The sequence below is a fragment of the Burkholderia sp. 9779_493 genome, from assembly GCF_015712215.1.
GTDB lineage: Bacteria > Pseudomonadota > Gammaproteobacteria > Burkholderiales > Burkholderiaceae > Burkholderia > Burkholderia cenocepacia.
Map to the genome: position 1 here is coordinate 57,672 of NZ_JACCQA010000010.1, position 57,671 is coordinate 115,342.

Below are 57,671 nucleotides of genomic sequence, written 5' to 3' on the forward strand. Positions count from 1 at the left end.
CGCGCAGCGGCGTGTCCTGGTCGAGATGGCGCTCGAACTGCGCGAGGTGCGCGACCAGATGCTGCAGCTTGCCGAAACTCTCCGATGGCGTGAGCAGGAACAGGATCGTGTACAGGTCGGCCTTCTCGGGCACGACGCCGTGCTCGCGCAGGTAGCGCGCGAGAATCGGCGCCGGCGCGCCGAACGCCGCGTATTCGTGCGTGTCGCGATCGATGCCGGGCGTCGTCAGCAGCAGCTTGCACGGATCGACGAAATACTGGTCGTCCGCATAGCCATCGAAGCCGTGCCACGTGTCGGCCGGATGGAAGCGGAAGAAGCGCAGGTCGTCGACGATCTGCTCGGTCGGATGGTCGGCCCACGGGCGGCCGTCGACCTGCTGCGGGACGAACGGGCGGATCTGGCGGCAGGTTTTCAGCAGCAGCTTGCGCGCGTCGACGCCGTGCGCGACGCAGTCGCGCCACAGGCGCTTGCCGGCCGGGCCCGCGTGCATCTGCGCGTTGACGTCGAGCGCCGCGAACATCGGGTAGAACGGGCTCGTCGACGCGTGGATCATGTACGCGTTGTTGAAGCGCCGGTGATCGCAGAAGCGCTTCTGGCCCTCGATGTGGCTGTCCTTCTTGTGGATCTGCGACGTCTGCGAGAAGCCGGCCTGCTGCTTGTGCACCGATTGCGTGACGAAGATGCCGGGATCGTCGGGGCCGAGCGTCAGCATCAGCGGCGAGCAGTCCTGCATCATCGGGATGAACTGTTCGTAGCCGACCCACGCCGAATCGAACAGGATGTAGTCGCACAGATGGCCGATCCGGTCGACGATTTCGCGCGCGTTGTAGATCGTGCCGTCGTAGGTGCCCAGCTGGATCACCGCGAGCCGGAACGGGCGCGGCAGGTCGGCGCGCTCGGGCGCGACGTCGCGGATCGCGTCGCGAATGCGCGCCTCGCCGAGCGCCGCGCTGTCGACGCCGCCGATGAGGCCCCACGCGTTGCGCGCGGTCTCGAGGTAGACCGGCCGCGCGCCGGACAGCACGAGCGCGCCGAGGTGCACCGACTTGTGGTTGTTGCGATCGAACAGCACGAGATCGTCGGGCGCGAGCAGCGCGCTCGTGACGACCTTGTTCGACGTCGACGTGCCGTTCAGCACGAAGTATGTCTTGTCCGCGTTGTAGATGCGCGCGGCGTTGCGCTGCGCTTCCAGCGCGGGCCCTTCGTGGATCAGCAGGTCGCCGAGCCGCACGTCCGCGTTGCAGAGGTCCGCGCGAAACAGCGTTTCGCCGAAGAAATCGAAGAACATCCGGCCGAGCGGATGATTCGAGAAGAACTGGCCGCCCTGGTGACCCGGGCAGTCGAATTCGACGTAGCCGCGCTGCACGTATTCGCGCATGACCTTGAAGAACGGCGGCAGCAGGTTCTCGCTGTAGATGTCGGCGGCGGCGGAAATCTGCCGGCCGTAGTAATGGCGGCCGCCGTGCCGAAGCTGGATCACGCCGCTCGCGCTCGGCAGGACCGACGGCGGCACTTCCTGGTCGGGCTCGACCGCGACGAAGAACGGAATCGCGAAACCGGTTCTTTCGACGGTTTTCAGTACCTTTTCCGCGGAATCGATTCCGACGACGATTGCCGCGATATTCGTGAAATCGGTCTGGAATACGTCGACCTGTTCGTGCGTGGTGAGGAAGGCGCCGATCAGCGCCGGCTCGACTGCGATTTTCAACAGGCTCACGCGAACTCTCCGGTAAATGACCTGAAACGGGAGCCGTATTCGCGCCAGGACGCAATCGCGAACCGATACGCGCTACAGCCGATTGAAAACGGTCCCGCGAATGCCGAATGCCGATTGCGCACTGCATCAGGGCCCTTGTGCGGCGCGGCACAGCCGCGATCGGGCGGTGCCCGGCGCAGCCGATCGTAGCAACAAAAACATACGAACTCAATCGGACCGGATCGAAATGCCATTGCGGCATGAGCATGATCAAATAATCGGAAATTGGCGTGCTGCGGCGCACATAAAAATGATCCAATGATGAAATCCGATTTGAAACGCGTCGATGGCTTCACCGAATCGTCAGCTTTTCATCGAAAGGCATCCATGGCATAGTCGGCTCCGAATTGGACGGCGAATCAAGCCGGAATGGCGAGCGTCTCATGCCGCTGCCCGTGGCCTGCTGTCCGCGTGCTCGTGAGACGAACAATACCAATCGAAGCAACGCAACAGCGAGGGCAACATCATGAATACTTCTGTCGGCGGCATCCGCCGTCTCGGCATGCGTGCGCTACTGGTCGACGACGAGATCGCGCAGGAAACCGCGACCGGGCGTGCGGTCCGCACGCTGAGCGCGGAGCTCGCGCAACGCGGTATCGACGTGCTGACGGCGACGTCCGCCGACGATGCCATCGTGCTGCTCCGCTCCGATCCGTCGATCCAGTGCGTGCTGCTCGACTGGGATCTCGGCGTGGACGGCCACGGGCCGTCCGAGGCCGTGGTCGACGCGATCCGGCATCGCAACGGCAGCGTGCCGATCTTCCTGCTGGCCGACCGCAGCGTCGCGTCGTCGGTACCGGCCGCGGTGATGGGCAAGGTCGACGATTTCGTGTGGCTGCTCGAGGATACGGCCGACTTCATCGGCGGGCGCATTCACGCGGCGATCGAACGCTATCGCTCGACCGTCCTGCCGCCGATGTTCGGCGCGCTCGCGAAGTTCTCGCGCGTGTACGAATACTCGTGGCATACGCCCGGCCACACGGGCGGCACCGGCTTCCTGAAATCGCCGGTCGGCCGCGCGTTCTTCGAATATTTCGGCGAATCGCTGTTCCGCTCGGACCTGTCGATCTCGGTGGGCGAGCTCGGCTCGCTGCTCGACCACTCGGGCCCGATCGGCGAAAGCGAACGCTACGCGGCGCGCGTGTTCGGCGCGCATCGCACGTATCACGTGACGAACGGCTCGTCGACGTCGAACCGCATCATCCTGATGGCGAGCGTGAGCCGCGACCAGATCGCGCTGTGCGACCGCAATTGCCACAAGTCGGCCGAACACGCGATGACGATGTCGGGCGCGATCCCGACGTACCTCGTGCCGACGCGCAACCGCTACGGGATCATCGGACCGATCGCCTCGGAGCGCCTCACGCAGACGGCGATCCGCGAGGCGATCGCATCGAACCCGCTCGCGGCCGGGCTGGCCGATCGCCAGCCGAAGCACGCGATCGTCACGAACTCGACGTACGACGGCCTCTGCTACAACGTGACGCGCGTCGAGGAGCTGCTCGGCGCGAGCGTCGACCGGCTGCACTTCGACGAGGCGTGGTACGGCTACGCGCGTTTCAACCCGATCTATCGCGACCGCCATGCGATGCACGGCGACCCGCGCGACCATCATGCGGACCGGCCCACGGTGTTCGCGACGCAGTCGACGCACAAGCTGCTGACCGCGCTGTCGCAGGCGTCCTACATCCACGTGCGCGACGGCCGCAGCCCGATTCCGCATGGCCAGTTCAACGAAACGTTCATGATGCATGCGTCGACGTCGCCGAACTACGCGATCATCGCGTCGAACGACGTCGCGGCCGCGATGATGGACGGCCCCGGCGGCGCCGCGCTGACGCGCGAGTCGATCGAAGAGGCCGTCGCGTTCCGGCAGATGATCGCGCGGATGAACGGCGAATTCGGCGCGAAGGGCGACTGGTTCTTCGAATGCTGGCAGCCCGACACCGTGCTCGAGGCGCGCACGGGCCGCACGCTGCCGTTCCACGATGCGCCGCCCGAACTGCTCGCGAGCGACCCGGCGTGCTGGGTGCTGCGCCCGGGCGCGCAATGGCATGGCTTCGGCAACATCGAGGACGGCTATTGCATGCTCGACCCGATCAAGGTGTCGATCGTCACGCCGGGCGTCGCGCCGGCCGGCGGCCTGATGCCGGTCGGCATCCCGGCGAGCGTCGTCACCGCGTATCTCGATGCGCGCGGCATCGTGGTCGAGAAGACGACCGATTTCACGATCCTGTTCCTGTTCTCGATCGGCATCACGAAGGGCAAGTGGGGTTCGCTCGTCAGCGCGCTGTGCGATTTCAAGCGCGACTACGACGCGAACCTGCCGCTCGACCTGGCGATTCCGTCGCTCGCGAAGGAGCATGGCTCGCGCTATGCGGGCATGGGGCTGAAGGACCTGGCCGACACGATGTTCGCGGCGATGGAGCAGCTCGGCACGACGCGACTGATGTCGGAGGCGTTCTCGATCCTGCCGAAGCCGGAGATGAGCCCGGTGCGCGCGTACGAGCATCTCGTGCAGGGTCGCATCGAGCAGGTGACGCTCGACGAGCTGGCCGGGCGTACCGTGGCCACCGGCGTCGTGCCGTATCCGCCGGGCATTCCGCTCCTGATGCCGGGCGAGAACGCGGGGCCGGCTGGCGGCCCGGTGCTCGGCTACCTGAAGGCGCTCGAAGCGTACGACCGGCGGTTCCCGGGATTCGCGCACGACACGCATGGCGTGGAGGTCGAGGACGGTACGTACCGCGTGTACTGCCTGACGGCCTGACGCCCGACCGGGCGAACGAGCCACCGGCCGCGCGGCGGCCTCACATCGAAGGATCGACACCATGGAAAATGCAGCACGCGTGTCCGGCGCGGCCCCGGCGGCCGCGCAGAAACACCGGATGAACGTCTGGCAGCTCACCATTCTCACGGCGGTCAACATGATGGGCTCCGGCATCATCCTGCTGCCGTCGAAGCTCGCGCAGGTCGGCACGATCTCGCTGCTGTCGTGGATCGTCACGGCCGGCGGTTCGCTCGCGCTGGCCTATGCGTTCGCGCGCTGCGGGATGCTGAGCCGCAAGCCGGGCGGGATGGGCGGCTACGCGGAGTACGCGTTCGGCAAGGCCGGCAACTACATGGCGAACTATACGTACGGGCTGTCGCTCGTGATCGCCAACGTCGCGATCGGCGTCACGGCGGTCGGCTACGGCACCGTGCTGTTCGACGCGACGCTGTCTCCGCTGCAGACGGGCCTGTGGACGATCTTCCTGCTCGTGCTGACGACGGTCGCGAATTTCGGCGGCTCGCGCATCACCGGCCGGATCGGCGCGGTGACGGTGTGGGGCGTGATCATTCCGGTGGTCGTCGTGTCGCTGATCGGCTGGTTCTGGTTCAGCGGGGCGACCTGGGGCGCCGCGTGGAATCCGCACGACATGCCGTTCGGGGCGGCCGTCGGCAGCTCGATCGCGGTGACGCTGTGGGCGTTCCTCGGGCTCGAATCGGCGTGCGCGAACTCGGACGCCGTGGAGAATCCGGAGCGCAACGTGCCGATCGCCGTGCTCGGCGGCACGATCGCGTCGGCGATCTTCTACATCGTGTCGACCAACGTGATCGCGGGGATCGTGCCCAACGCGATCCTCGCGAAGTCGAACGCGCCGTTCGGCATCGCATTCGCGACGATGTTCACGCCGACCGTCGGCACGATCGTCACCGCGCTGATGGTGATCGCGTGCATCGGCTCGCTGCTCGGCTGGCAGTTTACGGTCGCGCAGGTGTTCAAGAGCTCGGCGGACGTCGGCTACTTCCTGCCGGTGTTCGCACGTGCCACGCGCACGGGCACGCCGATCGTCGGCATGGTGATCCTGCTGGTCGCACAGGTCGCGCTCGCGCTGATGACGATCAGCCCGGAGCTGAGCAGCCAGTTCCAGAAGATCGTCGATCTCGCGGTCGTCACGAACCTCGTACCTTACGTGATGTCGATGGCCGCGCTGATCACGATCCAGAAGGTCGCGAAGGTACCGCCGGGCAAGGCGCTCGTGACGAACGTGGTCGCGATGGTCGCGACCGCGTACAGCTTCTATGCGCTGTTCAGTTCGGGCGAGCAGGCGCTGATGCTCGGCGGCCTGTGCGTGTTCCTCGGCTGGACGCTGTTCGGCTTCGTCAGCGCGCGCTTCTACCAGATGGAAGTCGATGCGCACGTGAAGGAGCCGGGGAAGTCGCTGCAGGCGTGATGGTGGCGCAGGGCGGCGACTACCGGCGATGCTTCGTCAGCAGCAGCGGAACTTCCTTCTTCAGCAGGTCGACGACGGCGCGCACGCGTGGCGGCAGCGGGCGCTGCGCGTGCACCAGCACATTGACCGCGAAGTCGGGAACGTCGTAATACGGCAGGAGGCGGACGAGTCGGCCATGCGCGAGCGCATCGGTGCAAGCCGGGTGCTGGACCACGCCGATGCCGCCGCCCGCCGCGATCGTATCGAACATCGGGCGCCAGTGGCTGGCGGTCATGACGGTGCGGATGCGCGCGTATTCGACTGCGCCGCCGTCGCGCTGCAGCGGTACCTGTTCGTTCGCGAACACGCCTTTCACGCGGATGAACGGATGGTTCGCGAGATCGGCCTTCGTGTCGATCGGGCCGTGCTGGCGGAGATACGACGGCGCGGCGACGAGCACGCGGCCCACCGCGCCGAGCGCGTACGCGACGAACCCGCCGTCGCCGAGCTGGCCGACCCGGATCGAAATGTCGACGCCCTCGGTGACCGGATCGACGATATCGTCGTTCAGCACGAGGTCGATGTGCAGCTTCGGGTACGCGGTGCGGATCTGCATCAGCACGCCCGGCAGCACGACCTCGCCGAAACATTGCGGCGCCGCGAGCCGGATCGTGCCGTCGAGCGCATGCTCCGTCTTCGATACCGACGCAACGGCCAGTTCGGCCGCTTCGAGCAGCGCCTTGCTGCGTTCGTAGAAAATTCGGCCTTCCTCCGTGCACGCGAGGGTGCGGGCACTGCGCATCAGCAGTCGCGTGCCGAGGTGCTTTTCGAGCTTCTCGATGCGCTCGCTGACGGCCGGTTGGCCCATGTCGAGATCCCGCGCCGCGCCGGACATCGTGCCGCGCTCCACGACCCTCACGTAGATGCGCATCGTCGCCAACAAATCCATGAAGTCGCGCCTCGTGTCTTCCGGTTCGATTTTTACCGATCGACGGATGGTACCAAAGCGGCGAAGGGGCGACGGAGTGTGTCGGGCCGATACTGACTATCGGCCGGTGCGCCCGTGGCACCGCCGAAGCCGCGTGCGTTCATCCGCACGGTGAGCGAAAATCGGCGTTCTTCCGCGCGACACGACAGGAGGCCCGACATGACGCAACGGAATGACGCCCGACGCACGCACTGCGTCGCATGGCAGATCGTGCAGACGTGGCAGGCGGCCGAATGGTGCCGGCTCGACGAGTCGCAAACGGACATCGCGCTGTCGGGGGCGGTGACGGGCGCGCTCGACGGCACGCCGTTCCGGATCGACTACGCGATCGCATGCGGTGCCGACTGGCTCACCCGTTCGGCGCGCGTGACGCGGTGGACCGGCACGGCGCCGCCACGGCAATGGGACATCGCTTGCGATGCCGGGCGGTGGACGATCGACGGCGTCGAGGCGCCGATGCTTGCGGGCGCAACCGACATCCATCTCGGCTTCAGCCCGTCGACCAATACGCTGCCGATCCGGCGGCTGGCGCTCGCCGTCGGCGAGTCGGCCGAGATTCGCACCGCGTGGCTGCGTTTCCCCGGTTTCGACATCGTACGCGGCGAGCAGCGCTATGCGCGCACGGCGCCGCACGTGTATCGCTACGAGAGCGGCACGTATGCGGCCGATATCGGAACCGACGACGCGGGCCTCGTCACCGACTACGACGAATGGCGGCGCATCGGCGCGACGCCTGCATCGTGACGCGTCAGCGTGCGCTTGCCACCGATAGCTTGCCCGGGATCAGCTTCAGCGTGCTGAACGCGTCGGCGATGTTCTGCTGGTACGCGACCGTCGCGTCCGTGATCGGCTGCACGCCGTAGCCGGCGCGCTTGAGCGCGACTTCGAGCGTCGGTGCGTCGAGGCCGACGAGCGGCGACAGTTGCGCGGCCACCTCGGGCACGTGATCGCGCGCCCAGCGATCGACCGCGTCGACTTCGTCGAGCAGCGCGCGCAGCACCTGCGGATGCGCGGCCGCGTACTTGCGCGCCGCGAGGTAGTACTGCGTGTTGCGCACGAGAGCGTCGCCGTTCGCGACCACGCGCGCGCCGAGCTGCCGTTCGGCGGCGGCCAGATACGGATCCCAGATCACCCACGCATCGACGCTGCGCTGCACGAACGCGGCGCGCGCGTCGGCCGGCGTCAGGTAGATCGGCTGGATGTCGGCGTACGCGAGGCCCGCATGCTCGAGCGCCTTCACCAGCAGGTAGTGGACGTTCGAGCCCTTGTTGAACGCGACCTTCTTGCCGCGCAGTTGCGCGACGGTGCGGATCGGCGAATCTGGCAGCACGACGATCGCCTCGCCCTGCGGCGCGGGCGGCTCGTTGCCGATGTAGACGAAATCGACGCCGGCGGCCTGCGCGAAGATCGGCGGGGTTTCGCCGACCGTGCCGACGTCGATCGCGCCGGCGTTCAGTCCTTCGAGCAGTTGCGGGCCGGCCGGGAATTCGAGCCATTGCACGGTGATGCCCTGGTTCGCGAGACGCTTCTCGAGCGTGCCGCGTGCCTTGAGCACGACGAAGTTGCCGTATTTCTGGAAGCCGATGCGCAGCCGCGTGCCGCTGGCCTCGGCCCGCGCGGGCACGGCCGCGAGCGGGCCGAGCGCGAGCCCGGCCAGCCCGGCGGCCGCGCCGTGCAGCCACTGGCGGCGGCGCGGGTTCGCCGGATTCGTTTCAAGGTCTGCGTGCGGGGTGTCGTTCATCGGAATGTCCTGCGTGCGGGTTCACGGACCGCGCGCGGGGGCGGCGCGGCCGGCGCAGGACCGGGCCGGATGCGGGCGACGCACGCAACGGGCCGGCCCGCGCCGGATTCAGGACGATACGGCCGCGCGGGCCCGCGGCCAACCAACGAATGCTGATATGCAAATCAGCGGGCGCACGATACCGGCCCGCAGTGGAGCCGGGCGCGACCGTCTTCACTCGCTGACGAGCAGGCGTTCCTCGATCGAATCGACGCGATCCGGGTAGAACGCGAGGTGCCCGCGAATCGATTCGACGGCCGGATTCGGATGCTCGTACGTCCACACGGCATTGATCGAGCGTTCGCCGCCGGCGGGGATCGAGTAGTACGCGCAATCGCCCTTGTACGGGCAGTACGTCGCGTGGTCGGTACGTTGCAGCAGCGACATGTCGGCATCCTCGCGCGGAATGTACAGCACCGCCGGATAGCTGGCCTCGCGCAGCACCAGCGCGTGGCGCGTATCGGCGACGACCTTGTCGGCCACCTTCACGATCACGCGGGACGAGTGCGGTTCGATCAGGATCGGATGATCGGGGCCCGGCGATTTCACCGGACGAGAGGGCGTATCGGGGCTGAGCGGCATCGTGGTTCCTCCAGAAAGGGCGGCGCGCACGGACGCGCCGTGCCGGCACGTGCGCGCGGGGCGGATTCCCGCGCGCGGGTGTCGGCGTCGGCCAACCGATACGATGCACCCATTCCGGAGAACCTGCAGGGGGCCGGAAGGCCATGCGGTGGCGCGCGAACGGTCGCGACGGTTTCGACGGTTTCGTCGCGCGTGCCCGGGCGGCCCGCGGTGTTCGGCATGGATGCGCCGCTCGCATGGACTTTTCGATGCAGCGGCAGCGGGATGCATCGGCGACGATAAGCAACGCGGAATTAATTGGTAAGCGATCGGCGGGAGGCGCGCGAAGATCGGCGGTCGTCATTCGCATGACAGCCCTTGCTTCCATCCGCCACCATGAAGAATCCTTTCGTTTCGTCAGCCGCGCGCCGTACGCGCGGCGTACCGCATGCCCGCGCCGTGCTTCGCGGCGTCGCCGCGTCGTTGCTGCTGGCCGGCGCCGCGACGCACGCGCTCGCCGCACCCGCCGGCAAGACGCTCGTGTACTGCTCCGAAGGCAGCCCGGCCGGCTTCGATCCCGGCCAGCACACGACGAGCACCGATTTCGATGCGAGCACGTACACGATCTACAACGGGCTCGTGCAGTTCAAGCGCGGCACGCTCGATCTCGTGCCGTCGCTGGCGACGAGCTGGGACGTGTCGCCCGACCAGCGCACGATCACGTTTCATTTGCGGCGCGGCGTGAAGTTCCAGACCACCGCGTGGTTCACGCCGACGCGACCGTTCCAGGCCGACGACGTCGTGTTCACGTTCCGCCGGATGCTCGACCCGGACGATCCGTTCCGCAAGGCCTATCCGGTCAGCTTCCCGTATTTCAGCGATCTCGGCTTCGACCGCAACATCGAGCGCATCGAGAAGGTCGACGACTATACGGTGCGCTTCGTGCTGAAGTCGCCCGACGTCGTGTTCGTGCGCAATCTCGCGATGGCGTTCGCGTCGGTGCTGTCGGCCGAATATGCGGGGCAGCTCGCCGCGCGCCATCGCGAGTCCGACATCAACCAGTTCCCGGTCGGCACGGGGCCGTTCCTGCTGCGCACGTACCAGAAGGATGCGCTGATCCGCTACGACGCGAATCCCGACTACTGGAAACCGGACGACGTGAAGCTCGCGCGCCTCGTGTTCGCGATCACGCCCGATCCCGCCGCGCGCTTGCAGAAGCTCGTGGCCGGCGAATGCCAGGTGTCGGTGTTTCCGCGGCCGGCCGATCTCGAGACGGTGCGGCGCGACCCGAGGCTGACGCTGTTTTCGGGGACGGGCTTCAACGTCGGGTTCGTCGCGTACAACACGCAGCATCCGCCGCTCGATCGCGTCGACGTGCGGCGCGCGCTCGACATCGCGATCGACAAGACGGCGATCATCAAGACCGTGTTCAACGGCGACGCGACGGTCGCGACGAACCCGATGCCGCCCGCGCAATGGTCGTACAACCCGCGCCTGAAGGACGCGCCGCGCGATCCGGCCGCCGCGAAGGCGCTGCTCGCGCAGGCCGGCTTTCCGAACGGCTTCGACCTGACGCTGTGGGCGATGCCCGTGCAGCGCCCGTACAACCCGAATGCGCAACTGATGGCGCAACTGATCCAGCAGGACTGGGCGAAGATCGGCGTGCGCGCGAAGATCGTCAGCTACGAATGGGGCGAGTACAACCGCCGCGCGAAGCACGACGGCCAGCACGACGCGATCCTGTACGGCTGGTCGGGCGACAACGGCGACCCCGACAACTGGCTCGGCACGCTGCTCGGCTGCGACGCGGTGCACGGCAGCAATCTCGCGAAGTGGTGCAACAAGGACTTCGAGCAGCTCGTGACGGCGGCGCGTTCGAACGCGGATGTCGCGAAACGCACGGCGCTGTACGAGCAGGCGCAAGTGGTGTTCAAGGACCAGGTGCCGTTCACGCCGATCGCGACGTCGATCGTGTCGCTGCCGATCTCCAAGCGCGTACACGGGCTGACGTTCTCGCCGCTCGGCGGGCACCGGTTCGACGGCGTGTGGCTCGATTGACGGAAGTGGGGGCCGGCGCGTTCGTGCGCGCCGGCGTTCGCCGCGTCAGTTGAGTGCGACGGCGGCCGCGGTTTCGACCGGCGTGCCTTCGAGCGCGACCGACGGCCGGCCGTCGGGGCCGACCGGCACGTCGCCGATGAGCGTCGTGCGATACAGCTGGCGGTCGAAGTCGAGATCGAAGATGTCGACGGGCGCGAGATGGGCGGTCGCACGGTTGTCCCAGAACGCGATGCTGCGCGGCTCCCATTTGAAGCGGATCGTGAATTCCGGCCGCGTTACGTGTTCCCACAGCAGTTCGAGCAGCGCCTGGCTCTCGCGCGGCGTCAGCCCGACGATCGATTTCAGGAAGCTCGGGCTCACGTACAGCGCGCGTTCGCCGGTTTCCGGATGCACGCGCACGAGCGGATGCTCGGTCACGAGCGGGCGGCGCTCGACGGCGTCGTCGAATGCGCCGGTCGCGCGCGCGCCGGGCGGCGGCGTGAAGCGATGGATGCCGCGCAGGGTATCGACGAAGCCGCGCAGCGGCGCGGACAGCGTTTCGTACGCGCGCACGAGGTTGGTCCAGTGCGTGTCGCCGCCGTACGGCGGGATCGTCACGCCGCGCAGGATCGACGCCCACGGCGGATTCACGGCGGCCGTCACGTCGGTGTGCCAGCCGGTCCAGGGCCGGCGCACCGGTTCGCCTTCGAAACGCGTCGCCTTGCGATGCTTCGCGATCGAATAGACGGCCGGATGGCCGTCGACGTGCCCGAACACCGGGTGGCCGACCGTCGGCTCGCCAAATTGCGCGGAGAACGCGACATGCTGCTCGTGCGTGAGGAATTGTTCGCGGAAGAAGATGACGCGCCACTTCAGCAGCGCGGCGCGGATCGCCGCGATCTGCGGCGTGGTCAACGGTTGCGTGAGGTCGACGCCGCGGATTTCCGCGCCGATATGGGCGGACAGCGGGATCACGTCGACCGGCTGGGCGGCGGGTTCGAGTAGGGCGCTCATGCGACGCTCCTGGCGGTTGTGAACGGGAGAGACGGACGACATCGTTGCGCGTGCAGGCGTCGGTCAGGTGGCGTGCGGTTCATCGCGGGTGTCCTCCAGGGAAATGGCGCGGCGGCGCGGGAAAGGGCGCCGCCGCGGGACGTGGACGTTATTGCAGCGTGGCGCCCGGCCCCTTCAGCAGGACGCTCCGGCGTCCGTCGATGCCGACCGGCACGTCGCCGTGAACGGTCGCGCGGCGCACGACGCGGCGCGCATCGCCGTAGTCGTTGATCGCGTAGTGCTGGGTCGCGCGGTTGTCCCAGATCGCGACGTCGCCTTCCCGCCAGTTCCAGCGCACGGTGTTTTCGAGGCGCGTCACGTGCTCGTGGAACACCTGCAGCAGATGCGCGGAATCCTGCGCCGACAGCCCCTTGAGCCGCTGCACGAAGTGGCCGAGCACGAGCGTGCGCTCGCCGGTTTCCGGATGCACGCGCACGACCGGGTGCTCGGTTTCGTAGACGGTCGACGTGAACACTTCGCGGTAGCGCTTCAGTTGCGCATCGTCGGCATGCACGTGCGTCGACGCATAGTCGTACGCGTTCGTATGCAGCGCCCACAGCGTGTCGGCGAGCGCACGCAGCGGGTCGGGCAGATGCGCGTACGCGGCGGCCGTGTTGGCCCAGACGGTATCGCCGCCGAATGGCGGAATCACGACCGCGCGCAGGATCGAGATCTTCGGGTACGCGTCGACGAAGGTCACGTCGGTGTGCCACGAATTGGCGCGTGCGCCGTGCGCGGAATCGAGTTCGAGCAGGGCCGCGCTGCCGTCGACGGACGGCACGGTCGGGTGCGCGACCGTGTCGCCGAAGCGGCGGGCGAATGCTTCCTGTGCGGTGTCGTCGAGATGGTGCTGGCCACGGAAGAACAGCACCTTGTGGCGCAGCAGCGCGGCCTGGATCGCGTCGAACGTCGCATCGTCGAGCGTGGCCGACAGCCGCACGTCGGCGATTTCGGCGCCGATCCGGCCGGCGACCTGGCGAAGCTGGAGCGGGACGGCGGCCGGGCGCGGTGCGGCATGCGAAGCGGGCGAAAACGACGGAGCGGCGTGCTGGACTTCGGACATCGGGAGTCTCCTGGAGTCGGGTCGGTCGAATCTCCATTCAAGCAGGGACCGCGCGGAACCGGAACCGATGAATCGTCACAACCTTAGCGTGCGCGCTGCGATGAACGATATGTGTCGTCCTGCTGAACAAGGCGCACGCGTCGCGTCGCTACCACGCGAGCCGCCATTCGCCGATCCGGTGCGGGCGCGCCGCATCGATGCGCGAGCCGCCCGACGCGTCGTCGCCCGGCGGCTCGCCGTCGTCGAAATCGGCGAGCACGGTGTCGCGCAAGCGCGCGAATTCCAATGAATCGCGCCGGCGCGGGCGCGGCAGCGCGACGTCGACGATGCGCGCGATGCGGCCCGGACGCGGCGCCATCGTGACGACGCGGTCGCCGAGATAGACCGCTTCGTCGACGTCGTGCGTGACCAGCATCATCGTGATGCGTTCCTGTTCCCAGATGCGCAGCAGTTCGTTCTGCATCTTCGCGCGCGTCTGCGCGTCGAGCGCGCCGAACGGCTCGTCGAGCAGCAGCACGCGCGGCCGGTTCACGAGGCCGCGCGCGATCGCGACGCGCTGCGCCATCCCGCCCGACAACTGGTTCGGAAACGCGTGCTCGAAGCCGTTCAGTCCGACGAGTGCGATGTGTTCCGCGACCGCGCGCCGTTTCGCGGCCGGGTCCAGCGGCGCGTTGCGCAGTGCGGCGCCGATGTTCTGTTCGACGGTCAGCCACGGGAACAGCCGGTGATCCTGGAACACGATGCCGCGCTGCAGCGACGTGTCGCGCACGCGTTCGTCGCCGGCACGGATTTCGCCCGTGTAATCGGTATCGAGTCCGGCGACGAGCCGCAGCAGCGTCGACTTGCCGCAGCCGCTGGCGCCGACGATCGTGACGAATTCGCCGGCACGCACGTGCAGCGACACGTCGTCGAGCACGGCGAGCGTCGTGCCGCGCTGCGTGTAGTGCTTGCTGACATGGAGGATGTCGAGCGAATCGGAGGCGAGGGTCGTCATGGCGGTCTGGGGAAGAGGGCGACAGGAAGAAAAAGGACGCTCAACGGGGCAGGTCGTCGCGCCGGGCCAGCACCTTGCGTTCGATTGCGCGGGCGGTCGCGTTCAGCGCCCAGCCGGTCACGCCGACGACGATGATCCCGAACAGCACGAGATCCATCCGGAACTGCTCGCTGCCGTCGATCAGCGTGTTGCCGATCCCGCTGCCGGCGACGAGCAGGTACTCGGCGCCGAGCGTCGCGAGCCACGAATAGATCAGGCCGAGATACAGGCCGGTGAAGATCGATGGCAGCGCGGCCGGCAGGATCACGTGGCGGATCAGCTGGAGCCGCGAGTAGCGCAGTGCGCGAGCGACATCGACATACGCGCGCGGCACTGCGTGAATGCCGTCGCAGGTATGGGCGGCGACGGGCAGCAGCGCGGCGAGCGACAGGAACACGACCTTCGCGACGTCGCCGAGCCCGAACCACACCGAAATCAGCGGAATCCACGCGAACAGCGAGATCTGCTTGAACGTGTCGAAGCTCGGGCCGACCATTCGCGCGGCGATGCGCGACAGCCCGAGCGCGGCGCCGAGCAACAGCCCGCCCGTCGCGCCGATCGCGAACCCGCACGCCTCGCGCGCGAGCGATGCCGACAATGCACGGCCGAGCGCGCCGCTCGCGGCCTGCGCCCACGCGGTGTGCAGCACGTCGGCGGGACCGACGAGCAGGCCGCTTTTCACGAGATGGGCGGAAGCGACGGCCCACCAGCACGCCAATGCGGCGAGCGGCAGGACGAAGCCGCGCCAGTCGGGTGCATGCAGGCGGCGGGCGGGCGGTGTCGTTGACGGCGTGGCGGCGTGGGGCACGGGCGACTCTCCTTCGATTGGTCGGGCGGACCGGTTCAACCGCGAAACGCGGACGGCACGCCGCGGCGCAGGCGCGCTTCGAGTGCGTCGAGCGCCCGGTTGATCAGCAGGCCGACCACGACCACGGCCGCCATCACGAGATCGAGCTGGAACAGTTGCCGCCCGTACACGATCAGGTAGCCGAGCCCTTCGGACGACGCGACGAGTTCGACCACGACGAGCGCGAGCCACGATTTCGTGAACGCGAGCCGCACGCCGGTCGCGAGCGTCGGAATCGCGGCCGGCAGCACGACGTGGAGGATGCGTTGCCGGCGCGTGTAGCCGAACCCGCGCGCGACTTCGTCGAGCGCGGGCGGCGTCTGGCGAAACCCCTGCAACGTGCTCAGCGTGACGGGGACGAGCGCCGCATGCGCGATCAGCAGGTATTTCAGCGGTTCGCCGACGCCGACGAGCAGCAGCAGGAACGGCAGCCAGCCGAGCACCGGAATCTGCACGAGCGCGTTGAAGCTCGGCAGCACGTAGGCTTCCAGCGTGCGCGACAGTCCGAGCGCGACGCCGATCGACACGCCGAGCAGCGTGCCGGCCGCGAAGCCGACGAGCACGCGCTGCAGGCTGATCAGCGTGTGGCGCACGAGATCGCCGCTCGATGCGAGGTCGGCCAGCGTGTCGACCACGCGTTCGGGCGGCGGCAGGATCTGCGGCGCGATCCAGCCGCGCGCGCTGCCGACGCTCCATAGCGCGAACAGCAGCGCGGGCAGCGCCCACGGTGCGAGCTGCCACGCGAGTCGTCGCAGCGCCGCCGCGCGGCGCGGCGGCACGGCGAGCGCGGGCGATTCGGACGACGGGACGGGAAACGCGGTGTCGCTCATCGGGGCGGTCCGGGTCAGGAGAGGGGCTTGCCGGCCGCGTCGTAACGTTGCCAGTAGTGTTCGAGCTTCAGCGTGCGCAAGGCATTGTCGAGATATTTCGGCTCGAACCAGCCGTCGACGTCGACCGGCTGGCGGATCAGCTTCAGGTTCAGCGCATCCTGCGCGACGGCCTTGTAGCGCGCGATGACGAACGGGTCGATCAGCGGGGACAGGCGGTCCTTCAGGCGCTGGTTCGCGTAGTCGTCCTGCCACGACGAATACGGCACGCCGCTTTTTGCCCACAGCTTGAACAGCGCATCGCGGTTCGCCTCGTCGGACGACCATTGCGCACCCTTCACGAACGCGGTGACGACGCGCTGCACGATGTCCGGATGCGCGCGGTCGAAATCGTCGAGCACGAGCAGGTGGGTCTGGCGCGTCAGCTGCGGGCCGTCGTTCTGCGATTCGTAGATGATCTTCGCGAGGCCCGCGTCGCGCAGCTTGTATAGCGCGTAGTCGCCCACCGACGCGTCGATGCCTTTCGACGCGAGCGCGGCGAGCGAACTGGCGGCGTCGAGGTTGATCACGCGCAGGTCACGTTCGCCGAGGCCGTTCTTCGCGAGCGCGTTGTCGGCGACGAGCTGCAGGTTGGTGCCGCGGAAGATCGACACGCGGCGGTCCTTCAGGTCCTTGATCGAGCGGATCGTCGAGTCGGGCGGCACCGCGATCTTGATGCCCGAGCGCACGCTCGCGGCGAGCAGCAGGCGCGTCTTGATCCCGTTCGAGCGCGCGAGCACGGCGGGCAGGTCGCCCTGGTACGCGAAGTCGAGCGCCTTGTTGGCGATCGCCTCGTTGACGGCCGGGCCCGCGCCCTTGAAGAACAGCCATTGCACCTTGATGCCGTCGGCGGCGAATTCCTTCTCGACGAGCTGTTGCAACTGCACGGTGGCGGCGCTCGATCCGCCGAAGGTGGGGGGATCGCCGGCGCCTTGCTGGGCAACGCCGATACGCAGGGTGGTGGGCTTGTCGGCGTGCGCGGCGGCGGCCGGCAATGCAACGAGGGACGCGATCAGCAGCGATCGCAGCAGGCGCAGTGGAAGCATGGAATCGATCGGTCAGGAGTACGTTTTGGGCGGAGGTGCCGGGGGCGGTCCGTCGAAGCATTCTCGATGACGTGCCTGGGGCCGACAAGAAACGATTTGAACTATGCTTATCGCGGCGCGACGGCGGACGAAACCCTGTCGCGCATGGGAGCAGTCCTTGCGGCTGTGCGGACAACGGCTACGATGTCGTTCAACACAACGTCATACGGAGACGGTCATGCAAGTGCAGGACCTGACAGGCGCGCCGCTCGATTACTGGGTAGCGATGGCGGAAGACCTCGTCGCCCCCCGCGTCGACACGTCGCATTGCACGGTGATCCGCGAACCGGGCGGCGTCCCGACACCGTTCGCGCCGTCGTCGTCCTGGGCGGACGGCGGCCCGATCGTCGAGCGGCTGCCGTTTGCCGGGTTCGAGCGCGACGGCGGGCGAGGCGCGTGGCGTGCCGTGCTGCACCGCGCGGTGCCGGCCGCGGGCGAGCGCTGCACGTTCAACCAGTCGGGGCCGACGCTGCTGATCGCCGCAATGCGCACGCTCGTCGCGTCGACGTTCGGCGACGACGTGCCGGATCTCGATATGGCGCGGCCGCGCTGAGCGCATCCTCGCGCCGCATCGCTCACGCGGACACCTGCCGGATGGCAATCGATGCAACGTCGACACGGCGCGGCAGGATCGCGTCCGCCGCCGCGCGATCGGCGACGCGCTGCAACACGTCGATGTCGGCGCCGCTGAGGCTGCGCTGCGCGAGCGCGGCCCGGCGCGCGATGTCGGTGGCCGCATCGGGCGGCAGGCGCGTGAGCGACGCATAGACGCTCGCGTAGTCGGCCGGGTGCGCGAGCGCCCATTGGCCCGCGCGGGCGAGCCGCGCGAGCACGTCCGCAAGCGCCGCGCGCTTGCCGCGATCGTCGAGTGTCTCGACCGGCGACGTCAGGAACGCGAGCCCCGAATTGATGCCGCTGCCGTCGCGGACGATGCGCGCGCCGCGGCGCACCGCATGCCCGTAGTACGGATCGAACGTGGCCCAGATGCCGATCCGCTTCGCCTCGAACGCGGCGAACGCGTCGACCGGCAGCACGAAGCGCACGTCGACGTCGCGTGGCGCGAGCCCGTGTTCGCGCAGCGCGCCATACAGCTGGTATTGCGAGATGCTGCCGCGCGCCGATGATACGACCACGGTTTGCCCTTTCAGGTCGGCCACGGCGCGAACCGGCGAGTCGGGCTGCACGACGATGCCGAGCGACGCCGGCGAACCGACGCGCGTCGCGACGATCCGCAACGACGGATCGCCGAGCGCGGCCGTCAGGACCGGCAGGTCGCCGGCCGGCGCGAGATCGATCGCGCCCGCGCGCTGCGCTTCGAACAGCGGCGCGGCGCCCTGGAAGTTGGCCCAGCGGAACCGGTACGGCGTGCCGTCGAGCACGCGCGCCGCTTCGGCGAGCGCGCGCAGGCCGCCGGCCTGGTCGCCGAGGACGAGCGTGACGCCCGACAGATCGGCGCCGGCCGCGTGGGCGGGCAGGGCAAGGCCGCCCGCGAGCGGCGCGGCGGCGAGGGCGGCAAGGCACTGCAGCGCGCGGCGGCGCGCTGGGGCGGAAGCGTGGGGCATCGGCGGTGTGTCCTCGGTGATCCGCGCGCGGGCCGCGCGGCTGCCGGGCAGGTTACGGAATCGGTTTCCGGCCGACAAACATCGAATCGTGAAATGCATATTCGCGCGGCGGGCGCCGGTGCGGCCGGCGTCGACCCGACACCCGACGCCCGGACGCTTGCGCGGGCGCTTTACGCGGCCGGCGGCATCGTGCGCAGGAATGCCCGCACCGCAGGCGCCTTTTCGAACCGCCGGTGCGCGAGCGCGAGTTCCGACATGATCGGCTTGCCGGCGATCGGCCGGTACACGACGCCCGGCAGCGACACGCAACCGGCGAGCGCGTCGGGAATCACCGCGACCCAGCCGTTCACCGACACGCACGCGAGCACCGCGAGCAGGCCGCCCGGCCGCGCGGCGACGACCGGCGCGAAGCGGCCGCGGCGCGCGACTTCAAGCGTGCCGAGCGCCTGTTCGGGCACCGCGAAGCGCGCGTCGGCGAGGTCCGCCGCGCGCACGGTGGCCATCGCCGCGTAGCGCGAATCGGCGGGCACGGCCGCGACGAACACGTCGCGCTGCAGCGTGACGATCCGCAGGCCGCCGGGCAGCGCGAGCGGCGGGCGCACGTACGCGAGGTCGAGCCGGCCGGCGTCGAGCTGGTTCGCGACGTCGTCCATCGGCACTTCGCGCAGGTTCAGCTCGATGCGCGGGTGCGCGGCGCGAAATGCGCCGACGGTGCGCTGCAGCGTGCCCGAATACACGGCCGACGACACATAGCCGATCTCGATCCGGCCGAGTTCGCCGCGTTCGGCCAGCGCGGCGAGTTCGCGGCCGCGTTGCAGATGCTCGACCGCGGCGCGCGCTTCCGCGAGATAGGCCTCGCCGGCGGCGCTCAGCGTGACCGCCCGGCGCGACCGGTGAAACAGCCGCACGCCGAGCACCCGCTCGGCTTCCTGGATCTGCCGCGTGAGCGCGGGCGGCGCCATGTCGAGCGCCTCCGCCGCGCGCGCGAAATGCAGATGTTGCGCGACGCTCAGGAACGCCCGCACGTGACGGAATTCGAGCCGGTCCATGGTTGCAATTTTCGTCAATAAAACAGCATTGAAGTGTCAATGACAGGCAATACGGGACAAGCCTAGCATACGGCTCGCTCATCCTGTTCCGGAGTGCCGGATGTCCCAGTCTTCACCGGCGTCGCGCACGAGCGCGGCTGCCGTCCCGCGCACGGGCACCCGCGTGCCTGCCGCCGCGACGCTCGCCGTCGCATCCGCGACCTGCTCGCTGATCGTGCTCGACACCAACGTGGTGGCCGTCTCGCTGCCGAGCATCGCGCGCAGCTTTCATGCGAGCTTCGCCGATATCGAATGGGTCGTGAGCGCGTACATGACCGCGTTCGCCGCGTGTCTGCTGCCGGCCGGCGGGCTCGCCGACCGCTTCGGACGCAAGCGGATGCTCTTCACGGGGCTCGCGCTGTTCCTTGTCGCGTCGCTCGGCTGCGGCATCGCGCCGTCGGCCGGCTGGCTGATCGCCGCGCGTGCGGTGAAGGGCGGCGGCGCCGCGCTGCTGCTGACCGCGGCGCTCGCGGTGATCGCGAACCGTTTCCCGGACGGCCGCGAACGGGCCCGTGCGTGGGCGATCTGGGGCATGTGCATGGGAATCGCGACGGCCATCGCGCCGCTCGTCGGCGGCGCGATCACGCAATGGATCGGGTGGCGCTGGGTGTTCCTGCTGAACCTGCCCGTCTGCCTGCTGCTGGCGGCCGGTGCGCGCGTCGCGATCGACGAATCGAACGATCCGCATGCGAAGCGCGTGGATGCGGCCGGCAGCCTGCTGTTCGGCGCGGCGCTCGCCAGCGCGATCGCGGCGCTGATCGGTGCGCCGTCGCACGGCTGGCTGTCGGGCGCGACGCTTGGCCGGCTCGCGCTCGCGGCCGCGCTGCTGGCGGCGTTCGTCGGAGCGGAGCGCTGGCAAGCGCGGCCGATGATCGATCTCGCGCTGTTTGGCCAGCCGCGCTTCGTCGGCGCCGTGCTCGCGATGTTCGGTTACGCGGCGTGCGCGCAGGTGATGATGACGTTCCTGCCGCTGTACCTGCAAAACGCGTTCGGGATGTCGGCGATCGACGCGGGGCTCGGGATGCTGCCGTTCGCGTTCGCGATGATCGCCGGTCCGTCGCTCGGCGCGGCGCTGGCCGCGCGCGTGTCGTCCGGCGGCGTGCTGGCGGGCGGGCTCGCGCTGATCGGCGCCGGCAACCTCGCGACCGCGGCGCTGACGGCCAGTGGCGACTACCGGCTCGTCGCGCTCGGCATGTTCGTGACGGGGTGCGGCGCGGGCATCATGAACGGCGACACGCAGAAGGCGATCATGGCGTGCGTGCCGCCGCATCGCACCGGCATGGCGTCGGGCATCAGCACGACGACGCGCTTCTCGGCGATCGTCACGGCCGTCGGCGTGCTCGGCGCGGTGCTGGCGGCGAGCACGCATGCGCGGCTCGACCGCCTGCTGTCCGCGACGCCTGGCCTGCGCGTATTCGCCGATGAGTCGTTCATGTCGAGCCTGCTGGCCGGCGATCTGGCGCAGGCGCTCGGCCGCGTGCCGCCGGCCGCTGCCGGCACCTTCGCGCGGGCGGCGCCCGTCGCGTTCGCGAGCGGGTTCGCCGATGCGCTCACGGTGAGCGGCGTGCTGGCGCTGGTTGCGGCCGTCGTTGCATACAAGTTGCTGACGCAACCGATGCGAAGGCGCGTGATGTGAAACGATGTGAAGCATGCGCAACGTCGCGCACGATCCTGCTGTTTGTCGACGTTCGGGGCGATCGTGTCGCTGCCGGTGATTCGATCGAGTGGCCACGGGCGTTCGCGATGCGACGTCCACCGACACGGGTTCGACGCGTCATCCCGACGATTCGGCACGGCGCGGGTGAACAGGACCGGTCTGACATGCGGCGGCCGAGCGGATCATGCCGGCCCGGGTGCGGTGCCGGTCAGTGCGACTTCGTCGCGGTGCGGTGGATGCGTGCCGCGTGCGCGACGCGCGCCGGATGCGACGCATGACAATGCGGGGCCGGTCTGCGGCGCGTGCGCCGGGTGGGTTCGGGCGGCTCGGCGGCGGCCGGCGCGGTTTTCGCGGTGTCCGCATCGGGCCCGGAAGCGGATACGGCGGCGACCGCGGCGACCGCAGGCAGCCTCGCCTCGGCGTCGAGCCATGCGCGCGTCGCCTCGGCGATCAGCCCGCGCAGCCAGCGAACGCCTTCCGCGCACGGCCCCGATTCGTTCCACGTCATCCGGTACACGATATCCGGCGGCTCGGCCGGCAGCGCGACCGCGGCGAGCGGCAGCAGCTTCGCGTAGTGCCGCGCGAGCCGGTACGTGGTGGTGAGGATCAGGTCGGCGCGCACCAGTGCGTGCGCGGCCAGTTCGAAGTGCGGCAGCGTGACGACGATGCGCCGCTGCAGGCCCACGCGTTCGAGCTGCCGGTCGATCGCGCCCGACGCTTCGAGCCACGACGGCGTCGGGCACAGCTGCGGCGCCGCCGCGAATCCGGCGGCCGTCATCGCGCCGCATCGCGCGAGCGGATGCGTTGCGCGCATCAGGCACACGACGCGGTCGTCGAACAGGTCGTCCTGCCGGAAGCGCGACTGGCGTGCGGGCCGGTTGTCGATCACGACGTCGAGTTCGCCGTCCGCCAGCGCGCGTTCGTCGTCGAACCCGTCGCCGAGCGGATGAAACACCAGTTGCGCGTTCGGCGCGCGCTCGCGAAACAGCGCGACGAGTTTCGGCACGAACAGCACGTTCAGGTAGTCGGGGCAGCCGATCCGGTAGGTGCGCACCGACGTGCGCGCGTCGAACGTCGGCTGCTGGATGCGGATGAAGTCGATCACGCGCAGCGCGTTGCGCAGCGGCTCGATCAAGCGCGCGCCGAACTCGGTCGGCACCATCCCGTAGCGGCTGCGCACCAGCAGCGGATCGCCGAGCAGCGTGCGCAGGCGCTTGAGCGCGGCGCTCGTCGCCGGCTGCGACATGTTCAGGCGCACGGCCGCGCGCGACACGGTGCGCTCGGTCAGCAGCACGAGCAGGATGCGCATCAGCCGTGCATCGAGCACGTCGAGCGCGCCCGTGGCGTCGGATGCGCCGCGGCGCAGCGCGGTGGGGTCTAGCAGGTCCGGCATGCCGATCCGCCTCCCGGCGATACGAGGCGGCCGCACGATGCGGCCACCGGCCGGGGGCCCGTCATTTTGCGAAGGTTCCGGGCCAGCCGACGATCCGCTTCGGGCGCGGCGGCGCATACGTGCGGACCTTCGACGTCTTCAGCTTCAGGCGCACCAGCGACTCGGCGAGCGCGACCGCGGCCGACACGCCATCGACCACCGGCACGCCCGTGCATTCCTCGATCTGCCGGTCGAGGCCGGCCATCCCGCCGCAGCCGAGGCAGATCACTTCCGCGTGATCGTCCTTCACCGCGCGTTGCGCCTGGCCGACGATCGATTCGATCGCGCGAGCCGGGTGCGCCTCGAGTTCGAGCACCGCGAGGCCGCTCGCGCGCACCGACGCGCAGCGCGCATCGAGCCCGGCGAGCTTCAGGCGATCCTCGATCAGCGGCACCGTGCGGTCGAGCGTCGTGACGACCGAGTAGCGATGGCCGAGCAGCATCGCGACGCTCGCGGCCGCTTCGGTGATGTCGACGACGGGCACCGTCAGCAGTTCCTGCAGCCCTTCGCGGCCGTGCTCGCCGTAGCCGGCCTGGATCACCGCGTCGTACGGCTCGTCGTAGCTCAACACGCGATCCATCACGGCGATCGCCGCGAGGTAGCTCTCGAAGTTGCCTTCGATCGATTCCGCGCCGAAGCGCGGCGTCAGCCCGACGATCTCCGTGCCGGGCGACGCGGCGGCCTGCGCCTGCGCGGCGATCGCATCGGTGATCGACTCGGTCGTGTTGACGTTGACTACCAGGATCCTCATTGCTGACTCCGTATGCGTGTGTATCAGTGTTGCGCGCAGGCGACCGCGATGTGCTCGCCCGAACGTTCTTCGTAGTGCCGTGTGCGATCAGCCAGCAGCCAGTACACGCTGCCCGCGATCGCGGCTCCGAGCAGCCACGAGAACGGCGTCATCGCGCTGAAGGCCGGTACGACGGCGAGCGTGATCGAGATCAGCGCGGACGGTACGAGCGCCGCGAGCGCCTTGCGGTTCACGCCGCGCGTGTAGAAGTAGGTGCCGGTCGGCGCTTCGGTGTAGAGATCGGGCACGTTCACGCGCTGCTTGCGCACCAGCCAGTAGTCGACCGTGATGATTCCGTACAGCGGGCCGAGCAGCGCACCGAGGCCGGACAGGAAATAGACGATCACGATCGGGCTGTTGTACAGGTTCCACGGCAGGATCAGCACGGCGATCGTCGCGCTGATCAGGCCCGCACGGCGGAACGACAGGCGGTGCGGCGCGAGGCTCGTCAGCACGAAGGCCGGCGCGACGAAGTTCGCCATGATGTTCACGGCCACCGTCACGATCAGGAAGGCGAGGCAGCCGAGCACGAGGAACAGCTTGTTCGGCACCGTCGCGATGATTTCCGTCGGGCTGTGGATGATGTGGCCGTTCAGCTTGAACTGCGCGCCGGCGAGCACGAAGCTGATCGTCGCGAACACGAGGATGTTGACCGGCAGGCCCCAGAAGTTGCCGACGCGCACCGTCTTCGCGCTCGGCGACGAACGGGCGAAGTCGCAGAAGTTGAGCACCAGCGTGCCGTAGATCGCGAGCCACAGCGAGCCGCCCGCGAAGATTTCCGTCCACATTTTCAGGCCGGTCATCGGCTTGCCGATCGACATCGCGAGCTGGCCGCCGGTGCGGCTGAACATCCACGCGGCGAGCGACAGCGTCGTGACGAGGATCACCGGGCCGGCGAGCCCCTCGTACTTGCGGACCATTTCCATCCCGTACGTGAGGATACCGATCTGCACCAGCCAGATCGCGACGAACGTGATCCAGCCGAGCGTCGACAGCCCGAAGATCGCATTCTGGTCGAACGCGGCGAGGCCCGGCCAGATCGCGGTGAGCAGCACGCGCAGCACGACGGATGCGAGATAGGTCTGGATGCCGAACCATGCGATCGCGATCACCGCGCGGATCATCGCGGGCAGCAGCGCGCCGTAGATGCCGAAGCTCATCCGGCTGATCACCGGGAACGGCACGCCGGTCTTCTGGCCCATGTAGCCGGTCAGGTTCATGAAGCAGTACACGAGCACCGCGCCGATCGCGAGCGACGCGAGCATCTGCCAGCCCGACAGGCCGAGCGCGAACAGCCCGATCGCGAACGAGTAGTTCGCGATGTTGTGCACGTCGTTGGTCCACAGCGCAAAGATGCTGTAGCGGCCCCATGTCCGGCCCTCGGCCCGGGTCGGCGCGAGATCGGGGTTATGCAGCCGCGGGCTCAGCGCGGGATCGCGCGCGGCCGTGTCGGTTCGATGCGATGCGTCGTCCGCGCCGAGCCCGAGGCCCGTGCGGTGGATGGCTTCCAGTTGCACGCCGTTGTCTCCTTCCATGTGCGGGGCGCGACACCGGCTGCGTGGGTACGCAGCGCGGTCGGCCGCCGTGGACGTTATGTCTCGGATTTGTTCGCGAGTATGGGCGGCGGGCCGGACGATGGGAAATTAAATATTCGGCTGGGCGTCATTTGGAAAACGAATGGAACGCGGACGGCCGCGGTGGCGGGGAACGGCACGCAAATTGCGAGTCAGCGGGTTCCATCCACATCGACATCAGCGGAGGTGTCATGCAGCGATATTCACTTCGTCACGTATCGCGAGCCGTCTTCGCCGGCATCCTGATCGCGGGCCTCGCGGCAGGCGCAGGCTGCCAGAAGAAGGGCGACAACGGCGCGACCAGTTCCGACTCGGGCGCAGCCAGCGGCATGTCGGTCGCGCCGTCCACCGCGCCATCGGGCACGCCGAGCAGCGGGGCGGCCGGCACCCCCGGCGACGCCGGCGCGAGCATGCCGGGCGCGGCCTCCGCGCCGGCCGGCGCGAGCGGCGGCTGACGCGCGCCGGTAGTCGGGCGGGCGGCGCGGCGGCGCGTCGTCCGCCGCGCGGGTGCGGTGCCGGCGGGCACGCGCGCCGGACGGCGTGCGTGCGCGGCCGTGCGCATGAAAGATTTGCAAGGACCGTTGTAGCGATTTCCGGCCCGGCGGCGACGGCGTGACGCCGGCGTCCGCCGGCCGGGCAAGGAGGTGCGATGCAGAACGCGGAATCGAACCCTACCCCGGAAAAGCAGCGGGAACAGATCGAGAAAAGCCCGGTGAAGACACCGGCGGCCGGCGACATGCCCGACGCGGCGACCCAGGCCGCGCAGGTGGCGCGGCGTCCGCTGACGCCGGAAGCGGTCGCCGGGAAGATGCCGACCGGCCTGCCGGCGATCGACGTCGACGCGCATGCGGTCGACAGCGGCGATCCGGTGCGCCGGGCCGCCGGCCGGATCGTCACGCTCGACAACGCGAACATGGCGATGACCGACAACACGGTCGACGTCGACGGCAAGGGCATGGAGGCGCGCACCGGCGCGTCGGAGCTGCAGGACAACGTGATCTATTCGAACGCGTCGCTCGACGAGGCGATCGACACGCCCGACGAAGGGCTCGGCGGGATCGAGAGCCGGCCGTCCGGCAACATGCCGCAGATCGCGACGCGGCCGGGCTGGCGTGTGCGCCATGTCGGCGACGTCGATATCGAGCACGGCGACGGCACACGCGCCGAGCACGTGATCTGCCTCGAACGGTCCGACGACTGATACCGCTGACCGACACGCGGCGGCCGATGCGAGCGCACCGGCCGCCGCGATCGTTTTCGGCCCTTACTGCGGCCCGAGTTCCTGCGCGGACGTATCGGCGTCGTTGCCCTGGGCGACGAGCACGTGAATGTCGTTCGGCGTCACGTCGCCGACCCCGCCCGACGGAATCGTCAGCAGCAGCCAGTCGGCGTTGTTGCCGATGTTGACCGGTGCGGTCTTGAGGATCGGCGACTTGCTGCCGGCCGTCGTGACGACCACCTGGTAGGTGCCGCCGTTCAGGTAGACCGAATCCTGTGTCGTGGCCGGGACGGCGTTCTGGTAGGCCGCGCCCGCCATCGTCGGGCTGACCGTCGTGATGTCGGTGCCCGGCGCGACGACGTACACGTCGACGTTCTGCGCGTTCGGCGATGCGTTGAAGCTGCGCACGCGCGCCTTGTCCGACAGCAGCCCCTTGTCGTACGGGTCGTCGATGACGGAGATCAGCGACGTCGTGCTCGGCAGCGCGATCGTCGTGTAATGGTGACCGTTCGCCGCGCTGAACGATTGAGACGCGACGGTCGAGGTCGTGCCCGATACGTCGTAGCTCGCGGTCTGCGTGCCCGAATCGATGTCGTGATAGCGCGTCACGCCCTTGTAGGCGACACCCGACTGATCGACCTTCGCATTCAGGTAGTAGTCGAGGTTCGGGCCGGCCGGCACCGCGTTGATGAAGCGCGCCTGCGGCTTCGAGATGCCGAGTACGGTCCCGGCGTCGTCGCCGCCGCCGCATGCCGTGAGCATGGAAATGACCGAGCACAGGGCCACTATCGTTCGTATTGATTTCATGTCGTCCTCTCGTTCAGGAAACCTGCATTGCGATGCGGGACCGCCGCGCAGAGAACCGCGCGGAGCGCAGCGCCGGTTGGAAGGAAGATGCTGTCCGCCGGATGGCGGGCGCGGGGATGACGCAATCGACGTGCCTGTGCGGCGCAAAAACCGGCGAACCACGGCGGCGTGGGGCAGGCAGCGCGCACGCGCCGCGATGGCGGCGTGCGCGGGAGGACGTGGGGAGCGTGGGAGCAGACCGCGCGAGCGGCGCGGTTGTAAAAAGGGAGCGTCGCGCGCGCGGCGCGAGGCGTCAGCGGTTCACGAGCCGGGCCGGGTAGGCGAGCGCGAGTGCGCAGCCGACCAGCATGCATGCGGCAAAACCATACAAGCCCGCGCTTTGCGAATGGAACGTATCGCGCAGCCAGCCGATGAAATAGGTGCTGCCGAAGCCGCCGAGGTTCGCGATCGAGCATGCGAACGCGATGCCGCCGGCGGCGGCCGAGCCCTTCAGGAACGTCGACGGCAACGCCCACACGACCGGCATCGCGGCGGCCGCGCCGGCGTTGATCAGCGAGAACAGCAGCACCGTGCCGAGCGTGCCGTGCGACGACGAAGCCGCGATCGCCAGCGCGACGGCCGACACCATGAACGGTACGACGATATGCCAGCGGCGCTCTCGCGCGCGGTCGGAGCTCGCACCGCAGTACAGCGTGGCGAGCACGGCGGCGGCGTTCGGGATCACCATCAGCCAGCCGATGTGATACGCGTCCTTCACGCCGGTGTCGCGCAGGATCGTCGGCAGCCAGAAACTCACCGCATACAGGCCGAGCAGCACGCACAGGTCGATCAGGCCGAGCGCCCACACCTTCGGATCGGAGAACGCCTTGCCGAGCGCGTGGCTCTTGTTGCCGGACGGATCGGCGTCGAGATTCGCGCGCAGCACCCGCTTCTCGTCGGCGTTCAGCCATTGCGCGGATTCGATGCCGTTGGGCAGCCAGCGCAGCACCGCGAAGCCGAGCAGCACCGACGGCAGCGCCTCGAGCAGGAACAGCCACTGCCAGCCGCCGAGCCCGTGCGCGCCGTCGAACGCCCGCATGATCCAGCCGGAGATCGGACTGCCGATCATGCTCGACAGCGGCAGGCCGACCATGAACAGCGCGACGATCCGCGCGCGGCGCGCATCGGGATACCACTGCGTCAGGTACAGCAGCACGCCCGGCAGGAAGCCGGCTTCGGCGGCGCCGAGCAGGAAGCGCACGATGTAGAACTGCATCGGCGTGTGCACGAACATCGTCGCACCCGACAGCAGACCCCACGTGATCATGATCCGCGCGATCCACAGCTTCGCGCCGACGCGTTGCAGCACCAGATTGCTCGGGACTTCGAACAGGATGTAGCCCGCGAAGAACAGGCCGGCGCCGAGGCCGTACACGGTGTCGCTGAACTTCAGCGCGTCGAGCATCTGGAGCTTCGCGAGCCCGATGTTGATGCGGTCGAGATAGGCCGCGAAGTAACACAGGCAGAAGAGGGTGATGAGGCGCAGCGTGACCTTGCGATAGAGAGTGCCGTGCAGCGCGTCGTCGGGGGAAACGGCGGCGCTCGGGTGTGCGGTAGACATGGGACTGCCCCTGTTCGAGTGTGACGGATGAATGGGTGGCTCGATCGACGCGAGCGGACGTTCCGCTGCGCACTGGAGTCTGTATATCACGTCAAATACGTAGCGTACACACTAGAAAATACCGAATCGCACAGGCATGGATATGGCCGCCGGAAAGCAAGCGTTTGCATGAGAAAAGTCCGTGTTTGCAAAGGGGTTTTGCTCGATATGGAGCGTGCGCTGAAAAGGTCGGTTCATCGCGGGAGGTATGCACGAAATTCGTGCGTATGCACTCAAAATTGAAGTGTGTGCACGAAGATCTGCCGCAGCACGCGAGCGCATGTCCGGCAGGCGCTGCGATGGTGCTCGACCCGGCCGGCGCACCGATGCGATGGTCGGACGCATCGCCGCGATCGGGCGGTCGTCACGCGCGACTTGCACGCGATGCCGCGAATCATGATGCACCGCAATGACGCGCCCGGCCGGTCGCCGGTCGCACCGATTTGAGGGTGTACACTGCTTGTCTTTCATTTGCATGCAGGCGTGGGCCGGCACTCTCATGGCGTCTTCCAAGGATTCGTACGATTTTCACGACCAGGTCGGGCATCTGCTGCGCCGCGCGTATCAGCGGCACGTTTCGATTTTCCAGGAAGCGATTCCCGATTCGGATCTCACGGCCGCGCAGTTCGTGACGCTGTGCGCGGTCAAGGAGCGGCAGGCGTGTTCGCTGAACGACATCGTCAAGGCGACCGCGATCGACCAGGCGACGATTCGCGGCGTCGTCGAGCGGCTCAAGACACGCGCGCTGATCGAGGTGTTGCCCGACCCGAACGACGGCCGCAAGCTGATCGTGCGCGCAACCGCGGCCGGCCTCGCGCTGATCGACCGCACGGTGCCGTTCGCGCGGCAGGTGACGGAACGCACGTATGGCGCGCTCAATCCCGGCGAGCGGGTCGCGCTGCAGTTCCTGCTGCGCAAGATGATGGAAGAAGACGGCGACGCGTGACGGGTGACGCGCGGCGCGGGCCGCCCTACGTCGCGCCCGCGGTGACCGGTGCGCGAGCCGCGTCGGCGCTCATCAGCCGGCCCGCTTCGCGCAGCGCGGCGCGCACCGTTTCCGGCGTGAACGGCGGGGCGTAGAACCGTACGCCGGTGGCATCGAACAGCGCGTTCGCGACCGCCGCCGGCCCCGGCACCGATGCCGATTCGCCCGCACCCAGCGGCGGTTCGCCTTGCCTCGGCATCAGCACGACGTCGACGTCCGGCACTTCCGCGAACGTCAGGATCGGGTAGCTCGCCCATTCGCGCGACGCGACCTTGCCGTCCGCGAACCGCACGCGTTCCTTCAGCGTGCGACTCAATACCTGGATCACGTTGCCGTGGATCTGGTGGCGCACGCCATCGGGGTTGATCATCGTGCCCGTGTCCTGACCGACCGTCACGCGCTCGATACGAATCTCGCCCGACACGCGATCGACGCTCAGGTCGACGATCCACGCCGACCATGCCGCGCCGAAACCGGGGAAGCGGCTGTGCACGTAGCGCGCATACGCGATCCCGCGGCCATGCACGAGCCGCGATGCGTCGCGTTCTTCGCGTTCGTTCGTCGGGCGCGGCGCGCGCGGCGTCCAGCCCACGCGGTCGGCCACTGCCTGCAGCAGTTCGGTTGCGCGCAGATCCTGCAGATGGCGCAGCCGGAACGCGAGCGGATCGACGCCGGTCAGCGCCGCGCATTCGTCGACGAATGCATCGTGCGCGAACGAATTCGGCAAGGCCGATACGCCGCGCAGCCACGATGCGCGCACGAGCGGCGCGAGATCCTCGCAGACGAAGCGCCGATGCGGGCTCGCATACGGCGACACGGCCGTGCGGTCGCCCATCTCGAACACGCGCGGTTCGGGCGCGATCGCGCCGGTCAGCAGCGCCGCGAGCAGCGGCGCGTCGTTCGACGGGTAGCGTGTCGTGAAGTCATAGCCGAGCAGGCGGCCGTCGCGCGTGACGGTGCCCGTCACCTGCATCGACTGGCCCGCGCCTTTCGGTTCCCACAGATGTTCGTCCGCGCGCGACAGTTGCACACGCACCGGGCGGCCGACCGCGCGCGACAGCAGCAGCGCGTCGCCGCACACGTCGTCCGCGCCGTTGCGGCCGTAGCAGCCGGCCGCTTCCATCCGCACGATGTCGACATCGGCTTCGTCGCGCGCGACGAGCGTCGCGAGGTCGTAGCGCAGCGACACGGGATTCTGCGTGCCGGACCACACGGTGATGCGCCCGTCGCCGGGCGCGCGGTAGTCGGCGAGCGCACAGGACGGGCCGATCGAGCCGTGCATCTGGAACGGCCACGCGTAAGTACGCGACAGCGTGAGCGTGTCCGGTTCCGTTCGCGCGGCGCCGACGTCGCCTTCGTCGAGCAGCACGCGCCGTCTGGCCGGCGCGGCGGCGATCGCGGCGGCCGGTTCGTCGAGCGGCGGCAGCGCGGGCAGCGGCCGCCACTTCACGCGCAACTGGCGCGCGGCGCGGATCGCCTGCTCCTCGCGCTCGGCGACCACACCGACGAAATCGCCGAGCACGACGACGGCCACGAGCCCCGGCACGTCGGCCACCGACGCGCGATCGACGTCCAGCAGCGACGTGCCGACGAACGGGCCGCTGTCGTGGCCCGCGTACAGCGGCCGCACGACGCGGCCGTGCAGCATGCCCGGCACGCGCATGTCGTGCACGAACGTGAGCTGGCCGGTCGCCTTCGCGGGCAGGTCGACGCGCGGCGACGCGCGGCCGACGATCCGGTATCGAGCAGGGTCCTTCGTGCGGGCGTTCAGGTCGAGCGTCAGCGCGATCCGCCGCGCGGCGACGAGCGCGGCGAACGTGATCGTGTGTCCCTCGGCGGAAATCGTTCCGTCGTCGATGTCCAGCCGCGCCGTGTCGACGCCGAACCGCTCGGCGGCGAGCGCGAGCAGCGCGTGACGGGCCTGCGCGGCCGCGCAGCGCAGCGGCGTCGCGGCAATCTGGATCGTCGCGCTCGCGATGGTCGGGCCCTGGTTCGGCGTCGCGGCCGTGTCGCCGAGCACCATCGTCACGCGCGCGGCCGGCACGTCGAGTTCTTCGGCGACGATCTGCGCGAGCGACGTGCGGATGCCGGTGCCGAGATCGACGTGTCCGTTGAATGCGAGGATGCGGCCGTCGTCGAGAATCGCGACGAAGACTTCGGGCAGCGCCGGCACGTAGGACGACAGGCTGCCCGGCTGGCCGGGCGCCGGCTTCACGGGCGGCGCGGGCGGCCGGATCACGGTCAGGCAGCCGGTGCGCGCGAGCAGTTCGGAGCGGTTCACGGGGAGAGGTCCTGTCGAGGGCGGCGTGGCCGGCGGGTGATGGCGTCGGGCAGCGTACGGGGCGGCGGCGCGCGTGAAGGCAATCTAGGTCGCCAAAAGCGCAGCGTCAATCGCGGGCGGCGCACCGGCGCCGCCCGCGATGCGTCGCGACTCAGCGTGCGCGGGCCTGCACGGCGTCGATCGCCGCGATCGCATCGTCGAGCGGCATCACGGCCGCATATTTCTGCTGCATGTCGAACAGGTTCGCGTCGTGCGGCGCGATCGCGCGATCGCCGACGCAATCGGCGAGCACGAGCGGGCGGAACCCGTGCGACATCGCGTCGACGACGCTCGCGCGCACGCAGCCGCTCGTCACGGCGCCCGCGACGAGCAGCGTCTGCACCGCGCGCTGCGCGAGCCACGGCGCGAGCTGCGTGCCGAAGAACGCGGACGGCACGGTCTTGCGCACGACCAGTTCGCCCGGCGCGGGCGTGAGTTCGGGCACGATCGCGCTGTTCGGATGATGCTCGGTCAGCGTCGCCATGCCGGGCACCTTCAGCGAGAACACGTTGTCGTCGCTGCCGTCGTCCGCATACACGATGCGGCTGTGCGCGACCGGCCAGCCGCGTTCGCGCGCGAGCGCCAGCGCATGCGTGGTGCGCGCGATCGCCGGCGCGATGTTGCCGCCGCCGAAGGTCGCGGGATCGGCGAAGCCGACCACGAAGTCGACGATCAGCAGTCCAATGTTGCCGTGCGGCGGCAGCGGCGTGCCGAAACCCTGCTGGCGATACACGTTCGCTTCGGCGTGACGGGAAAGATCGTTCATGGTGTCGGGCTCGTCGGTATCAGGCGGGTTGGTCGGTCACGCGGCCGTCGCGCACGACGGTCTCGCCGTCGAGCTCGACCGTGCAGCGGCGCAGCGGGATGTCGATATGGCAGGTGGTCGTGCGGCTGCCGCCGCCTTCGTTGTTCGGGCCGAGCGAGAACAGGAAGTTGCCCTCGAACGCGCGCGCGTCCATCCCGATCGTCGCCTCGCGGTCGTACAGCCCGAGCGTCGACCAGCGCGCGCGCGGCTGCAGCCCCCAGCCGATATGCGAGATCGCATAGCCTTCGGGGTCGGTGAACGTGTCCATGTAGTCGCGCAGCAGGTCGGCGTCGACGCCGCCTTCGATGCGCGTCGCGTAACCGCCTTCGACGGTCAGCGCGATCGGCTCGCGCACGTAGTGCTTCTGCGGCAGCAGGATGTCGCCGCGGTCGATCACGATCGTGCCGCGCGCGGTGCGATCGTTCGGATAGGTCAGCGCGAAGCCGCTCGGCCAGTGATCCCAGCGGCCCGGCGCGTCGACGAAGCCGTATTCGGCGGTCGGCGGGAACTCGCCGAGCGGGCACACGAGCGCGGTGCCGGCCGCCGAGCTCACGCGCATCTCGCGCGCGGCGGCGATTTTCTTCGATGCGGCGAGCACGCGCGTGCGGTCGGCCAGGGTCGGCACCATCCGCACCAGCACTTCGGGCGGCTCGACCGCGAGCAGGATCTTCGTGCCCGATTTCAGGATGTCGTGCTGCTCGGGCGAGAACAGCAGCGTCATCAGGTCGAGCACGAGGTCGCTCTCGCGCAGCGCGGCGATCGCGGCGCGGTTGCCGGTCAGCGGCGTCGTGCCGAGGTAGGCGAGCGGGTCGCGGCTGAATGCCTTGTCGCCGTTGACGGGCGGCAGGTCGAGCCGGTTGACGATCGCGCCGAGCGACTGCGTCGCGATCAGCGCGCACGACAGCGTCTGCGGATGGGTGGCCGCGCTCGTCAGGATCGTGACGGTCTGGCCCGGCTCGAGGCGCGACAGCGTGAGGACCTGCTTCCACGCGTCGATCAGTTGGGTATCGCTGACTGGCATCGTCGGCTCCGGTAAAGGCGTGAAGGAAAGCGGCGGACGCCGCGCTCAGGGCGCGAGCGGCGCGCCGAGGAAGTCGCCGAACGCCGTGTAGAAGCCCGCCGCGTTGTCCCACGGGATCATGTGGCCGGCGTCGGGCACGCGCACGTGCCGCATCGTCGGCGTCGCGCGCTGCAGCTCGGCGACGTCGTCGTCGCGCACCACGTCGCCGCGCTCGGCGGTGATCAGCAGCGACGGCACGGCCAGTTGCGCGGCATCCGCGTGGAAATCGTCGGTGTGGAAGCCTTCGTACGACGTGCGCACCGCGCGTTCGTCGCAGGTGTGCAGCCATTCGGCGCGCAACTGCAGCTCGGCATCGGTCCAGGTCGGGCAGAACGCGCGCATGCCTTCGGCGTCCGTGCCGGCACGCGCGAGCGCCATCGAGTCGATGTACCACGGCAGCTTGCCCGGGTAGTCGCGGCGGTTCGGGCCCGAGACGGGCGGATCGACCAGCACGACGGAGGCGAGCCCGCGGATGCCGCGCCGGGCCGCGCGCGCGGCGATCCGCGCGCCCATCGAATGGCCGACGAGGCTCGTGCGCGGCAGATCGAGCGCGGCGACGAGCGCCGCGACGTCGTCCGCCTGTGCATCGAGGCTGTAGTCGAGCGACGGCGACGCGTCCGACAGCCCGCGGCCGCGCACGTCGAGCACGTAGGTGTCGAACGCCGCGCCGAAGGTTTCGCCGACGAAGCCCCACGTGATCGCGGGGCTCGTGATGCCGGGAATCAGCACGATCGCCGGGCGCGACGCGCGCGCGCCGGTCGCGCCGCCGTAGCGCAGATAGTGCTGGCGGATGCCGTTGGCGCGGACGTTCGCGCCGTACAGGAAAGTCGAGGACATGAAGATGCTCCGAAGTAGCGGCGGCGCTCAGTACGCGCCCGACAGCAGCGCGCCGGCGCCCGGCACGACCGGTTCGAGATCGAGTTCGCGCAGCATCGCGTAGGTGGTCGCGATCGCGGCGGTGATCACCGGCTTGCCCGTCATCGCCTCGACCTTCGCGACGGCGGCCAGCGACGGCATCTGCACGCACGCGGACAGCACGATCGCGTCGGCGTCCTGGTACGGCAGCGTCTTCACGATGTCGGGCAGGCGCGCCGGATCGTGGCGGCCGACGTCGAGGTTGTCGGGGATTTCCAGCGCGCGGTACGCGAGCACGTCGAAGCCTTCGTTGCGGATGTAGTCGACCACCAGCTCGGTGAGCGGCAGCATGTACGGCGCGACGACGACGATGCGCTTCGCGCCGATCACCTTCAGCGCGTCGACCAGCGCGCCCGCGCTCGTCAGCACCGGCGCCTGCGCGCCGTTGTCGGCCGTGTGCTTCGTGAGGCGCGCCTGCGACACGCGGTGGTAGCCATGCCCCATCGCCATGATCGCGACGAGGCACGCGTAGCCGAGCACGTCGACGCGCGCATCGCTCAGTTCCACCGCACAGCGGTCGGATTCGGCGTCCATCGCCGCGAGTTCTTCCTTGACGACCTTCTTCATCCGCATCCGGCTCGAGTGATACGTAAAGCGCTCGGGGCGGATCGCTTCGCGCAGCCGCAGCATCGCGGGAATTTCCGTTTCCATCGTCGTGTTGGAACTCGGCACGATCTGGCCGATGCGGTAGGTCTTGCTCATGACGGGAGGCTCCGTGTCGGTAAGGAGGGGGCGGCACGCTGGCGCGGGATCGCCGGATGTTGGGCAAAGTCTAGTGTGTACATTTGAAAATGGCAATGGATCAAAATGACGTTCGACACGGCTGGATTGTTGTTGTGGGCGGGATTTTGTCGATTTATTAGTGTTTTCCCGAATGTGTCGATGTCGATCAACAATCCGCTTGTCCTGAATAAATTGAGTGTGTACGCTACATAAACGCCATTCAATCCGCCCGTCCTCGCACCGTGTTCCGCAACGGGCCACCCACGATCAGGAGATCCGCATGAGCAAACCCCGTATCGCAATCATCGGCGCCGGTCTCGGCGGCACGGCCGCGGCTGCGCTGCTGCAGCGCGGCGGCTACGACGTCGCGCTGTACGAGCAGGCGCCCGCGTTCTCGCGCCTCGGCGCGGGGATCCATCTCGGCCCGAACGTGATGAAGATCATGCGGCGCATCGGCTGCGAGGACGCGCTGGAGACGATGGGTTCGCATCCGGATTTCTGGTACAGCCGCGACTGGCGCACGGCCGACGTGCTGTCGCAAATTCCGCTCGGCGAATACGCGCGCAAGACTTACGGCGCGCGCTACCTGACCGTGCATCGCGGCGATTTCCATGCGCTGATGACGCAGGCGGTGACGCCCGGCACGATCCGCTTCGGCAAGAAGCTCGCGGCGGTGGAGGACACCGGCAGCGACGTGCGCCTGACGTTCGCCGACGGCAGCGTCGAGACGGCCGACATCGCGATCGGCGCGGACGGCGTGAATTCGCGCATCCGCGAGCACCTGCTCGGTGCGGAACCGCCGCGCTACACCGGTTACGTCGCGCACCGCGCGGTGTTCCCGGCCGCGCTGCTCGGCAACAAGCCGTACGACATGTGCGTGAAGTGGTGGTCGGAGGATCGCCACATGATGGTCTACTACGTGACCGAGAAGCGCGACGAGTACTACTACGTGACCGGCGTGCCGCAGGCCGAGTGGCCGGAAGGCGTGTCGATGGTCGACAGCAGCCGCGACGAGATGCGCGAGGCGTTCGCCGGTTTCCACGCCGACATCCAGCATTTGATCGACGTCTCGCCGTCGATCACCAAATGGCCGCTGCTGGAACGCGATCCGCTGCCGTTGTGGAGTCGCGGCCGCCTCGTGCTGCTCGGCGACGCGTGCCATCCGATGAAGCCGCACATGGCGCAGGGCGCGGCGATGGCGATCGAGGATGCGGCGATGCTCGCGCGCTGTCTCGACGAGGTCGGCATCGGCGACCATGCGGGTGCGTTCGCGCTGTACGAGGCGAACCGTGCGGCGCGCGCGTCGAAGGTGCAGCTCGTGTCGCACAACAACACGTGGCTGCGCACCAACGAGGATCCGTCGTGGGTGTTCGGATACGACGTATTCGACGTGCCGCTCGAAGCGCCGTCGCGCAGCAACGTGGCGGCCGCGGCCTGACGCGCGGCGCCCGCGCCGGCCGGCGCCGTGCAGCCGCCTCGCCGGTGCGGGGCCGATGCGCCGCAACGCACGCATTTCGGCGTGTTATATGTCAGGCGCGCGCCGACAAGCGCCAGCCGGCGGCCGTGCCCGCCGCCGGCCGACTCGGCCCGCATTCTGCATTCCGGATCGATCAATGTCCCATCCCGCTTCTCCGCCGCGGCCGCTGGCGTTTCGCGTGAACGGCGCGCCGTACACCGTCGCCGGCGCCATGCCCGACACGCCGCTGCTGCTGGTCCTGCGCAACGACTGCGCGCTCAATGGCCCGAAATACGGCTGCGGGCTCGGGCAATGCGGTGCGTGCACGGTGCTCGTCGACGGGCAGCCCACGCGTTCATGCGTCGTGCCGGCCGCCGCCGCGCACGGACGCGACGTCACGACGCTGGAAGGGCTCGGGTCGTGCGACGCGCCGCATCCGATCCAGCGCGCGTTCATCGACGAGCAGGCCGCGCAATGCGGGTATTGCCTGAACGGGATGATCATGAGCACGAAGGCGCTGCTCGATCGCAACCCCGCGCCCGACGATGCGGCGATCCGGGATGCGCTGCGCTTCAACCTGTGCCGTTGCGGCACGCATCTGGAGATCATTCGCGCGGTGCATCGCGCCGCACGCTATCTGCGAGGCGGCGATGAAGCATGACGCAGGTTTGCCCGTGGCGCCGGCGCGCGTGACGGAACCGGCGCCGCCCGATGACGCGGCCGCCGACGCATCGCGCCCGCATCGCGCGTGCTACGCGTGGCCGATCGGCGCTGCGCGCACGCATGCATCGTTCGATATCGAAACACGGACCGCGCCCGACGGCCGGATGACGACCTGGCGCTATCGCGCGCAGGCGGCCGGCGCGGGCGGGGACGATGCTCGCGGTGTGGACGAGCGTGCCGGGCGCGGCCCCGCATCGCCATTCGTCTACCGGCACGCGCAGACGTCGATCGAACTGGCCGATGAAGATGGCGCGATTCCCGGTCACGCGCACGTGTTTGCCCGCGAATCCTTCGTCGACGAACTCGCGGGCGCGTTGCGGCGCGACCCGGTCGCGTTGCGGTTGCAGCATCTCGATGCCGAGCGCGATGCGGGGCCGCGCGAAACGATCCGGATGGTCAGCGAACGCGCCGCCTGGGGCGTGCCGACCGCGGCCGGGGCGAACGCGGCGTCGCGTGTCAGCGGGCGCGGTTTCGCGTTCGATGGCGAGCATGTCGATGCGCACGCAACCGCATCCGGCGACGATGCCGACCATGACCGCGATCCGCGCTGGTCCGCGTGGGTCGTCGATCTCGACGTGGACTGCGCGACGGGCGACGTCTCGGTGCGGCGCGTGGTGGCCGGGCAGGGCACCGGCGAGCCGGGCGACGCGTCGCTGGCCGGCCTGCCCGCGTGGCAGATCGAGGCCGCGATTTCCCGCGTGATGGGCGCACGGTTGTCCGCGCGGCCCGCGCACGACGAGACCGGTGCCGGCGAGCGGGCCGACGCGATCGCGCACGAACTGATTGCAGTCGACGCGGCCGCGCGTCGCGCGCACGGCGACCTGTCCGAACACGATGCGCGGCGGATCGAACAGGCGGCCGCGCCGGCCGCTGCCGCGATCGCGAATGCGCTGTACGACGCGACGGGCGTGCGGTTTCGCGCACCGCCGTTCGATGCCGCGCACATTCGCGCCGCGCTCGCGCAACCGGTGCCGGTCGATGCCGGCGACGGCCGGCAAGCAGCCCCGCGCCGCGCGTCGCGCTGGCGCCGCTGGCTGGCCGGCGGCGGCGCGGGCGGGGTGGTCGGCGGGCTGATCGGGCTGGCGTGCGCGATCCTGCCGGGCCCCGCGCCGATCGCGCCCGTTGCGTCGATGGCGCCCGGCGGCGCGGACGGCGCGACGTGGAGCGCGGCGATGCTCGAACGCGGCCGCCAGGTCGCGCTCGCCGGCGATTGCGCGGTATGCCACACGGCGCCCGGCGGCGCGACCAACGCGGGCGGCCTCGCGCTCGATACGCCGTTCGGCACGATCTACACGACGAACCTCACGCCCGATCCGGACACCGGCATCGGTGCGTGGTCATACCCGGCGTTCGCCCGCGCGATGCGCGAAGGCATCTCGCGCGACGGTTCGCACCTGTATCCGGCGTTTCCGTACACCGCATTCGCGAAGCTGAGCGAGCCCGATCTGCTCGCGCTCTATGCGTACCTGATGTCGCAGCCGCCGGTGAAGCACGTGCCGCCGAAGACGAAGCTGCCGTTCCCGCTCGACCAGCGGCGGCTCGTGGCCGGCTGGAACTGGCTGTATCACGACGCGCGGCCGTTTGCGCCGGACCCGGCGCGTTCGGCGATGTGGAATCGCGGCAAGTATCTGGTCGACGGCGCCGGACACTGCGGCGCCTGCCATACGCCGCGCAACGCGCTCGGCGCGGAGAAGGGCGGCCTCGCCTACCTGTCGGGCGGCGAAGCGGAAGGATGGGTCGCGCCGCCGCTCGTCGCGTCGCCGGCCGCGCCGGTGCCATGGACCGAAGGCGCGCTGTTCGACTATCTGCGCACGGGGTTCTCGGCGCAGCACGGCGTCGCAGCCGGGCCGATGGCGCCCGTCGTCGCGGGGCTCGCGGCGCTGCCCGAGTCCGACGTGCAGGCGATCGCGCACTATCTGGCGTCGCTGTCGCCGCCCGTCGATGCGGCGGTCGCCGCGGACGCGGCCGCCGGCCACGCGCGCGGCGCGGACACCGTCGCGACGCTCGGCCTCGAGAACGGCCGCCGCGCGTTCGACGCCGCGTGCGCGGTCTGTCATGCGGAATCGGGCGGTGTCGGGCATTTCGGCGTGCGTCCGCTGATGGGGCTCAACACGAGCGTCAGCCAGGCGACGCCGGACAACCTGCTGCGCGTGCTGCACCACGGGATCGACCAGCCGGCCACCGACGGGCTCGGCTACATGCCGGGCTTCGGCGATGCCTTCGACGATCGGCAGATGGCCGAGCTTGCCGCGTACATCCGCGCGCGCTACGCGCCGGGGCAGCCGGCGTGGCGCAACCTCGCGGAAGCATCCGCTCGAATCCGTCAGGCGGGTGCACATTGACCGTCGCGCCGGCGTGAGCGGCCGCGCCGGCGGGCATGCCGGGCGAAATGACCTGACGAACGAAAACGATGGCCGGCGACGGCTGTAATTCTTGCCAGATTTGGCCATCGTTTAACCATTCGAAACAATGTGTTCACCGAAAGGGGCATGATCTCCGGCGATCGAGCAGGCATACTGTCGCCTATGTTGTTCAATGCACGTCGACCGGCGTGCGCCTGCCCTCCATGTCCATTCCAGTCTCTTTTCGAACCCTGCGATGGTTGACCATTGCGGCTGCTGCATGCTTGCTCGCCGCGTGTTCGACTGCTTCCGACGTGACCGCGACGTCGAACCCGAACGTGTTCACCGTGACGACGCGCACGATCGGCGTGTCGACGACGTGGGCCGACGCCCACGAGAAGGCCGTCAACGAAGCCACCAACTACTGCACGCAGCGCGGGATGCGCGCAAGCGTGAAGCAGGAATCGCTGACCGGCGGCCGCCGCGTCGACGCCCGCTCCGAACTCGCGTTCGAGTGCCATCCGACCTTCGAGACGGCGTCGAACCCGCGCGGTTGACCGACCGTTGACCGACCGGCGGCATGATGCCGCCGCCCGCGTTTTTCTTCCCCCGCCGGCAAACCGACCCGCGATGCCGTTCCGGCCCATCGCGGGTCGACGCACGTCCGGCGTCGGCCGGGCAGGTCAGGCCGGCTGCGCCTCGTACAGCTTCACGCACGCGGAGAAGTCGAGCGTGCCGAGCCCCTGCTGGCTCATCGACTGATACAGCTGCTGCGCGAGCGCGCCCATCCAGACCGGCTGATGCGCGCTGCGCGCGGCTTCCGTCGCGAGCCCGAGATCCTTCAGCATCAGGTTCGCCGCGAAGCCGCCCGCATAGCCGCGCGCGGCCGGCGCCGTGTCGCTCACGCCCGGATACGGGTTGTACGCGTCCGAACTCCAGCAGCGGCCGGTCGACGTGTTGATGATGCCGGCCAGCACGGCCGGATCGATGCCGAGCGCGGCGCCGAGCGTCATCGCTTCCGATACGCCCATCATCGAGATGCCGAGCAGCAGGTTGTTGCAGATCTTCGCGATCTGGCCGGTGCCGGTGCCGCCGCAGTGCACGACGTTCTTGCCCATGTCGAGCAGCACCGGGCGGATGCGCTCGTACAGCGGCGCGTCCGCGCCGACCATGAAGGTCAGCGTGCCGGCCTGCGCGCCGCCCGTGCCGCCCGACACGGGCGCATCGGCGAGCGGGAAGTCGCGCTGCGCGGCGGCGTCGGCCACCGCGCGCACGGTGCCCGGATCGATCGTGCTGCAGTCGATCAGCGTCGCGCCGGCGCGCGCGCCGGCCAGCACGCCGTCGTCGCCGAGGTAGACGGCGCGCACGTGCTGCGCGGCCGGCAGCATCGTGATCACGACCGCGCCGCGCGCCGCCGCTTCGCGCGGCGAGCCGGCCGCCGTCGCGCCGGCGCGCACCGCGGCGTCGACCGCGTGCGCGTCGAGGTCGAACACCGTCAGCGCGTGGCCGGCCTTGAGCAGGTTGGCGGCCATCGGGCCGCCCATGTTGCCGAGTCCGATGAATGCGATTTCCATGTGCAGGCTCCTCGTGCTCGGCATCAACGCAGCGCGATCGTCGTGTTCACGCCGCCGGCCGTCGCCTCGTCGTCGAACCAGCGCGCGGTGACCGTCTTGGTCTGCGTGTAGAACTGCACGACCTGCTTGCCGTACGGGCCGAGATCGCCGAGCTTCGAGCCGCGCGAACCGGTGAAGCTGAAGTAGGGCACCGGCACCGGAATCGGGATGTTGATGCCGACCTGGCCGATGTCGATCTCGCTCTGGAACTTGCGCGCGGCCGCGCCGCTCTGCGTGAACAGGCCCACGCCGTTGCCCATCGGGTTGCGGTTGACGAGCGCGATCGCGTCGTCGAGCGTGTCGGCTTCCATCACGACCACCACCGGCCCGAAGATTTCTTCCTGGTAGATCGACATGTCGGTCGTCACGCCGGAGAAGATCGTCGGGCCGACGAAGTTGCCGTGCTCGTAGCCGGGCACCTTCACGTCGCGGCCGTCGAGCAGCAGCGTCGCGCCTTCCTTCACGCCGGCGTCGATCAGCGACAGGATGCGCGCCTTCGCCGCCTTCGACACGACCGGGCCGACGTCGGTGCCGGCTTCCGCGCCCGCATTGACCTTCAACGCCTTCGCCTTTTCGACGAGATCGGGCAGCCAGTCGCGCGCCTGGCCGACCAGCACGACGACCGACGTCGCCATGCAGCGCTGGCCGGCCGCGCCGAAGCCCGCGCCGACGAGTGCGTTGATCGACTGCTCGCGATGCGCATCGGGCAGCACGACCGCGTGGTTCTTCGCGCCCATCATCGACTGCACGCGCTTGCCGTGCTGGCTGCCGAGGTTGTACACGTGCGTGCCGACGCGCGTCGAGCCGACGAACGAGATCGCCTTGATGTCCGGGTGCGTGCACAGGCGGTCGACCACCGTCTTGCCGCCGTGCACGACGTTCAGCACGCCTGGCGGCACGCCGGCCTCGATCGCGAGTTCGACGAGCTGCATCGTCGACAGCGGGTCCTGCTCGGACGGCTTCAGCACGAACGTGTTGCCGCACACGATCGCCATCGGGAACATCCACAGCGGAATCATCCCGGGGAAATTGAACGGCGTGATGCCCGCGCAGACGCCGATCGGCTGGCGCAGCGTGTAGGTATCGACGCCGCCCGCGACGTTCTCCGCGAATTCGCCTTGCTGCAGCGTGCCGATCGAGCACGCGTGCTCGACCACCTCGAGGCCGCGGAAGATGTCACCCTGCGCGTCGGGCAGCGTCTTGCCTTGTTCGGCCGTCAGCGTGTGCGCGATCCGTTCGAGATTGCGGCGCACGAGATCCTGAAACTTCAGCATGATGCGCAGCCGCGCGCCGATCGGCGTCGTCTTCCAGGTCTGGAACGCGCGCTGCGCGGAGGCGATCGCGGCATCGACCTCGTCGAGCGTCGCGTACGGCACGCGGCCGATGACTTCCTGCGTCGCGGGGTTGACGATGTCGCCCCATTCGGCACTGCGCGAATCGACGAACGCGCCGTCGATCAGCAGCTTGGCGGTGGGCAGGGCGAGGGTGGTCTGGGGAACTGCGGCGTTCATGGAACTCTCTCCGGGAAACGGTGGTGCGAAGCAAAAGGGTGGCCTGCGTCCGCCGCGCGTGCGGCGACGGCGGACGGCAGGTCGAACTGAAATCGAATGAAGGCGGGCGGTGCGCTACGCGCGCGCCGGTCGCATCAACGCGGTGCACATGAGCGCGAACACGCCGAAGCCGACGAGGTACGCGATCACGTAGTGCGGCTGGCCGCCGCCGGCCTTGAGCAGCGACGTCGCGATCATCGGCGCGAAGCCGCCGCCGATCACGCCGGCAAGCTGCACCGACAGCGAGATGCCGCTGTAGCGGATTTCCGCCGGGAACTGCTGCGCGAACAGCAGCGATTCCGGCGCATAGAGGATCGGGAACACGACGCCGAGGCCGAGCACGATCGCCCACCATGCGGTCGACGTCTGCTGCGTGCCGAGCATCATGAAGAACGGCGCGGCGAACGCGCACATCAGCACGAGGCCGATCGCGAACATCCGGCGCTGGCCGATGCGGTCGCTCAGATGCCCGCACAGCGGCATCGTGACGAGCGACAGCGCCGCGCCGGCCGTGATCGCGTGCAGCATCTCGGCCTTCGGCAGATGCAGTTGCTGCGTCGCGTAAGCGAGCGCGAACGTGACGACCATGTAGAACCAGGTGTTCTCGGCGGCGCGCGCGCCGACGATCGTCAGCACCTCGCGCGGATGGCGGCGCAGCGCGGCCGTCACCGGCGATTTCTCGGCCTTGCCCTGCTTGCGGACCTTCTCGAAGTCGGGCGATTCCGGCACCTTCGCGCGGATGAACCAGCCGAGGCCGACGAGCGCGATGCTCGCGAGGAACGGCACGCGCCAGCCCCACGACAGCATGTCGGCTTCCGGCAGCGCGGCCACCGCGGCCATCGCCACCGACGACAGGATCAACCCGAGCCCGACGCCCGTCTGCGGCAGGCTGCCGAATAGCCCCTTGCGGCCCTTCGGCGCGTGCTCGACGGCCATCAGCACCGCGCCGCCCCATTCGCCGCCCACCGCCATGCCCTGCAGGAAACGCATCGCGATCAAGAGCGCGGCGGCCCAGTAGCCGATGCTGTCGTACGACGGGATCAGCCCGATGATCATGCTCGGCACGCCCATCAGCAGCAGCGTGATCATCAGCATCGACTTGCGCCCGATGCGGTCGCCGAAGTGGCCGAACACGATGCCGCCCATCGGCCGCCCGATGAAGCCGACCGCGAACGTGCCGAACGCGGCGAGCGTGCCGACGACCGGGTCCAGCGACGGGAAGAAGATGCGGTTGAACACGAGCGCGGCGGCCGTGCCGTAGAGGAAGAAGTCGTACCACTCGATCGTGGTGCCGGCCATGCTGGCCCAGCCGGCCAGCAGGTAGTGCTTCGCGGTGCGCTCGGGCGCCGGCGTCGCGATGGTCGCATGCTCATCGAGGGTGGATCGCGTTTGCATGGTGTCTCCGTGGTGGTGCCGCGGTTCATGGTCCGCAGGTCACGGTCGAGTATAGTTATGCGCAGATTCATGATGTACCGATAAAGAAACCGGTTGGATGTGCATTTATGCATATCGACGGCCGGCCCGGAGACGCCCGCCTTTTTCCTTCGCCGATGCGACATGCCACCGAGCCGGTTTCCGGCAACCTGAACTGGGACGACCTGCGCTTTTTCCTCGAGGTCGCGCGCACGCAGCGCGCGAGCGGCGCCGCGAAGCGGCTCGGCGTCGACTACACGACCGTCGCGCGGCGCATCCGCGCGCTCGAGGCCGCGATGGGCACGCTGCTGTTCGACAAGTCGCGCTCCGGCGGCTTCACGCTGACGGCGGAAGGGCAGCGGCTCGTCGCGTATGCGGATGCGATGGAGACGACCGTGCAGTCCGCGTGCGACCAGGTCGCGAACACCGGCGAGGCGCTGTCGGGCCACGTGCGGATCGGGTCGACCGAAGGGTTCGGCTGCTTTTTCCTCGCGCCGCAGCTCGCGCGGTTCCGCGCCGCGCATCCGCACGTGACGGTCGACCTGCTGCCGGTGCCGCACTTCGTCAACCTGCCGAAACGCGAGGCCGATCTCGCGATCACGCTCGAGCGGCCCGAACGCGGGCCTTACGTGGTCACGAAGCTGTGCGACTACCAGTTGCGGCTCTATGCGACCCGCGACTATCTGGCGAATCATGCGCCGATCACCTGTACGGACGATCTCGCGCAGCACGCGTTCATCAGCTACGTCGACGATCTCGCGTTCAGCAACGAACTGCTGTACCTCGACCGCGCGGTGCCCGGCGCGACGGCCGGCTTGCGCACGACCAGCGTGATCGCGCAGGTTTTCGCGGCGCTGCAGGGCGGCGGCCTGGCGATCCTGCCGTGTTTCATGGCGGCCACGCAGCCGGCGCTGGTGCCGGTGCTGCCGAACGACGTGGTCGTCACGCGGTGTTTCTGGCTGACGTGCCGCGAGGATCTGCGCAAGCTGCGGCGCGTGACCGCGCTGTGGGATTACCTGCGCGCGGCGGCCGATGCGAACCGCGCGTTGCTGTCGGGAGAATCGGGGACGCTGCGATTCGTCGGCGAGCAGGAATAGCGGTCGACACAAAGTTGTTCGCACACCGGAAAGGTTTCTGGGTTTGTGTGATCACATTCGGCGACGTGCGGAGGAGGGAATTTGTGGGGGTATAACTGTTTTTTGAGATGGTGAGTAATCCAGAAAATGAATGGTGCATAGGAACGAGTGCATCATCCAAATTTATATCCGCCCGGGCCTGAGTGCCGTGACCTGTTACTCCCACGTCTCGCAAGAGTCTGCGGCTGAAAAGAATGTTTGGGGTTGTGATAGGGAGAGGGGTTTGCGCTGAACGTCGTGAACGGGATTTCAGTGTTTCTGTATCGTATAGAATGTGCAGCGGTGGCGCGGGGTGCTGCCGTGCGTCAAGCCAGCTACGTGATATTAACATCGGCGGCTCGAGACAGTTTTTTATCAATGTGCTCTCCAGAAAAAAACGAAATTATGGCAAAGCAGACCGTTTATCCTGGTATTAATCCGAGGGCGCAAATCAAAAATCTTCCTGTTGAGGAGGAGGCGATTGCGCGTGTTCTTTCTTCGGATTTTTATATTACTGGTGGTGTTGGCAGTGTCGCAATGGGGAGTAGTATATATCGTTATTTTTTCTTGCGGTTTCCTGATGATAAAGCGGCAGCATTCGGTGCTCGAGACGAGATAATCGTACTTCTTAGTCCGTATGAAAATTTTGAGCCAAGAACTCTTGATGCAATTGAGAAAATTCAGGCGGAAAAATCGGGCTTTCGATTGGACAAAATTTGTGCATTTGTGATATCTAATGATGAGGACTTTATAGGGAAGCTGAACAAAACAATAAAAAGTCAAAAAGAATGTCGCTTGATTACGCCCTTTACGTACCAGGAGCTTAAATCAAAGAAGTCGTCTGATTTTTACAGGCAGCGGGTTAAGCAGTTTTTCTTTGAGCGCAATCTGTATGATTTCGACTCTCCTTTGAGGCGGGATCTCTATTTCTTTGGGCGAGACGAGCTCTGTCAAAGTCTCATTGACAAGCATCAGACTGGTCAAAATTCTTCGCTCTTTGGGCTGCGTAGAAGTGGAAAGACATCCATTCTTCTTTCTGTTTGCAGGCGTATTTCCCATCAAGGCGGATTTGCATCGGTCATAGATTGTCAGCTGCTCTACCAGCTTCCATGGAATATGGCGTTGCACCATGTCGCGACGACAATCAATCGCGACCATCATTCGAAGGTGGTGATCAATGAGGACGAGTATACGGAGGAAAGGGCTGCGCTAACATTCTCAAAAGATATTGAGAGAGTATATAGAAAGCTCGGGAAGAGTATATTAATTGCATTTGATGAGGTCGAGCAAATAACGTTTGGTGTCTCATTTGGTGAGATGTGGCGAAACGGTTCGAGCTACGTTAGATTTTGGCATGCAATTAGAAGTGTGACGCAGAAGCAGGAAAATCCTGTAACCATTCTCCTGGTTGGGACAAATCCTAAGTGTTTAGAAACCCCGTTTGTCATGGGTGGGGATAATCCGTTGTATGGGCAGATAAAGCCGGAGTACATCCCGGGGTTTAGTGTTCATCAAGCGAAGCAAATGATAGAGACTTTGTCATCATATATGGGGATTACCGTTGATGATGATGTATATACGTATTTGGTTCGGGAGTTTGGTGGGCATCCCTTTTTGATGCGTCAGGCGTGCTCGTATATAAAATCTGAACTAGATAAGGGTATTCATAGGCATATTGATAGATTGTTGTATGAAAGAGTGGTTTCGGAATTTAATGAGAGTGTCGGTCATGGGTACTGCGAGCTAGTGATTGGTGTATTGTCTGAGCATTATCCGGATGAATATACTATGCTTACTTATCTTGCCAGGGGGGACGTGTCGGAGTTCGAGGGTTTGGCGGAAAGCGATCCGACATATACTCAGCATCTTCTAGGGTATGGGGTGGTTTCGAAATCGAGTGGCGGTTACGATTTCAAGATTGATTCTGTGAAAAAACATCTTTCCCAGAAAGAAAGATATAAGCGGTTAAATCTTTCGAATTCGGAGAAGCTCGCCGAAATTGGTGCGCGAAGAAATGAAGTCGAGCATCGTCTGCGTCGCTTGGTTTCCCAGGTCTTGCGGTCGTCGTTTGGGGAAGATGATGCGAGAAAATTAATTCTCGCAAAGCATGACCAAAAAGCCCGTTCTAAGTATCAGGCTCTCGCTTATAAGGAATTGTTTGACCCAAATAAGCATGAGATATATTTTAATGATCTCAGGGAGCTTATGCGGAAAAATTGGGAAAATGGATTTAAGAATATTTTTTCGGAGGATGTTGATAAATTCAATTCCAGAATGATTATACTTAATTCTATCGGGCGCTCCGATGCTCATCGGAAGGATGTCAGTGATGCTGACATGCAGAGTTTCCGGGGGAGCATGAGTTGGCTCGAAGAGAAGGTGGCTGATTACTTCTCGTAACGTTGCACCGTATCTACACTAACGTGTCGCCGCAGACGGTCATTGAAGTTCATTCGCAATGTATGTTCGATGGCCCGCCCGAGCGCGTACGGCCAATTTCCTGTACGTGAAGAGGACCGCATGCGGTCGCTGCTCTTCCGGCTTGGCGTCGAAACCGGGCAGATGCCGTATGCTCGACGGCGTGTCGGCTGTCCGTAATACGCGCCAATGCACGACCGATCGCGGCACCTTCCACCAGCGGATTCTCATGCTCGACGGGAATTGACGGATGGGCTACCCGATGGTGGCGTCGACTGTCTGGCTCGGGAAATGGGCGGCCCTGCTCAAGGAGAATCCATGCTGATGCCTAGTCCGGACAGCCCAGCCGATCCGCCAATTCGTTCAGATCCCTGACGTCGAAATCCCACGCATCGTCGGCTCGCAGGTCGGTCGTCTGGCCGGGCCCGTGCTCGGTCGGCCGCAGCACGAACGCGGTCGACAGCCCGAGCCCGCGCGCGGCCGCAAGATCGCCGTTGTGCGCGGCCACCAGGCACAGCTCGGCCGGCGCGAGGCCGAGAATCTCGACCGCTTCGGTATAGACCGCCGGCGACGGCTTGTACGCGCGGGCAACCTCGGCGCCGAGAATCGCGTCCCACGGCAGCCCGCCGTGTTTCGCGACGTCGACCATCAGCCGGATGTTGCCGTTCGACAGCGGCGCGATGATGTAGCGCTGCTTCAGCCGGTGCAGCCCGGCAACGGCATCGGGCCACGGATCGAGCCGGTGCCAGGCGAGATTGAGCGCGTCGATGTCGGCATCGGGCACGTCGTCGATCCCGAGGCGGTCGAGCGTGCGCACGAGGTTCTCGCGATGCAGCACGTCGAGCCGCACGTAGCGGCGGCGCCCGCTGCGGATTTCTTCCATCGACGGCGAATACTCGGCGCGCCACGCATCGGCGAACGCGAACGGGTCGAGCGTCGGCGCGTGGCGGTCCAGGAAGGCGGCGGCACCGCGTGCGACACCGCTTCTCCAGTCGACGATCGTTCCGAAGACATCGAAAACGAGCGCCTTGATTTCGGCAGGGTTCGTCATGGTGATCCAGTGAAGGTCGTTCGATGAGGGTTCACATCGCCGTGCCGCCGGATGGCGCGGCGCCGGTTCGATCGACATTGAATCACGGATACGACAACGCGGCCCGGAAGGCCGCGGTGCGGGGCTCGCGCGCCGGTCGCACGGGGCCGGCGAGCGGGGCGATGGCGCGCGGCGGCCGGACGGCACCGGCCGCCGTGCGCGCCGGGCCGGTCAGCTCTTGTCGTACGAGAACTGGATGCCGGCCGTGCCGCCGGTTTCGATGAACAGGTTCATGAACGCGGGCACGGTGGCGCTGCGCGCCCAGTCGCGCTGCAATTCGCAGAACAGCTGCGCGACGCTGATCATCTGGCCGCCGGCCTGCTCGATGCGGCGCAGCGCGGCTTCGTGCGCGGCGACCGACGTGCCGCCGACCGCGTCGACGACCACGTACACCTCGTAGCCGGCCTTCAGCGCGTCGAGCGCCGGGAACGTCAGGCACGCTTCGGTCCACAGCGCGGTCATGATCAGCTTCTTGCGGCCGGTCGCCTCGACGGCCTGACGGAACTCGACGTCCTCCCACGAGTTGATGCTCGTGCGGTCGTAGGTCGGATAGCCTTCGAGCGCCGCGCGCAGTTGCGGGATCGGCGGCTTGTTCAGCCCGGTCTTCACGTTGACGGTCGAGTGGACGATCGGGAGGTCGTACGCAACCGCCGCCTTCGATGCGCCGACGATGTTGTTGATCAGCAGTTGGCGATCCATCGACGCGATCGAGTTCACCTGGACCGGCTGGTAATCGATGACGATGAACGCGGCGTTCTGCGGGGTGAGCAGGTGGTCGTTCGCGGGGTCGCGAATCGGTTCGCTTGCCATGGTTGCCTCCAGAGACAGAGCAGGAAGTGAGGGAAATCCCGAGGGTCCGGGTCGGCGGCCGCGGTGTCGGGACACTCGCCGCGGCTGCACGCTCGCGCCGTCGCAAACGTCCGACGCCGGTTGCACGGCAGGCGCTTGCTCCAAGCTTAGTGAATCGTGCGGACGAGCGAGGCAGCCGGCTGAAAAAATCCCGCTTGCCTCGACGACACCGATCCACGTCGAAACACGATGCTAAGCGTGCAATAACGGGTGTTCCAGTCCCTTAAAATGCCGTCAGTGTTCTATGGGTGGAACAATCATGGATGACCTGAACGACCTCTACTATTTCGTGAGGGTGGTCGAACACGGCGGCTTCACGCAGGCCGGGCGCGCGCTGGACGTGCCGAAATCGACGCTGAGCCGGCGCATCGCGGCGCTGGAAGCGCAGTACGACGTGCGGCTGCTGCAGCGCACGACGCGCCATTTCACGGTCACGGAAACCGGGCGCGAATTCTACGAGCGCTGTCTCGCCGTGCTGGTCGAAGCCGACGCCGCGCGCGAGGTGATCGAGCGCCGGCACGCGGAGCCGCGCGGCATCGTGCGCGTGAGCTGCCCGACCGCCTTGCTCGAATACCGCGTGAGCGCACTCGTTGCCCGTTTCATGGCGATTCATCCGCAGGTGCACGCGCACCTCGAGGCGACGAATCGCCGCGTCGACCTGTTGAGCGAAGGCTTCGACCTGGCGCTGCGCGTGCGCTTCCCGCCGCTGGAGGACAGCGATCTCGTGATGCGTGTGCTGGCCGACAGCCCGCAGCGGCTGGTGGCGGCGCCGCACTGGCTGGACGGGCGCGCCGCACCGTCGGACCCGGCTGGGCTGATCGGCGCGCCGAGCCTCGACTGGGGGCCGGCGCGGCATCACGTCTGGCAACTGGTCGGGCCGAACGGCGAGCACGCGCAGTTGCGCCATCACCCGCGCTTCGTGACCGACGACATGCACGCGTTGCGCGATGCGGCGATTCATGGCGTCGGCATCGTGCAACTGCCGTGCATGGTCGTCGAGGACGACCTGCGCGATGGCACGCTGATCGACGTGCTGCCCGGCTGGGCGCCGAAGGGCGGCGTGGTGCACGCGGTGTTTCCGTCGCGGCGCGGGTTGCTGCCGCGCGTGCGGCTGCTGATCGACTTCCTGGCCGAGCACATCCGGAAGGATTGACGGGCGGCGCGCGGCGCGGCGCCGCCCGCGCTCCCGTGCGTGCAGGTGGTCAGTGCCACTTGCGGATCTGCACCTGGACCTTCCCGTCGCGGATCGGCATCACGTCCGGGCTGTCGTCGCCGACCTCGCTGTCGATCAGGTCGTTCAGGCGGCCGTTCATCGCGAGCAGCAGCTCGCCGTGCCGCTTGCGGTCGATCGCGAGATTGCGCATCTCGCCCGGGTCGCTCGCGACGTCGAACAGCTCGACGTCGTTGCGCGCGAACAGCGCGTCGAGCGTCGTGGGCCGGTTGAATTCGAGCGGCGAGAAATAGCGCGTGAAGCGGTAGCGGCCGTCGAACACGCTGCGGATCGTGCCGCGCAACCGGAAATCCGGCTGCTGCGCGAGCGCGCGGCGCAGCAGTTCGTCCTCCGGCACGCCTTTCTGCCGCAGCGTGCCGAGTTCCTTCAGCATCCATTCGCTGTCGTAGTACAGCAGCATCGCGTAGTTGAACAGCGTCGCGTCGCGCGCTGCGTGCCGTTGCGCGTCCGCCGGTTTCGCGAGCCAGCGCGTGAGGTCGTGCCCCTTCAGCGCGCTGCCGCGGATCGTCGCGAGCCGCGCATCGTCGAGGCCGGTGAGTCCGAGCAGCGTCGGCGCGATGTCGATGTGCGACGTCAGCGCATCGCACTGCATGCCGCCCGGATACGCGGGATGGCGGATCACGAGCGGCACGTGATTCTGCGGCTGGTAGGCCGCCGCGCCCTTGCCGACGAGCTGGTGCGCGCCGACGTGGTCGCCGTGGTCGGCCGTCATCACGACGATCGTGCGTTCGTCGAGGCCGAGCGATTGCAGCGTCTGCAGCAGGCGTACGACGTGCGTGTCGCAATCGCGGATGCAGTTGAAGTAGTTGTCCTGATAGAGGCGTACGCGTTCGTCGGTGAACGGGTAGCGTCCGACGAGATTCGCATGCGCGGCGTTGAACATGCCGTGCGCGGGTGGCCGCCCCGGCTCGTCGTACGGCTGCCGCCGGGACGCGGCGAGCGGCACGTCGCGCCATGACGTGCGATACAGCGCATCGTTCGGCGGCGGCGCGTTGCCGAGCATCGGGTGGTTGGCGTCCTGCACCGTCGAGCCGTGCGTGTCGGTGTTCACGAACATCGCGTCGTGCGGGTTCACGAGATTCACCGCGAGGAACCACGGCTTGCCGTCCTGCGCGAGGCGCGGCGCATGGTTGCGCATCCAGCTCACCGCGGCCTCCGCCGTGAGCCCGTCGTACTGGTAGCCGCCGCGAACCATGCCGATCAGGTCACCCACGCCGAAATAGTCGTCGAAGCCGTACGCGCGGATCGTGCGGTTGTAGTCGGCCACGGGCGCCGTGTACGGGCTCGCGGTTTCGTGCATCGACGCGCTCAGGTGCCACTTGCCGAGATACGCGGCGTAGTAGCCGGCGTCGCGCAGCATGTGGCCGACCGTGCGAATGTCCGGCGACATGTCCTTTTGCCAGGGCAGGCCTGCGTTGTCGAGCACGCCGGTGTGCTGGATGTGCTGGCCCGTGTAGACCGTCGAACGCGACGGCGAGCACACGCATGCGGCGATCTGGTGGTGCATGAAGGTGAGGCCGTCGCGGCGCAGCGCTTCGCGGCCGGGCACGGGGAACGGCCAGCGGTCGAAATGGCGTTCCTGATCGGTCAGGATGAACAGGATGTTGTAGCCGGCGGGCGGCGCGGCAGGCGCGGTGGTGGCGCCGCGCAAGGCCGGCGCCGGATCGACGGCGGCGACCGTTCCGGTGCCGGCAGCCGGGGCGGCCGGTGCCGGGTTCGCGGCCAGCGCATCGGCGCCGAAGCCGGCCGACGCGACGGCCGCACCGGCCAGCTTGAGGAACTGGCGTCGCGCGGTGGGTTCGGTGGCGGGGGTGTCCTGATCGTCTTTCACGTCGGCTGTCTCCTGTCATGCCGGCTCGTGCCGGGGGTTTTCATGCCGACGACTATGCGGCAGGATCGCGTATCGATCGATGAAAGATCAGGGTCGATCGATAACCTGCCGAACATGAATGACGGAGACGCCCGTGACCCTCGACCCCCGCGGCCCGGCCGGCCGCACGCGACCGGACCTGCTCGCGCCGCCCGGCGCGCCGGCCCACGAGCGGCGCATCGCGCAGGCGCTGCGCCGGCTGCGCGTGCGCGACATGGAAACGCTCGACACGCTCGGCCGCACGCGCAGCTTCGCGCGCACGTCCGAGGCCGCGTCGATCACGCAGCCGGCGCTGTCGAAGTGGCTGCGCGAGCTCGAAGAGTCGCTCGGGCTGCCGCTGTTCGAGCGTACGTCGCGGCGGGTCGCGCCGACGGCGTACGGCGATGCGCTGCTCGAATGCATCGGCCGCGTGCTGACCGACATGCGCGGCGTCGCGCCCGCGTTCGACGCGTTGCGCACCGGCGCAGGCCGCCCGGTGTCGATCGGCCTGCTGCCGAACATGGCGCCGCAACTGATTCCGGGCGCGCTCGCGTGGCTGCGGGAAGCCGGCCGCCCCGTGCAGCTCAACGTGCGGGAAGACACGCTCGACCGGATGCTCGCGCAGGCGCAGCGCCACGAGCTCGACCTGCTCGTGTGCCGGCTCGACGCGTCGGCGTTGAGCGCGGGGCTCGCCGTCGCGCCGCTGTACCGCGATGACATGATCGTCGTGTGCGGGCCGCGCCATCCGTTGCTCGGGCGCGCACGGATCGGCTGGCGCGACGCGGCCGCGTTTCCGTGGATCGCGCCGCCGTCGGGTTCGCCCGCGCGCACGGCGCTCGACGCCGAGTTCGCTAAGGCGGGCCTGGCGCCGCCGGCCGTGCTGATGGAGTCGGTGTCGTGGCAGACCAATCGCGCGGTCGCCGACCAGTCGCCGTGCCTGTTCGTGCAGTCGGCCCGTGCGTTCGACCTCGCCGCGCGGGCCGGCGAGCGCGTCGGCCGGCTGCCGCTGAAGCTGTCGACGATGCCGGAGACGGTCGGCGCGCTGTATGCGGCGCCCGCGAGCGCATCGGTCGCCGCCGCGATCGACGCGCTGAAGGCGGTGACGGGCGCGCATTCCGGCGCGGACGACCGGCCGGCAGCGGGGCAGGGTGCGGACACATTCTGACGGATCGTTGTCGGAGAAGGCGCGCGCGGCCTTCGTGCGCTGCAGCAACCGATCGGCGATCCGGTCGCCGCCGGTGCGAGCCGCGCGGCAACCGAGCGTATCCCCTGATGCAAGCAGGCACGCCGGCTGTCACGGATTGGTGTTAAATACATTTCGGCGCGCCCTGGCTCGGCGCGCAAACGGGGCGCACCGGGCATCGGCGTAAACCCGGGGCGGGACAGGGCACGAAAAGGCACGAAATATCGATAACGAATCGGGCGCATCAGACCCGGTCGGACAGACGGCAGGATTCATCTTGAATACCGAACCGCAAAGTTCTCGCTACAGCATCGGGCTCGCCGCGGAAGTGCTCGCATCCGAGCAGAGCGTACTGAGACTGATCACGCGCAACACGCCGCTGCCGGAACTGTTGGTCGAAGTTTGCCGGCGTGCCGAGACTTTGCTCGGCGACGGCGCGTCGTGCACGATCCTGCTGCTCGATACGGACGGCGTGCACGTGCGCGTCGGCGCGGCGCCGTCGCTGCCCGCGCAGTACAGCGCGGCGATCGACGGCGCGACGATCGGGCCCGCGGCCGGCTCGTGCGGCACCGCGATGTACGAGCGCCGGATGGTCGCCGTCGAGGACATCGAAACCGATCCGCTGTGGGCCGACTACCGCGCCATCGCATTGCCGCTGGGCCTGCGCGCGTGCTGGTCGGTGCCGTTCCTCGACGATGCGGGCATCGTGCTCGGCGCATTCGCCGTCTATCACCACTGGCCGTGCCGGCCGAGCGACGAGGAAACCGCGCTGTTGCGCGATATCGGCAACAGCGTCGGACTCGCGGTGCACCAGGACCGGATCGCGCGACAGCTCGCGCACAGCGAGGAGCATCACCGGCTCGTCGTCAACAGCCTGAGCGAGGGCATCCTCGTCATATCGCGCGAGGGCGTCGTGATCGCGAGCAATCCGAGCGCGAACCGGATGATGCGCGTGAAGGGCGAACTCGTCGGCCGCCGGCTGTCGACGGTGATCCTGCGCAAGCTGCGCGAGGACGGCACGCCGATCGAGCCGCGCGACTGGCCGAGCCGGCGTGCGCTCGAGACGGCCACGCCGATGCTCGACTACACGGTCGGCTTCGGTCTCGCGGACGGCGACATCATCTGGGTGCGCGGCAACGCGGTGCCGATCGTGCGGCCGGGCGAGACGCGGGCCGACTCGGTGCTCGTGTCGTTCAACGACATCGGCCCCGTGCGCGAAGCACAGCAGCAGCTGCGCTACATGGCGACCCGCGATGCGCTGACGGGCCTGTACAACCGTCGCTGGCTCGGCGATCGCATGCGCGAGCTGTTCGGCGTGCACGATGCGGCGACCGGGCCCGCGCGCGTCGCGATCCTGTTCATCGATCTGGTCGGCTTCAAGAAGGTCAACGACACGGCCGGCCACGACGCGGGCGATGCGCTGCTGCGCAGCGTCGCGGCGCGGCTCTCGGCCTGCGCGGACCGCTACGCGCTCACGCGGGTCGGCGGCGACGAGTTCGTGATCCTCGTCGACGACTGCGACGATCCCGAGCGTCTCGCGGTGCTCGCCCGCGAGGTCATCGACGCGATCGCGAAGCCGTTCGCGATCGCGAACAACGAATACTGGCTCGGCGTATCGATCGGCATCAGCGTCGCGCCGCGCGACGGCGACGATGCCGTGACGCTGATGCGCAACGCCGATTCGGCGATGTACGACGCGAAGCAGCGCGGCCGCAACCACTTCACGTTCTTCACCGCGCAGCTCAACCTGCGGCTGCAGCGCCGCTTCGCGATCGAGCAGTCGCTGCGGCGCGCACTCGCGTCGGACATGCTGCGGCTCGCGTATCAGCCCGTCGTCGATGCGCGCAGCGGCCGCACGGTCGGCGCCGAGGCGCTGCTGCGCTGGACGAGCCCCGAGCTCGGGCCGATGTCGCCGGCCGAGTTCATTCCGGTCGCGGAAGACACGGGGCTGATCGTCGCGATCGGCCAGTGGGTGCTCGAAACCGCGTGCCGGCAGGCGGCCGAATGGCGCCGCACGATCGCGCCGGACCTGATGCTGGCCGTCAACCTGTCGCCGCGGCAGTTTCACGAAGGGCTCGTCGAATCGGTCGGCCGCTGTCTCGCGCAAACGCGGCTCGACCCGTCCGCGCTCGAACTGGAAATCACCGAAGGCGTGCTGATGAACGACACGGACACCGTGCTGCCGATGCTCGAAGCGCTCACGGACATGAACGTGCGGATTTCGGTCGACGATTTCGGCACCGGCTATTCGTCGCTCGCGTACCTGAAGCGCTTTCCGCTGCACAACCTGAAGGTCGACCGCTCGTTCGTGTCGGGCGTGCCCGATCATCACGACTCGGTCGCGATCACGCAGGCGGTCGTCGCGATGGCGCATTCGCTCGGGATGAAGGTCACGGCCGAAGGCGTCGAGACGCAGGCGCAGTCGTGGTTCCTGCAGCAGATCGGCTGCGACATGCAGCAGGGCTATCTGTTCAGCCGCCCGCTGGAGGCGAGCGACTACGCGCGCCGGCTCGGCGCGGCCTGAGCGCGGCGCGCGCGCCGGTCGTACCCGTTGGTGTGCGTCAGTGCGCGTCAGTGCGCGTCGAACCCGCCGCTGCCCGGCGGCGTCGACGACCGATCGATCTCGACCCGGTTCTTGCCTTCGTGCTTCGCGCGATAGAGCGCGCGGTCGGCCGCCTCGATCAGCAGGGTCGTCGGCAGGCCGGGCGCGGGCACGATGCTCGCGCCGCCGATGCTGATCGTCACGGTGTGGTTGCCGGTCGACGAATGCGCGTGCCGCAGCCGCAGTGCCTCGACCGCGAGCCGGATCTTCTCGCCGAGCAGCCGCGCGGCGCCCGGCGACGTGGCCGGCATCACGACCGCGAATTCCTCGCCGCCGAAGCGCGCCGCGAGATCGCCCGACTGCCCGAGGCAGCGCTCGATCGTCGACGCGATCTGCTTGAGCACGCTGTCGCCCGACACGTGACCGTACGTGTCGTTGTACAGCTTGAAGTTGTCGACG

General features: G+C 68.1%; 47 protein-coding genes (2 of these 47 cut by a window edge). 18 read left to right on the forward strand and 29 right to left on the reverse strand.

Going from position 1 to position 57,671, the window contains the following annotated elements; all coding sequences use genetic code 11:
* Positions 1–1,717, reverse strand: the 5' portion of a protein-coding gene (locus tag H0X95_RS12480) for an ornithine decarboxylase (RefSeq protein WP_006488848.1). It extends 464 nt beyond the left edge of the window; 1,717 of the gene's 2,181 nt are visible here — the first part of the coding sequence; the start codon lies at positions 1,715–1,717; the stop codon falls past the left edge of the window.
* A gap of 505 nt (positions 1,718–2,222) precedes the next feature.
* Here H0X95_RS12480 and H0X95_RS12485 point away from each other — a divergent pair.
* Together H0X95_RS12485 and potE are read left to right on the forward strand one after the other, a co-directional pair.
* On the forward strand, positions 2,223–4,523 hold the full coding sequence (locus tag H0X95_RS12485) for an Orn/Lys/Arg decarboxylase N-terminal domain-containing protein (RefSeq protein WP_006495918.1): 2,301 nt from the start codon (positions 2,223–2,225) through the stop codon (positions 4,521–4,523).
* A 61-nt stretch (positions 4,524–4,584) separates the two neighbouring features.
* On the forward strand, positions 4,585–5,970 hold the full coding sequence (potE, locus tag H0X95_RS12490; protein ID WP_006488914.1) for a putrescine-ornithine antiporter: 1,386 nt from the start codon (positions 4,585–4,587) through the stop codon (positions 5,968–5,970).
* A gap of 19 nt (positions 5,971–5,989) precedes the next feature.
* On the opposite strand, the gene H0X95_RS12495 is transcribed toward potE, so the two are convergent.
* Positions 5,990–6,898: a LysR family transcriptional regulator gene (locus tag H0X95_RS12495; protein WP_048986936.1), complete on the reverse strand. Its 909-nt coding sequence runs from the start codon at positions 6,896–6,898 to the stop codon at positions 5,990–5,992.
* A gap of 198 nt (positions 6,899–7,096) precedes the next feature.
* On the opposite strand from H0X95_RS12495, the gene H0X95_RS12500 reads away from it, so the two are divergent.
* A complete protein-coding gene (locus H0X95_RS12500) occupies positions 7,097–7,681 on the forward strand; it encodes a putative glycolipid-binding domain-containing protein (protein WP_059722648.1) in 585 nt (194 codons plus the stop codon).
* 4 nt (positions 7,682–7,685) lie between these two features.
* Here the strand turns inward: H0X95_RS12500 and H0X95_RS12505 are convergent, their stop codons facing one another.
* Both H0X95_RS12505 and H0X95_RS12510 read right to left on the reverse strand, forming a co-directional pair.
* Positions 7,686–8,678, reverse strand: coding sequence for a sulfonate ABC transporter substrate-binding protein (locus tag H0X95_RS12505; RefSeq protein WP_059722650.1), 993 nt, complete (start codon positions 8,676–8,678; stop codon positions 7,686–7,688).
* Between the two features lie 213 nt (positions 8,679–8,891).
* A complete protein-coding gene (locus H0X95_RS12510) occupies positions 8,892–9,299 on the reverse strand; it encodes a DUF427 domain-containing protein (protein ID WP_006486183.1) in 408 nt (135 codons plus the stop codon).
* A gap of 375 nt (positions 9,300–9,674) precedes the next feature.
* Here H0X95_RS12510 and H0X95_RS12515 point away from each other — a divergent pair, with 375 nt between their 5' ends.
* Positions 9,675–11,336, forward strand: coding sequence for an ABC transporter substrate-binding protein (locus H0X95_RS12515; protein ID WP_059722652.1), 1,662 nt, complete (start codon positions 9,675–9,677; stop codon positions 11,334–11,336).
* 45 nt (positions 11,337–11,381) lie between these two features.
* Here the strand turns inward: H0X95_RS12515 and H0X95_RS12520 are convergent, their stop codons facing one another.
* The 6 genes from H0X95_RS12520 to H0X95_RS12545 all read right to left on the reverse strand — a co-directional run bounded on the left by H0X95_RS12520 (position 11,382) and on the right by H0X95_RS12545 (position 17,223).
* A complete protein-coding gene (locus H0X95_RS12520) occupies positions 11,382–12,329 on the reverse strand; it encodes a TauD/TfdA dioxygenase family protein (protein WP_059722654.1) in 948 nt (315 codons plus the stop codon).
* Between the two features lie 148 nt (positions 12,330–12,477).
* Positions 12,478–13,431 (reverse strand): TauD/TfdA dioxygenase family protein, encoded by a 954-nt coding sequence (locus H0X95_RS12525; protein WP_006486182.1) that lies wholly within the window; start codon positions 13,429–13,431, stop codon positions 12,478–12,480.
* A 148-nt stretch (positions 13,432–13,579) separates the two neighbouring features.
* The gene (locus H0X95_RS12530) at positions 13,580–14,425 is read right to left on the reverse strand and encodes an ABC transporter ATP-binding protein (RefSeq protein ID WP_059722655.1); all 846 of its coding nucleotides are present in this window, start codon (positions 14,423–14,425) and stop codon (positions 13,580–13,582) included.
* Between the two features lie 40 nt (positions 14,426–14,465).
* Positions 14,466–15,272: an ABC transporter permease gene (locus H0X95_RS12535; RefSeq protein WP_059722657.1), complete on the reverse strand. Its 807-nt coding sequence runs from the start codon at positions 15,270–15,272 to the stop codon at positions 14,466–14,468.
* A gap of 35 nt (positions 15,273–15,307) precedes the next feature.
* Positions 15,308–16,141, reverse strand: coding sequence for an ABC transporter permease (locus H0X95_RS12540; RefSeq protein ID WP_196446069.1), 834 nt, complete (start codon positions 16,139–16,141; stop codon positions 15,308–15,310).
* 14 nt (positions 16,142–16,155) lie between these two features.
* Complete coding sequence (locus H0X95_RS12545; RefSeq protein WP_006486187.1) at positions 16,156–17,223, reverse strand: ABC transporter substrate-binding protein; 1,068 nt, start codon at positions 17,221–17,223, stop codon at positions 16,156–16,158.
* A gap of 217 nt (positions 17,224–17,440) precedes the next feature.
* Between H0X95_RS12545 and H0X95_RS12550 the strand changes: the two genes are divergently transcribed.
* Positions 17,441–17,815: a phage protein NinX family protein gene (locus H0X95_RS12550; protein ID WP_059722659.1), complete on the forward strand. Its 375-nt coding sequence runs from the start codon at positions 17,441–17,443 to the stop codon at positions 17,813–17,815.
* A gap of 22 nt (positions 17,816–17,837) precedes the next feature.
* On the opposite strand, the gene H0X95_RS12555 is transcribed toward H0X95_RS12550, so the two are convergent.
* Together H0X95_RS12555 and H0X95_RS12560 are read right to left on the reverse strand one after the other, a co-directional pair.
* Positions 17,838–18,824 carry an ABC transporter substrate-binding protein gene (locus H0X95_RS12555; RefSeq protein WP_059722660.1) on the reverse strand — a complete coding sequence of 329 codons (987 nt, stop codon included), beginning with the start codon at positions 18,822–18,824 and terminating at the stop codon, positions 17,838–17,840.
* A gap of 170 nt (positions 18,825–18,994) precedes the next feature.
* Entirely contained in the window at positions 18,995–19,873 is an 879-nt protein-coding gene (locus tag H0X95_RS12560) for a LysR family transcriptional regulator (RefSeq protein ID WP_058902936.1), read from the reverse strand.
* Between the two features lie 100 nt (positions 19,874–19,973).
* On the opposite strand from H0X95_RS12560, the gene H0X95_RS12565 reads away from it, so the two are divergent.
* Positions 19,974–21,548 (forward strand): MFS transporter, encoded by a 1,575-nt coding sequence (locus H0X95_RS12565; protein ID WP_059722662.1) that lies wholly within the window; start codon positions 19,974–19,976, stop codon positions 21,546–21,548.
* A 229-nt stretch (positions 21,549–21,777) separates the two neighbouring features.
* On the opposite strand, the gene H0X95_RS12570 is transcribed toward H0X95_RS12565, so the two are convergent.
* The 3 genes from H0X95_RS12570 to H0X95_RS12580 all read right to left on the reverse strand — a co-directional run bounded on the left by H0X95_RS12570 (position 21,778) and on the right by H0X95_RS12580 (position 25,326).
* Positions 21,778–22,962: a LysR family transcriptional regulator gene (locus H0X95_RS12570; protein WP_059722664.1), complete on the reverse strand. Its 1,185-nt coding sequence runs from the start codon at positions 22,960–22,962 to the stop codon at positions 21,778–21,780.
* 61 nt (positions 22,963–23,023) lie between these two features.
* A complete protein-coding gene (locus H0X95_RS12575) occupies positions 23,024–23,752 on the reverse strand; it encodes an aspartate/glutamate racemase family protein (RefSeq protein ID WP_006488622.1) in 729 nt (242 codons plus the stop codon).
* 23 nt (positions 23,753–23,775) lie between these two features.
* Positions 23,776–25,326 carry an NCS1 family nucleobase:cation symporter-1 gene (locus H0X95_RS12580; RefSeq protein ID WP_059722665.1) on the reverse strand — a complete coding sequence of 517 codons (1,551 nt, stop codon included), beginning with the start codon at positions 25,324–25,326 and terminating at the stop codon, positions 23,776–23,778.
* 230 nt (positions 25,327–25,556) lie between these two features.
* On the opposite strand from H0X95_RS12580, the gene H0X95_RS12585 reads away from it, so the two are divergent.
* Together H0X95_RS12585 and H0X95_RS12590 are read left to right on the forward strand one after the other, a co-directional pair.
* A complete protein-coding gene (locus H0X95_RS12585; protein WP_049017396.1) occupies positions 25,557–25,820 on the forward strand; it encodes a hypothetical protein in 264 nt (87 codons plus the stop codon).
* A 194-nt stretch (positions 25,821–26,014) separates the two neighbouring features.
* Positions 26,015–26,566 carry a DUF3005 domain-containing protein gene (locus H0X95_RS12590; RefSeq protein WP_006495208.1) on the forward strand — a complete coding sequence of 184 codons (552 nt, stop codon included), beginning with the start codon at positions 26,015–26,017 and terminating at the stop codon, positions 26,564–26,566.
* A 63-nt stretch (positions 26,567–26,629) separates the two neighbouring features.
* Here H0X95_RS12590 and H0X95_RS12595 read toward each other — a convergent pair whose 3' ends face one another.
* Both H0X95_RS12595 and H0X95_RS12600 read right to left on the reverse strand, forming a co-directional pair.
* Positions 26,630–27,391, reverse strand: a complete 762-nt coding sequence (locus H0X95_RS12595) for a DUF4397 domain-containing protein (RefSeq protein ID WP_006491053.1) — start codon at positions 27,389–27,391, stop codon at positions 26,630–26,632.
* Positions 27,392–27,683: 292 nt separating this feature from the next.
* Positions 27,684–28,991, reverse strand: a complete 1,308-nt coding sequence (locus tag H0X95_RS12600) for an MFS transporter (protein WP_006491056.1) — start codon at positions 28,989–28,991, stop codon at positions 27,684–27,686.
* A 538-nt stretch (positions 28,992–29,529) separates the two neighbouring features.
* Here H0X95_RS12600 and H0X95_RS12605 point away from each other — a divergent pair.
* Positions 29,530–29,976 carry a MarR family winged helix-turn-helix transcriptional regulator gene (locus H0X95_RS12605; RefSeq protein ID WP_006491051.1) on the forward strand — a complete coding sequence of 149 codons (447 nt, stop codon included), beginning with the start codon at positions 29,530–29,532 and terminating at the stop codon, positions 29,974–29,976.
* A 25-nt stretch (positions 29,977–30,001) separates the two neighbouring features.
* On the opposite strand, the gene H0X95_RS12610 is transcribed toward H0X95_RS12605, so the two are convergent.
* The 5 genes from H0X95_RS12610 to H0X95_RS12630 all read right to left on the reverse strand — a co-directional run bounded on the left by H0X95_RS12610 (position 30,002) and on the right by H0X95_RS12630 (position 35,817).
* Positions 30,002–32,296 (reverse strand): xanthine dehydrogenase family protein molybdopterin-binding subunit, encoded by a 2,295-nt coding sequence (locus H0X95_RS12610; protein ID WP_048985012.1) that lies wholly within the window; start codon positions 32,294–32,296, stop codon positions 30,002–30,004.
* A 151-nt stretch (positions 32,297–32,447) separates the two neighbouring features.
* Entirely contained in the window at positions 32,448–33,101 is a 654-nt protein-coding gene (locus H0X95_RS12615; protein WP_039370139.1) for an isochorismatase family protein, read from the reverse strand.
* A 19-nt stretch (positions 33,102–33,120) separates the two neighbouring features.
* The gene (locus H0X95_RS12620; protein ID WP_059722667.1) at positions 33,121–34,161 is read right to left on the reverse strand and encodes a hypothetical protein; all 1,041 of its coding nucleotides are present in this window, start codon (positions 34,159–34,161) and stop codon (positions 33,121–33,123) included.
* 45 nt (positions 34,162–34,206) lie between these two features.
* Entirely contained in the window at positions 34,207–35,037 is an 831-nt protein-coding gene (locus H0X95_RS12625; protein WP_059722668.1) for an alpha/beta fold hydrolase, read from the reverse strand.
* A 27-nt stretch (positions 35,038–35,064) separates the two neighbouring features.
* Positions 35,065–35,817 (reverse strand): maleate cis-trans isomerase family protein, encoded by a 753-nt coding sequence (locus H0X95_RS12630; protein WP_058902943.1) that lies wholly within the window; start codon positions 35,815–35,817, stop codon positions 35,065–35,067.
* 301 nt (positions 35,818–36,118) lie between these two features.
* Here H0X95_RS12630 and H0X95_RS12635 point away from each other — a divergent pair, with 301 nt between their 5' ends.
* The 4 genes from H0X95_RS12635 (at position 36,119) to H0X95_RS12650 (ending at position 40,916) form a co-directional block, all read left to right on the forward strand.
* The gene (locus H0X95_RS12635; protein ID WP_006483550.1) at positions 36,119–37,276 is read left to right on the forward strand and encodes an FAD-dependent monooxygenase; all 1,158 of its coding nucleotides are present in this window, start codon (positions 36,119–36,121) and stop codon (positions 37,274–37,276) included.
* A gap of 175 nt (positions 37,277–37,451) precedes the next feature.
* Complete coding sequence (locus H0X95_RS12640; RefSeq protein WP_059722670.1) at positions 37,452–37,955, forward strand: (2Fe-2S)-binding protein; 504 nt, start codon at positions 37,452–37,454, stop codon at positions 37,953–37,955.
* Positions 37,945–40,359, forward strand: a complete 2,415-nt coding sequence (locus H0X95_RS12645; RefSeq protein WP_080403570.1) for a cytochrome c — start codon at positions 37,945–37,947, stop codon at positions 40,357–40,359. The genes H0X95_RS12640 and H0X95_RS12645 overlap by 11 nt, the downstream gene beginning before the upstream one ends.
* Before the next feature lie 224 nt (positions 40,360–40,583).
* Positions 40,584–40,916, forward strand: coding sequence for a hypothetical protein (locus tag H0X95_RS12650; RefSeq protein ID WP_034178297.1), 333 nt, complete (start codon positions 40,584–40,586; stop codon positions 40,914–40,916).
* A 126-nt stretch (positions 40,917–41,042) separates the two neighbouring features.
* Here H0X95_RS12650 and mmsB read toward each other — a convergent pair whose 3' ends face one another.
* The 3 genes from mmsB to H0X95_RS12665 all read right to left on the reverse strand — a co-directional run bounded on the left by mmsB (position 41,043) and on the right by H0X95_RS12665 (position 44,917).
* Positions 41,043–41,933, reverse strand: a complete 891-nt coding sequence (mmsB, locus tag H0X95_RS12655; RefSeq protein ID WP_059722673.1) for a 3-hydroxyisobutyrate dehydrogenase — start codon at positions 41,931–41,933, stop codon at positions 41,043–41,045.
* A 23-nt stretch (positions 41,934–41,956) separates the two neighbouring features.
* A complete protein-coding gene (locus tag H0X95_RS12660; RefSeq protein ID WP_059722675.1) occupies positions 41,957–43,483 on the reverse strand; it encodes a CoA-acylating methylmalonate-semialdehyde dehydrogenase in 1,527 nt (508 codons plus the stop codon).
* A gap of 114 nt (positions 43,484–43,597) precedes the next feature.
* Positions 43,598–44,917 carry an MFS transporter gene (locus H0X95_RS12665; RefSeq protein WP_006485292.1) on the reverse strand — a complete coding sequence of 440 codons (1,320 nt, stop codon included), beginning with the start codon at positions 44,915–44,917 and terminating at the stop codon, positions 43,598–43,600.
* Between the two features lie 155 nt (positions 44,918–45,072).
* Between H0X95_RS12665 and H0X95_RS12670 the strand changes: the two genes are divergently transcribed.
* Positions 45,073–46,032 (forward strand): LysR family transcriptional regulator, encoded by a 960-nt coding sequence (locus tag H0X95_RS12670; protein WP_012493251.1) that lies wholly within the window; start codon positions 45,073–45,075, stop codon positions 46,030–46,032.
* Positions 46,033–46,308: 276 nt separating this feature from the next.
* Positions 46,309–48,450, forward strand: a complete 2,142-nt coding sequence (locus H0X95_RS12675; RefSeq protein ID WP_154641181.1) for a hypothetical protein — start codon at positions 46,309–46,311, stop codon at positions 48,448–48,450.
* Positions 48,451–48,796: 346 nt separating this feature from the next.
* Here H0X95_RS12675 and H0X95_RS12680 read toward each other — a convergent pair whose 3' ends face one another.
* On the reverse strand, positions 48,797–49,519 hold the full coding sequence (locus tag H0X95_RS12680) for a haloacid dehalogenase type II (protein WP_059722676.1): 723 nt from the start codon (positions 49,517–49,519) through the stop codon (positions 48,797–48,799).
* Positions 49,520–49,729: 210 nt separating this feature from the next.
* The gene (locus H0X95_RS12685) at positions 49,730–50,368 is read right to left on the reverse strand and encodes a hydrolase (protein ID WP_006483761.1); all 639 of its coding nucleotides are present in this window, start codon (positions 50,366–50,368) and stop codon (positions 49,730–49,732) included.
* Between the two features lie 298 nt (positions 50,369–50,666).
* Here H0X95_RS12685 and H0X95_RS12690 point away from each other — a divergent pair, with 298 nt between their 5' ends.
* On the forward strand, positions 50,667–51,560 hold the full coding sequence (locus H0X95_RS12690) for a LysR substrate-binding domain-containing protein (protein ID WP_196446070.1): 894 nt from the start codon (positions 50,667–50,669) through the stop codon (positions 51,558–51,560).
* A gap of 49 nt (positions 51,561–51,609) precedes the next feature.
* Here H0X95_RS12690 and H0X95_RS12695 read toward each other — a convergent pair whose 3' ends face one another.
* Complete coding sequence (locus H0X95_RS12695) at positions 51,610–53,469, reverse strand: sulfatase-like hydrolase/transferase (protein WP_059722679.1); 1,860 nt, start codon at positions 53,467–53,469, stop codon at positions 51,610–51,612.
* A gap of 133 nt (positions 53,470–53,602) precedes the next feature.
* Between H0X95_RS12695 and H0X95_RS12700 the strand changes: the two genes are divergently transcribed.
* Both H0X95_RS12700 and H0X95_RS12705 read left to right on the forward strand, forming a co-directional pair.
* Positions 53,603–54,652: a LysR substrate-binding domain-containing protein gene (locus H0X95_RS12700; RefSeq protein ID WP_059722741.1), complete on the forward strand. Its 1,050-nt coding sequence runs from the start codon at positions 53,603–53,605 to the stop codon at positions 54,650–54,652.
* 295 nt (positions 54,653–54,947) lie between these two features.
* Complete coding sequence (locus tag H0X95_RS12705) at positions 54,948–57,194, forward strand: putative bifunctional diguanylate cyclase/phosphodiesterase (protein ID WP_059722681.1); 2,247 nt, start codon at positions 54,948–54,950, stop codon at positions 57,192–57,194.
* Between the two features lie 47 nt (positions 57,195–57,241).
* Here H0X95_RS12705 and H0X95_RS12710 read toward each other — a convergent pair whose 3' ends face one another.
* Positions 57,242–57,671, reverse strand: the 3' portion of a protein-coding gene (locus tag H0X95_RS12710) for a diguanylate cyclase (RefSeq protein ID WP_059722682.1). The gene runs 632 nt beyond the window's last position; 430 of the gene's 1,062 nt are visible here — the last part of the coding sequence; the start codon falls outside the window, past its right edge; it ends in the stop codon at positions 57,242–57,244.

Excerpts from the sequence above, each read along its gene's own strand:
- H0X95_RS12485 (WP_006495918.1), top strand. The coding sequence starts at position 2,223 with ATGAATACTTCTGTCGGCGGCATCCGCCGTCTCGGCATGCGTGCGCTA.
- potE (WP_006488914.1), top strand. The coding sequence starts at position 4,585 with ATGGAAAATGCAGCACGCGTGTCCGGCGCGGCCCCGGCGGCCGCGCAG.
- H0X95_RS12495 (WP_048986936.1), bottom strand. The coding sequence starts at position 6,898 with ATGGATTTGTTGGCGACGATGCGCATCTACGTGAGGGTCGTGGAGCGC.
- H0X95_RS12500 (WP_059722648.1), top strand. The coding sequence starts at position 7,097 with ATGACGCAACGGAATGACGCCCGACGCACGCACTGCGTCGCATGGCAG.
- H0X95_RS12505 (WP_059722650.1), bottom strand. The coding sequence starts at position 8,678 with ATGAACGACACCCCGCACGCAGACCTTGAAACGAATCCGGCGAACCCG.
- H0X95_RS12510 (WP_006486183.1), bottom strand. The coding sequence starts at position 9,299 with ATGCCGCTCAGCCCCGATACGCCCTCTCGTCCGGTGAAATCGCCGGGC.
- H0X95_RS12515 (WP_059722652.1), top strand. The coding sequence starts at position 9,675 with ATGAAGAATCCTTTCGTTTCGTCAGCCGCGCGCCGTACGCGCGGCGTA.
- H0X95_RS12520 (WP_059722654.1), bottom strand. The coding sequence starts at position 12,329 with ATGAGCGCCCTACTCGAACCCGCCGCCCAGCCGGTCGACGTGATCCCG.
- H0X95_RS12525 (WP_006486182.1), bottom strand. The coding sequence starts at position 13,431 with ATGTCCGAAGTCCAGCACGCCGCTCCGTCGTTTTCGCCCGCTTCGCAT.
- H0X95_RS12530 (WP_059722655.1), bottom strand. The coding sequence starts at position 14,425 with ATGACGACCCTCGCCTCCGATTCGCTCGACATCCTCCATGTCAGCAAG.
- H0X95_RS12540 (WP_196446069.1), bottom strand. The coding sequence starts at position 16,141 with ATGAGCGACACCGCGTTTCCCGTCCCGTCGTCCGAATCGCCCGCGCTC.
- H0X95_RS12545 (WP_006486187.1), bottom strand. The coding sequence starts at position 17,223 with ATGCTTCCACTGCGCCTGCTGCGATCGCTGCTGATCGCGTCCCTCGTT.
- H0X95_RS12550 (WP_059722659.1), top strand. The coding sequence starts at position 17,441 with ATGCAAGTGCAGGACCTGACAGGCGCGCCGCTCGATTACTGGGTAGCG.
- H0X95_RS12555 (WP_059722660.1), bottom strand. The coding sequence starts at position 18,824 with ATGCCCCACGCTTCCGCCCCAGCGCGCCGCCGCGCGCTGCAGTGCCTT.
- H0X95_RS12560 (WP_058902936.1), bottom strand. The coding sequence starts at position 19,873 with ATGGACCGGCTCGAATTCCGTCACGTGCGGGCGTTCCTGAGCGTCGCG.
- H0X95_RS12565 (WP_059722662.1), top strand. The coding sequence starts at position 19,974 with ATGTCCCAGTCTTCACCGGCGTCGCGCACGAGCGCGGCTGCCGTCCCG.
- H0X95_RS12570 (WP_059722664.1), bottom strand. The coding sequence starts at position 22,962 with ATGCCGGACCTGCTAGACCCCACCGCGCTGCGCCGCGGCGCATCCGAC.
- H0X95_RS12575 (WP_006488622.1), bottom strand. The coding sequence starts at position 23,752 with ATGAGGATCCTGGTAGTCAACGTCAACACGACCGAGTCGATCACCGAT.
- H0X95_RS12580 (WP_059722665.1), bottom strand. The coding sequence starts at position 25,326 with ATGGAAGGAGACAACGGCGTGCAACTGGAAGCCATCCACCGCACGGGC.
- H0X95_RS12585 (WP_049017396.1), top strand. The coding sequence starts at position 25,557 with ATGCAGCGATATTCACTTCGTCACGTATCGCGAGCCGTCTTCGCCGGC.
- H0X95_RS12590 (WP_006495208.1), top strand. The coding sequence starts at position 26,015 with ATGCAGAACGCGGAATCGAACCCTACCCCGGAAAAGCAGCGGGAACAG.
- H0X95_RS12595 (WP_006491053.1), bottom strand. The coding sequence starts at position 27,391 with ATGAAATCAATACGAACGATAGTGGCCCTGTGCTCGGTCATTTCCATG.
- H0X95_RS12600 (WP_006491056.1), bottom strand. The coding sequence starts at position 28,991 with ATGTCTACCGCACACCCGAGCGCCGCCGTTTCCCCCGACGACGCGCTG.
- H0X95_RS12605 (WP_006491051.1), top strand. The coding sequence starts at position 29,530 with ATGGCGTCTTCCAAGGATTCGTACGATTTTCACGACCAGGTCGGGCAT.
- H0X95_RS12615 (WP_039370139.1), bottom strand. The coding sequence starts at position 33,101 with ATGAACGATCTTTCCCGTCACGCCGAAGCGAACGTGTATCGCCAGCAG.
- H0X95_RS12620 (WP_059722667.1), bottom strand. The coding sequence starts at position 34,161 with ATGCCAGTCAGCGATACCCAACTGATCGACGCGTGGAAGCAGGTCCTC.
- H0X95_RS12625 (WP_059722668.1), bottom strand. The coding sequence starts at position 35,037 with ATGTCCTCGACTTTCCTGTACGGCGCGAACGTCCGCGCCAACGGCATC.
- H0X95_RS12630 (WP_058902943.1), bottom strand. The coding sequence starts at position 35,817 with ATGAGCAAGACCTACCGCATCGGCCAGATCGTGCCGAGTTCCAACACG.
- H0X95_RS12635 (WP_006483550.1), top strand. The coding sequence starts at position 36,119 with ATGAGCAAACCCCGTATCGCAATCATCGGCGCCGGTCTCGGCGGCACG.
- H0X95_RS12640 (WP_059722670.1), top strand. The coding sequence starts at position 37,452 with ATGTCCCATCCCGCTTCTCCGCCGCGGCCGCTGGCGTTTCGCGTGAAC.
- H0X95_RS12645 (WP_080403570.1), top strand. The coding sequence starts at position 37,945 with ATGAAGCATGACGCAGGTTTGCCCGTGGCGCCGGCGCGCGTGACGGAA.
- H0X95_RS12650 (WP_034178297.1), top strand. The coding sequence starts at position 40,584 with ATGTCCATTCCAGTCTCTTTTCGAACCCTGCGATGGTTGACCATTGCG.
- mmsB (WP_059722673.1), bottom strand. The coding sequence starts at position 41,933 with ATGGAAATCGCATTCATCGGACTCGGCAACATGGGCGGCCCGATGGCC.
- H0X95_RS12660 (WP_059722675.1), bottom strand. The coding sequence starts at position 43,483 with ATGAACGCCGCAGTTCCCCAGACCACCCTCGCCCTGCCCACCGCCAAG.
- H0X95_RS12665 (WP_006485292.1), bottom strand. The coding sequence starts at position 44,917 with ATGCAAACGCGATCCACCCTCGATGAGCATGCGACCATCGCGACGCCG.
- H0X95_RS12670 (WP_012493251.1), top strand. The coding sequence starts at position 45,073 with ATGCGACATGCCACCGAGCCGGTTTCCGGCAACCTGAACTGGGACGAC.
- H0X95_RS12680 (WP_059722676.1), bottom strand. The coding sequence starts at position 49,519 with ATGACGAACCCTGCCGAAATCAAGGCGCTCGTTTTCGATGTCTTCGGA.
- H0X95_RS12685 (WP_006483761.1), bottom strand. The coding sequence starts at position 50,368 with ATGGCAAGCGAACCGATTCGCGACCCCGCGAACGACCACCTGCTCACC.
- H0X95_RS12690 (WP_196446070.1), top strand. The coding sequence starts at position 50,667 with ATGGATGACCTGAACGACCTCTACTATTTCGTGAGGGTGGTCGAACAC.